Annotated in this window: 53 protein-coding genes and 1 pseudogene (1 of these 54 running past the window's edge); 31 read left to right on the plus strand and 23 right to left on the minus strand. The window is 69.2% G+C overall.

Annotation, left to right across the window (positions count from 1 at the left end; all coding sequences use genetic code 11):
- Window positions 1–100: 100 nt before the first annotated feature.
- On the minus strand, window positions 101–1510 hold the full coding sequence (locus tag ACWIF2_RS06825; RefSeq protein WP_454359007.1) for a condensation domain-containing protein: 1410 nt from the start codon (window positions 1508–1510) through the stop codon (window positions 101–103).
- Window positions 1511–1623: 113 nt separating this feature from the next.
- Complete coding sequence (locus ACWIF2_RS06830; RefSeq protein ID WP_454359009.1) at window positions 1624–2352, minus strand: MerR family transcriptional regulator; 729 nt, start codon at window positions 2350–2352, stop codon at window positions 1624–1626.
- 93 nt (window positions 2353–2445) lie between these two features.
- Here ACWIF2_RS06830 and uvrA point away from each other — a divergent pair, with 93 nt between their 5' ends.
- Window positions 2446–4938, plus strand: a complete 2493-nt coding sequence (gene uvrA, locus ACWIF2_RS06835; protein ID WP_454359011.1) for an excinuclease ABC subunit UvrA — start codon at window positions 2446–2448, stop codon at window positions 4936–4938.
- A gap of 144 nt (window positions 4939–5082) precedes the next feature.
- Here uvrA and ACWIF2_RS06840 read toward each other — a convergent pair whose 3' ends face one another.
- Window positions 5083–5688 carry a TetR/AcrR family transcriptional regulator gene (locus ACWIF2_RS06840; RefSeq protein ID WP_454359013.1) on the minus strand — a complete coding sequence of 202 codons (606 nt, stop codon included), beginning with the start codon at window positions 5686–5688 and terminating at the stop codon, window positions 5083–5085.
- A 170-nt stretch (window positions 5689–5858) separates the two neighbouring features.
- On the opposite strand from ACWIF2_RS06840, the gene ACWIF2_RS06845 reads away from it, so the two are divergent.
- Window positions 5859–7304 carry an FAD-dependent monooxygenase gene (locus ACWIF2_RS06845; RefSeq protein ID WP_454359014.1) on the plus strand — a complete coding sequence of 482 codons (1446 nt, stop codon included), beginning with the start codon at window positions 5859–5861 and terminating at the stop codon, window positions 7302–7304.
- A 32-nt stretch (window positions 7305–7336) separates the two neighbouring features.
- Here ACWIF2_RS06845 and ACWIF2_RS06850 read toward each other — a convergent pair whose 3' ends face one another.
- Window positions 7337–7942, minus strand: coding sequence for a DUF7848 domain-containing protein (locus ACWIF2_RS06850; RefSeq protein WP_454359016.1), 606 nt, complete (start codon window positions 7940–7942; stop codon window positions 7337–7339).
- Window positions 7943–8046: 104 nt separating this feature from the next.
- Here ACWIF2_RS06850 and ACWIF2_RS06855 point away from each other — a divergent pair, with 104 nt between their 5' ends.
- From ACWIF2_RS06855 to ACWIF2_RS06865, 3 genes are read left to right on the plus strand one after another with little or no spacing between them, the layout of a single operon-like run.
- Complete coding sequence (locus ACWIF2_RS06855; RefSeq protein WP_454359017.1) at window positions 8047–9012, plus strand: helix-turn-helix domain-containing protein; 966 nt, start codon at window positions 8047–8049, stop codon at window positions 9010–9012.
- Window positions 8960–9073: a DUF397 domain-containing protein gene (locus ACWIF2_RS06860; protein ID WP_454359123.1), complete on the plus strand. Its 114-nt coding sequence runs from the start codon at window positions 8960–8962 to the stop codon at window positions 9071–9073. Before ACWIF2_RS06855 ends, ACWIF2_RS06860 begins: the two co-directional genes overlap by 53 nt.
- Window positions 9061–10749, plus strand: a complete 1689-nt coding sequence (locus ACWIF2_RS06865; protein ID WP_454359019.1) for a protein kinase domain-containing protein — start codon at window positions 9061–9063, stop codon at window positions 10747–10749. Before ACWIF2_RS06860 ends, ACWIF2_RS06865 begins: the two co-directional genes overlap by 13 nt.
- 15 nt (window positions 10750–10764) lie before the next feature.
- Here the strand turns inward: ACWIF2_RS06865 and ACWIF2_RS06870 are convergent, their stop codons facing one another.
- Complete coding sequence (locus ACWIF2_RS06870; RefSeq protein WP_454359021.1) at window positions 10765–11082, minus strand: PLD nuclease N-terminal domain-containing protein; 318 nt, start codon at window positions 11080–11082, stop codon at window positions 10765–10767.
- Window positions 11083–11149: 67 nt separating this feature from the next.
- Between ACWIF2_RS06870 and ACWIF2_RS06875 the strand changes: the two genes are divergently transcribed.
- Both ACWIF2_RS06875 and mqnP read left to right on the plus strand, forming a co-directional pair.
- Window positions 11150–12601, plus strand: coding sequence for a menaquinone biosynthesis decarboxylase (locus ACWIF2_RS06875; protein WP_454359023.1), 1452 nt, complete (start codon window positions 11150–11152; stop codon window positions 12599–12601).
- Entirely contained in the window at window positions 12598–13500 is a 903-nt protein-coding gene (mqnP, locus tag ACWIF2_RS06880; RefSeq protein WP_454359025.1) for a menaquinone biosynthesis prenyltransferase MqnP, read from the plus strand. Before ACWIF2_RS06875 ends, mqnP begins: the two co-directional genes overlap by 4 nt.
- On the opposite strand, the gene ACWIF2_RS06885 is transcribed toward mqnP, so the two are convergent.
- Entirely contained in the window at window positions 13490–14095 is a 606-nt protein-coding gene (locus tag ACWIF2_RS06885; RefSeq protein ID WP_454359027.1) for a rhomboid family intramembrane serine protease, read from the minus strand. The genes mqnP and ACWIF2_RS06885 overlap by 11 nt on opposite strands.
- 125 nt (window positions 14096–14220) lie before the next feature.
- Between ACWIF2_RS06885 and ACWIF2_RS06890 the strand changes: the two genes are divergently transcribed.
- From ACWIF2_RS06890 to ACWIF2_RS06925, 8 genes are all read left to right on the plus strand, one after another.
- A complete protein-coding gene (locus ACWIF2_RS06890) occupies window positions 14221–14913 on the plus strand; it encodes a UbiX family flavin prenyltransferase (RefSeq protein ID WP_454359028.1) in 693 nt (230 codons plus the stop codon).
- Window positions 14914–14972: 59 nt separating this feature from the next.
- A complete protein-coding gene (locus ACWIF2_RS06895) occupies window positions 14973–15428 on the plus strand; it encodes an Lrp/AsnC family transcriptional regulator (RefSeq protein WP_031103084.1) in 456 nt (151 codons plus the stop codon).
- A gap of 45 nt (window positions 15429–15473) precedes the next feature.
- Complete coding sequence (gene mqnE, locus ACWIF2_RS06900) at window positions 15474–16637, plus strand: aminofutalosine synthase MqnE (RefSeq protein ID WP_454359030.1); 1164 nt, start codon at window positions 15474–15476, stop codon at window positions 16635–16637.
- A 72-nt stretch (window positions 16638–16709) separates the two neighbouring features.
- Window positions 16710–17360: a UdgX family uracil-DNA binding protein gene (locus ACWIF2_RS06905; RefSeq protein ID WP_454359032.1), complete on the plus strand. Its 651-nt coding sequence runs from the start codon at window positions 16710–16712 to the stop codon at window positions 17358–17360.
- Between the two features lie 16 nt (window positions 17361–17376).
- On the plus strand, window positions 17377–17901 hold the full coding sequence (locus tag ACWIF2_RS06910) for an N-acetyltransferase family protein (protein WP_454359034.1): 525 nt from the start codon (window positions 17377–17379) through the stop codon (window positions 17899–17901).
- A 75-nt stretch (window positions 17902–17976) separates the two neighbouring features.
- Window positions 17977–18276 carry a DUF4229 domain-containing protein gene (locus ACWIF2_RS06915; protein WP_454359036.1) on the plus strand — a complete coding sequence of 100 codons (300 nt, stop codon included), beginning with the start codon at window positions 17977–17979 and terminating at the stop codon, window positions 18274–18276.
- 326 nt (window positions 18277–18602) lie between these two features.
- Window positions 18603–19916 (plus strand): dicarboxylate/amino acid:cation symporter, encoded by a 1314-nt coding sequence (locus ACWIF2_RS06920; protein ID WP_454359037.1) that lies wholly within the window; start codon window positions 18603–18605, stop codon window positions 19914–19916.
- 75 nt (window positions 19917–19991) lie between these two features.
- Window positions 19992–20699, plus strand: coding sequence for a TetR/AcrR family transcriptional regulator (locus tag ACWIF2_RS06925; RefSeq protein ID WP_454359039.1), 708 nt, complete (start codon window positions 19992–19994; stop codon window positions 20697–20699).
- Here ACWIF2_RS06925 and ACWIF2_RS06930 read toward each other — a convergent pair.
- Together ACWIF2_RS06930 and ACWIF2_RS06935 are read right to left on the minus strand one after the other, a co-directional pair.
- Window positions 20687–21535 (minus strand): MaoC family dehydratase, encoded by an 849-nt coding sequence (locus ACWIF2_RS06930; RefSeq protein ID WP_454359041.1) that lies wholly within the window; start codon window positions 21533–21535, stop codon window positions 20687–20689. The two genes, ACWIF2_RS06925 and ACWIF2_RS06930, sit on opposite strands and share 13 nt — an antisense overlap.
- The gene (locus ACWIF2_RS06935) at window positions 21535–22845 is read right to left on the minus strand and encodes a 3-oxoacyl-ACP reductase (RefSeq protein WP_454359043.1); all 1311 of its coding nucleotides are present in this window, start codon (window positions 22843–22845) and stop codon (window positions 21535–21537) included. Before ACWIF2_RS06935 ends, ACWIF2_RS06930 begins: the two co-directional genes overlap by 1 nt.
- A gap of 141 nt (window positions 22846–22986) precedes the next feature.
- Here ACWIF2_RS06935 and ACWIF2_RS06940 point away from each other — a divergent pair, with 141 nt between their 5' ends.
- From ACWIF2_RS06940 to kstD, 4 genes are all read left to right on the plus strand, one after another.
- Window positions 22987–24282: an acetyl-CoA C-acetyltransferase gene (locus ACWIF2_RS06940; RefSeq protein ID WP_454359045.1), complete on the plus strand. Its 1296-nt coding sequence runs from the start codon at window positions 22987–22989 to the stop codon at window positions 24280–24282.
- 232 nt (window positions 24283–24514) lie between these two features.
- Complete coding sequence (locus ACWIF2_RS06945; protein ID WP_454359046.1) at window positions 24515–26434, plus strand: AMP-dependent synthetase/ligase; 1920 nt, start codon at window positions 24515–24517, stop codon at window positions 26432–26434.
- 155 nt (window positions 26435–26589) lie between these two features.
- The gene (locus ACWIF2_RS06950; RefSeq protein ID WP_454359048.1) at window positions 26590–27681 is read left to right on the plus strand and encodes a sugar ABC transporter substrate-binding protein; all 1092 of its coding nucleotides are present in this window, start codon (window positions 26590–26592) and stop codon (window positions 27679–27681) included.
- Between the two features lie 189 nt (window positions 27682–27870).
- Window positions 27871–29589, plus strand: coding sequence for a 3-oxosteroid 1-dehydrogenase (gene kstD / locus ACWIF2_RS06955; RefSeq protein WP_454359050.1), 1719 nt, complete (start codon window positions 27871–27873; stop codon window positions 29587–29589).
- A 6-nt stretch (window positions 29590–29595) separates the two neighbouring features.
- Here the strand turns inward: kstD and ACWIF2_RS06960 are convergent, their stop codons facing one another.
- The 3 genes from ACWIF2_RS06960 to ACWIF2_RS06970 form a co-directional block, all read right to left on the minus strand.
- Window positions 29596–30255 carry a class I SAM-dependent methyltransferase gene (locus ACWIF2_RS06960; protein ID WP_454359052.1) on the minus strand — a complete coding sequence of 220 codons (660 nt, stop codon included), beginning with the start codon at window positions 30253–30255 and terminating at the stop codon, window positions 29596–29598.
- A gap of 219 nt (window positions 30256–30474) precedes the next feature.
- Window positions 30475–30756 (minus strand): hypothetical protein, encoded by a 282-nt coding sequence (locus ACWIF2_RS06965; protein WP_454359054.1) that lies wholly within the window; start codon window positions 30754–30756, stop codon window positions 30475–30477.
- A gap of 106 nt (window positions 30757–30862) precedes the next feature.
- Window positions 30863–31066, minus strand: a complete 204-nt coding sequence (locus ACWIF2_RS06970) for a cold-shock protein (protein WP_003992177.1) — start codon at window positions 31064–31066, stop codon at window positions 30863–30865.
- 320 nt (window positions 31067–31386) lie between these two features.
- Here ACWIF2_RS06970 and ACWIF2_RS06975 point away from each other — a divergent pair, with 320 nt between their 5' ends.
- On the plus strand, window positions 31387–32235 hold the full coding sequence (locus ACWIF2_RS06975) for a menaquinone biosynthetic enzyme MqnA/MqnD family protein (RefSeq protein ID WP_454359056.1): 849 nt from the start codon (window positions 31387–31389) through the stop codon (window positions 32233–32235).
- Window positions 32236–32330: 95 nt separating this feature from the next.
- Entirely contained in the window at window positions 32331–34073 is a 1743-nt protein-coding gene (locus ACWIF2_RS06980) for a serine/threonine-protein kinase (RefSeq protein WP_454359058.1), read from the plus strand.
- Here ACWIF2_RS06980 and ACWIF2_RS06985 read toward each other — a convergent pair.
- The gene (locus ACWIF2_RS06985) at window positions 33988–34560 is read right to left on the minus strand and encodes a hypothetical protein (protein WP_454359060.1); all 573 of its coding nucleotides are present in this window, start codon (window positions 34558–34560) and stop codon (window positions 33988–33990) included. The two genes, ACWIF2_RS06980 and ACWIF2_RS06985, sit on opposite strands and share 86 nt — an antisense overlap.
- Window positions 34561–34763: 203 nt before the next feature.
- On the opposite strand from ACWIF2_RS06985, the gene ACWIF2_RS06990 reads away from it, so the two are divergent.
- Window positions 34764–37145, plus strand: coding sequence for a protein kinase domain-containing protein (locus tag ACWIF2_RS06990; RefSeq protein WP_454359062.1), 2382 nt, complete (start codon window positions 34764–34766; stop codon window positions 37143–37145).
- A gap of 98 nt (window positions 37146–37243) precedes the next feature.
- Window positions 37244–41725: an FtsK/SpoIIIE domain-containing protein gene (locus ACWIF2_RS06995; RefSeq protein ID WP_454359064.1), complete on the plus strand. Its 4482-nt coding sequence runs from the start codon at window positions 37244–37246 to the stop codon at window positions 41723–41725.
- A 111-nt stretch (window positions 41726–41836) separates the two neighbouring features.
- On the opposite strand, the gene ACWIF2_RS07000 is transcribed toward ACWIF2_RS06995, so the two are convergent.
- From ACWIF2_RS07000 to ACWIF2_RS07010, 3 genes are read right to left on the minus strand one after another with little or no spacing between them, the layout of a single operon-like run.
- Window positions 41837–42403 (minus strand): hypothetical protein, encoded by a 567-nt coding sequence (locus tag ACWIF2_RS07000; RefSeq protein ID WP_454359066.1) that lies wholly within the window; start codon window positions 42401–42403, stop codon window positions 41837–41839.
- Between the two features lie 12 nt (window positions 42404–42415).
- Window positions 42416–43879, minus strand: a complete 1464-nt coding sequence (locus ACWIF2_RS07005) for a hypothetical protein (RefSeq protein WP_454359068.1) — start codon at window positions 43877–43879, stop codon at window positions 42416–42418.
- Window positions 43872–44204 (minus strand): SAV_915 family protein, encoded by a 333-nt coding sequence (locus tag ACWIF2_RS07010; protein WP_454359069.1) that lies wholly within the window; start codon window positions 44202–44204, stop codon window positions 43872–43874. Before ACWIF2_RS07010 ends, ACWIF2_RS07005 begins: the two co-directional genes overlap by 8 nt.
- 254 nt (window positions 44205–44458) lie before the next feature.
- Between ACWIF2_RS07010 and ACWIF2_RS07015 the strand changes: the two genes are divergently transcribed.
- Window positions 44459–44683, plus strand: coding sequence for a hypothetical protein (locus ACWIF2_RS07015; protein ID WP_454359073.1), 225 nt, complete (start codon window positions 44459–44461; stop codon window positions 44681–44683).
- A 198-nt stretch (window positions 44684–44881) separates the two neighbouring features.
- On the opposite strand, the gene ACWIF2_RS07020 is transcribed toward ACWIF2_RS07015, so the two are convergent.
- The gene (locus ACWIF2_RS07020) at window positions 44882–45142 is read right to left on the minus strand and encodes a WXG100 family type VII secretion target (protein ID WP_097218954.1); all 261 of its coding nucleotides are present in this window, start codon (window positions 45140–45142) and stop codon (window positions 44882–44884) included.
- Between the two features lie 681 nt (window positions 45143–45823).
- Between ACWIF2_RS07020 and ACWIF2_RS07025 the strand changes: the two genes are divergently transcribed.
- Genes ACWIF2_RS07025 through ACWIF2_RS07040 form a run of 4 tightly spaced genes read left to right on the plus strand, consistent with a single transcriptional unit; the run spans window position 45824 to window position 48550 of the window.
- On the plus strand, window positions 45824–46882 hold the full coding sequence (locus ACWIF2_RS07025) for a hypothetical protein (protein ID WP_454359075.1): 1059 nt from the start codon (window positions 45824–45826) through the stop codon (window positions 46880–46882).
- 12 nt (window positions 46883–46894) lie between these two features.
- Window positions 46895–47380: an RDD family protein gene (locus tag ACWIF2_RS07030; RefSeq protein WP_454359077.1), complete on the plus strand. Its 486-nt coding sequence runs from the start codon at window positions 46895–46897 to the stop codon at window positions 47378–47380.
- 37 nt (window positions 47381–47417) lie between these two features.
- Entirely contained in the window at window positions 47418–48287 is an 870-nt protein-coding gene (locus tag ACWIF2_RS07035) for a hypothetical protein (RefSeq protein ID WP_454359079.1), read from the plus strand.
- Entirely contained in the window at window positions 48284–48550 is a 267-nt protein-coding gene (locus tag ACWIF2_RS07040; protein ID WP_454359080.1) for a hypothetical protein, read from the plus strand. The genes ACWIF2_RS07035 and ACWIF2_RS07040 overlap by 4 nt, the downstream gene beginning before the upstream one ends.
- Before the next feature lie 555 nt (window positions 48551–49105).
- On the opposite strand, the gene ACWIF2_RS07045 is transcribed toward ACWIF2_RS07040, so the two are convergent.
- The 3 genes and pseudogenes from ACWIF2_RS07045 to ACWIF2_RS07055 form a co-directional block, all read right to left on the minus strand.
- The gene (locus ACWIF2_RS07045) at window positions 49106–49828 is read right to left on the minus strand and encodes a hypothetical protein (protein ID WP_454359082.1); all 723 of its coding nucleotides are present in this window, start codon (window positions 49826–49828) and stop codon (window positions 49106–49108) included.
- The gene (locus ACWIF2_RS07050; protein WP_454359083.1) at window positions 49774–50163 is read right to left on the minus strand and encodes a helix-turn-helix domain-containing protein; all 390 of its coding nucleotides are present in this window, start codon (window positions 50161–50163) and stop codon (window positions 49774–49776) included. Before ACWIF2_RS07050 ends, ACWIF2_RS07045 begins: the two co-directional genes overlap by 55 nt.
- A gap of 23 nt (window positions 50164–50186) precedes the next feature.
- A pseudogene (locus ACWIF2_RS07055) lies at window positions 50187–50312 on the minus strand (IS630 family transposase); the annotation flags it as partial.
- Between the two features lie 194 nt (window positions 50313–50506).
- Here ACWIF2_RS07055 and ACWIF2_RS07060 point away from each other — a divergent pair.
- Window positions 50507–50893, plus strand: a complete 387-nt coding sequence (locus ACWIF2_RS07060; protein WP_454359084.1) for a hypothetical protein — start codon at window positions 50507–50509, stop codon at window positions 50891–50893.
- A 103-nt stretch (window positions 50894–50996) separates the two neighbouring features.
- Here the strand turns inward: ACWIF2_RS07060 and ACWIF2_RS07065 are convergent, their stop codons facing one another.
- The 4 genes from ACWIF2_RS07065 to ACWIF2_RS07080 form a co-directional block, all read right to left on the minus strand.
- Window positions 50997–52016, minus strand: a complete 1020-nt coding sequence (locus tag ACWIF2_RS07065; protein ID WP_454359085.1) for a hypothetical protein — start codon at window positions 52014–52016, stop codon at window positions 50997–50999.
- A gap of 59 nt (window positions 52017–52075) precedes the next feature.
- Window positions 52076–52747 (minus strand): hypothetical protein, encoded by a 672-nt coding sequence (locus ACWIF2_RS07070; protein WP_454359086.1) that lies wholly within the window; start codon window positions 52745–52747, stop codon window positions 52076–52078.
- A 216-nt stretch (window positions 52748–52963) separates the two neighbouring features.
- Window positions 52964–53317: a hypothetical protein gene (locus tag ACWIF2_RS07075; RefSeq protein ID WP_454359087.1), complete on the minus strand. Its 354-nt coding sequence runs from the start codon at window positions 53315–53317 to the stop codon at window positions 52964–52966.
- Complete coding sequence (locus tag ACWIF2_RS07080) at window positions 53314–53616, minus strand: hypothetical protein (RefSeq protein ID WP_454359088.1); 303 nt, start codon at window positions 53614–53616, stop codon at window positions 53314–53316. The genes ACWIF2_RS07075 and ACWIF2_RS07080 overlap by 4 nt, the downstream gene beginning before the upstream one ends.
- A gap of 162 nt (window positions 53617–53778) precedes the next feature.
- Between ACWIF2_RS07080 and ACWIF2_RS07085 the strand changes: the two genes are divergently transcribed.
- A complete protein-coding gene (locus ACWIF2_RS07085; RefSeq protein WP_033309133.1) occupies window positions 53779–54006 on the plus strand; it encodes a GntR family transcriptional regulator in 228 nt (75 codons plus the stop codon).
- Window positions 54007–54402: 396 nt separating this feature from the next.
- Window positions 54403–55940, plus strand: partial view of a glycosyltransferase gene (locus ACWIF2_RS07090; protein ID WP_454359089.1) — the 5' portion only. 388 nt of this gene lie beyond the right edge of the window; the window shows 1538 of its 1926 coding nt (coding positions 1–1538); the start codon lies at window positions 54403–54405; its stop codon lies off the right edge, out of view.

A 55940-nucleotide genomic window follows, 5' to 3' on the forward strand; every position in this document is an offset into this window, starting at 1 on the left:
CTCCTACGCGGGCGTGTGAGCACGCCCCGGACGGGGCTGAAGCACTGAAGGCCGGTTCCCGCGACTGCGCGTCACGGGAACCGGCCTTCGCCGTCTGGCCCTAATGCGGCCCGGCGGTACTGGTGATGACGTCCCGCAACCGCTCCGCGTACAGCCGCAGGTTCTTGTGGGCGATGTCCGTGTCCGGGTAGCGGCTGGCGAACCACAGGCCCTCGTGCAGCCGGGTGATCCAGGCGCACACCTGGTCGCCGTAGGACACCCGGAGCAGCCCGTACGCGTTCTGGTCCGTCCAGTCGGCCGAGCCGGGGATGCCGCGGGTGTCGACGAAGGAGACGATCGAGTACAGGTCGGGGGAGGTGGGGCGGAAGTCGGCGCCGAGCAGGTGGAGGACCCGGGCGAGGGGGATGCGCGCGAGCCGACGGTTGGCCTGGAGGGCGGCGCGTACGGTGCGCAGGGCGCTCGGGAAGTCGGTGGCCTCGGACATGGGGATCTCGATCGGGGCGCCGCCCACGTACCAGCCGACCGACTGCGACCACTGGGACTTCACCCGGGTGTGGAACGGCACGACCGTACGGTAGACGGGCTCGCCGCCGATCTCGTGGACGATCAGGGCGCTGGCCGCGAGCACTCCGACGAGGCTCCCGCCGTACGGGCGGCAGTACGCCTCGAACGCGGCGGCGGCGTCCGCGTCCACCAGCATCTCGCGCATGAACTTCTGCGTGGGCAGCCCGCCCTCGGGGTCCAGGCCGAGGTCGATCGGGAAGCTCGGCAGCCGTCCGTCGCAGCGGTGGATGAACTCCCGCCAGCGGGCGACGATGTCGTGGTCCGCGTCGATGCGGTCGGCGTCCGCCCGCTCGGCCTCGCAGAAGTCGACGTAGCTGCCCACCGGTTCCGGCTCCGGCGCCGCCGCCACCTCGCCGCCGCCGCGGGCCGCCACGTACAGCTCGTGGATCTCGGCGGGGATGCGGTGGATGGAGTAGGCGTCGACGTTGCTGTGGTCGAACGCCATGTAGACGCTGGTGCAGTCGTCCCGGACCACCGCGGTGTAGATGAGGTTGGGCCAGCGCAGGGCGTCCGCCGTGGTGTCGAAGCGGTCCTGGAGGTGCTGGGCCAGGGCCGCCGGGTCGGTGAAGTCGCCGACCTCCTCGCGGTGCAGGGACACCGAGGAGGCGTCGAGCGTGAAACGGCGGATCGAGTCACCGGGACCGCCCGCCCAGCGGAAGCCGCTGCGCAGGGTCTCGTGCCGCAGGGTCCAGCCGCGCAGCGCCTCGCCCAGCGCGTCCAGATCGGCCCGCCCCGGGATGTCGAACGCCGCGCCCAGCCAGGTCGGCACGAACAGTCCGTCCTCGCGCACGGACCGCGCCGTCCGGAGGTGCGACTCCTGGATGTACGCCGGCGGCCTGGAGTCCTCCGGCAGCGCCTTCGCCGTCGCGACGGTCGCCGGACTGAGTGTCCATTCGACGAGTCGCCCAGGTCGCACCTCGCAACGCTGGATGTCAGTCATTCGCACAGGGCGTCTCCGTTCGCAGGTGGGATAGACCCGACCAAAGGAATGCCGAACTTGCCCTCGACGACACCGGCTTTCGCCACATTTCAATGGAACGGATGGCATCTCGAACGGCGTTACGAGCCTTTGCCGGTGCGCTCTGTTGACGCGAGGTAGCTGTGGAGCGCCCCCGAGCCCTCGATCATCAACCTGGTCCGAGCCGTCAGGGCCTCCCCGCGGGCCGCGACGGCCGCGCGCAGGGCATCGCTGCTGCCCTCTCTCCTCAACCCCTCCAGCACCGGCCGGATCTGGTCGAACAGATAGTGACTGCGGCGCAGGGTGTGCACGAGCCGGGCGTCCCGCACGTCGGCCGGTTCGTAGAGCCGGTATCCGGTGGCGCGCTCGCGCCGGGGCGTGAGCAGCCCGGCGCCCTCCCACACCCGCAGCGCCGACGTCCGTACGCCCAGCAGCGCGGCCACCTCCCCGATGCGCAGTCCGCCGGACCGGGGGAGGGGCGCAGGGGGCTCGGCGGCCAGCAGTTCCAGGGCCTCGCCGGCGGCCCGCAGGGAGACACGCTCCTCGTGCAGGGCGGCGTGCGCCGCGTCGACCAGCGCGAGCGCGCCCGGGACGTCTCCCTCGTGCAGGGTCCGCATGATCCGCGTCGCCGGCACCGGCCCGTAGCCCCGCATCAGGGTCCGGTACGTCAGCAGCGCGCCGCGGTGCACCTCGGTGAAGGCCCGGTAGCCGGACGCGGTCCGGGCGGCCGGGGGGAGCACACCGGCGTCCTCGTAGTTGCGGATCTGCTGCGTCGAGACACCGGCCGACCGGGCGAGGTCGACGGGCCGGAGGCGGCGTTCGTTCGTCATCGATTTGAAGGTTACGGCAGCAGGCAGCGGGCCATATCGCTCAAAAGTTTCTCAAAAGTCTCAACACCGCACTTCAATGGAAGACTTGAAGGAATGGACTCCTTCATTCGCGTGACCGGTGCCCGGCTCCACAACCTCAGGAACGTCTCCCTCTCCCTCCCGAAGAACAAGCTGGTCGTCCTGACCGGCCTGTCCGGTTCCGGCAAGTCCACCCTCGCCTTCGACACCCTCCACCGGGAGGGCCAGCGGCAGTATCTGGAGTCGCTGGGCATGGTCACCGGCTTCGTCAGCAAGCCCGCCGTCGACTCGATCACCGGCCTGTCCCCGTCCATCAGCGTCGACCAGCACCACACCAACCGCAGCCCGCGCTCCACGGTCGGCACGGTCACGGAGGTGTTCACGTATCTGCGGCTGCTGTGGTCGCGCATCGGGGTACGGCCGTGCCCCGGCTGCGGGAAGGACATCCCGCCGTCGTACGCCGAGGGCGCCGAGGGCGACGAGGACGCCGAGGCGGAGCAGCGGCCCTGCCCGCACTGCGGCACGCCCGTGCCCGAACTCGTGATGGGCTCCTTCTCGTTCAACAAGCCCGCCGGAGCCTGCCCGGCCTGCACCGGCCTGGGCGAGGTGATCCGGCCCGACGTACGGCGCCTGGTCGACGGCGGGAAGTCGGTCGCCCAGGGCGCGGTGAAGGGCTGGAACGCGAAGTACACCGACTGGAGCCTCCCCGTGCTGCGGGCCGCCGCCGGCCACTACGGCTTCACCTTCGACGCGGACGCGCCGGTCGACGAACTGGGCGACATCCCGAGGGACCTGCTGCTCCACGGCGTCGAAAGCCCCGAGTTCCGGCGGCACTTCCCGGACACCGATCCGCCGGCGACGGTGTCGGGGGGCCGCTTCGAAGGGGTCGCGACGGCGCTGCTGCGCCGCTACAACGACCGTGCCGACGACCCCGGGTACCGCGAGCGGGCCGAACAGCAGGGCCTGCTGAAACAACCCTGCGGGGAGTGCGGCGGGACCCGGCTGCGGCCGGAGAGCCGGGCGGTGACCGTCCACGGACACACCATCGTCGAGGCTGCCCGGCTTCCCCTGACCGACCTCGACACCTGGCTGGCCGGTCTGCGGGAGCGGTCCGGCGGGGACGAGTGGCTGCTCGTGGAACCGGTCGTCGCCGACCTGGAGGAGCGGGTACGGCGGCTGGTCGACGTCGGCGTCGGCTACCTCACCCTGGACCAGGCGACACCGAGTCTGTCGGCCGGCGAGACCCAGCGTCTGCGGCTGGCCGCCCTGCTGGGCTCGGGCCTCACGGGCGTCCTCTACGTCCTCGACGAGCCGACGATCGGACTGCACCCCTCCGACACCGAGCGGCTGGTCCGCGTCCTGCGCAGGCTGCGCGACCTGGGCAACACGGTGCTGGTCATCGAACACGACCTCGATGTGCTGCGGGCGGCGGACTGGGTGGTGGACGTCGGCCCGGGGGCAGGGCGCGACGGAGGCCGGATCGTCGCCGAGGGCACACCGGCGGAGGTGGCACGCACCGAAGGGTCGACGACCGGGGCGTATCTGTCGGGCCGGCTGCCCGCCCCGGCGTCGCGGGGCCGCGCGGACGCCGCCGAGGCGCTGGTGATCCACGGCGCCCGGGCGCACAACCTCAAGGACGTCACCACCCGGATTCCGCTCGGCCGCCTGGTCACGGTCACCGGCCCGTCCGGCTCGGGCAAGTCGACGCTGATCCTGGACGTCCTGGGCAGTGCCGCCCGCCGCCACTTCCACGGTGCAGGGGAGCGGCCGGGTGAGCATGACTCCATCGACGGCTGGGAGCACCTGTCCAAGGCGGTCCTCATCGACCAGGAGCCGATCGGCAGGGTCCCGCGCTCCAACGCGGCGACGTACTCCGACGTCTTCACCCCCGTCCGGGAGACCTACGCGGCCCACTCCAAGGGCGCCCTCACACCCGGCCACTTCTCCTTCAACGTCCCCGGAGGCCGCTGCGAACGCTGCGAGGGTGCCGGTGTGCTCACCGTCCATATGCACTTCCTCCCGGCCGTGGAGGTGCGCTGCCCCACCTGCAAGGGGCGCCGCTTCCGGCCCGAGGTGCTGGCCGTGCGCTACCAGGGCCACGACATCGCCGAGCTCCTCGCGGCGACGGTGGACGAGGCGCTGACGGTCTTCGCCGGTGTCCCGGCGGTCGCCTCCAGGCTCCGGCGCATGGTGGACGTGGGCCTCGGCTACCTGCCCCTGGGCCAGCCCGCCACCACCCTCTCCGGCGGAGAGGCCCAACGCCTCAAACTGGCCAAGGAACTGGGCCGCCGCACCACGGGCCGCACCCTCTACCTCCTCGACGAGCCCACCACCGGCCTGCACGCCGCCGACACCGCCCGCCTCCTCGGCGTCCTCCAACGCCTCGTCGACGCCGGGCACTCCGTCGTCACCATCGAGCACAACCTCGACGTCATCCACGCCTCGGACTGGCTGATCGACCTGGGGCCGGTCGGCGGGGCCGGTGGAGGCCGGGTGGTGGCGGAGGGCACCCCGCGGGAGGTGGCAGCCGCGCGGGCGTCCAGGACGGGTGGGTTTCTGGCTGGGTGACGTGCGCCGCGCTCTCGGGGCCGCCCGCTTCTTCGGCGGTGTCGTGCTTCCACGGCCCGCGTCAAGGGCGCTTCGCGTCGCCTTCGGCGATGGCCCGGCGGGCCATCCTTGACCCAGGTTGGCAGAGGCGTGGGTGGGGGCGGGTCAGGGGCTCGGCGCGGTCAGGTACCGCTGGATGGTCGGTGCCAGCCATGCCACGATCTCCGCCCGCGTCAGCCCCACTGCCGGAGGCATCCGCAGCACGTACCGCGTGAGCGCCAGCCCCAGCAGCTGCGACGCGATGAGTGCCGCCCGTGCCGGGACCTGCTCGGGGTCGGGGCACACCTGCCGGGCGACCGGCAGCAGCTGCTCCCGCAGGATGCCCTGCATGCGCTCCGCCCCGGCCTGGTTGGTCACGCCGACCCGCAGCAGGGCGGTGAGGACCTCGTTGTCCTCCCACATGTCGAGGAAGTGCTCGACGAGGATCCGCCCCGCGTCCTGCCGGCGGTCCGCCCCGCTCACGTCCGGCAGCCGCAGGTCGATGGCGACGGCCGCCGCGAAGAGGCCCTCCTTGTTGCGGTAGTACCGCATCACCATCGACGGGTCGATGTTCGCGTCCTTGGCGATGGCGCGGATGGTGGCTCGCTCGTAGCCGTCGGTCGCGAAGCGCTCGCGGGCCGCTGCGAGGATCGCGCCGCGGGTGGCGTCGGAGCGGCGGGGGGTGCCGGTGCCGGAGCCGGGGGCCGGGGGAGTGCTGTCGCTGCTGTTCACGCCAACAAGCGTAGGCCAACGGGTGTGGGTCAACAAGCGTTCGCCAACAGTTGTTTGCCAACACCTGTTGACTCACTCTCCGGCGCCTCGCTATCGTGGTCAACGAGCGTTGGCCAACATTTGTTGGCGCACAGGCGATGGCAACCCAGCGTTGGCAACAGGAGGCCACCATGAACGGCACCGCCACCCACCGCACCGTGATCGTCGTCGGCTCCGGCCCCACCGGCCTCCTCCTCGCCGGTGACCTCGCCACAGCCGGCGTCACCGTGAGCCTGGTCGAGAAGCGAGCGCAAAAGATCAGCAACCTCTCCCGCGCCTTCGGGGTGCACGCCCGCACCATGGAGCAGCTCGACGCCCGCGGCCTCGCCGACGAACTCCTCGCCACCGGCGACACCATCACCGGCCTGCGGCTCTTCCGCCGCCTCTCCCTCGATCTGAGCACGCTGCCCTCGCGCTTCCCGTTCCTGCTCATCACCCCGCAGTACGAGGTCGAGCGGCTCCTGGAGCGGCGAGCCCGGGAGGCCGGGGTCGAGTTCGCGTACGAGAGCGAGGTCGTGGGGCTGCGACAGGACGACGAGGGGGTCGACCTCGACGTGCGCGGCGCGGACGGTGCGATCGTCACCCGCCGGGCGGCCTATGTCGTCGGCGCCGACGGTCACCGCAGCGCCGTGCGGGAGGCGATCGGCCTGGACTTCCCCGGTGTCTCCGTCATCAAATCGCTGATCCTGGCCGATGTCCGGCTGGCCGAGAAGCCCGAGGGCGTCCTCACCGTCAACGGCCGCGGCGACGCCTTCGCGATGATCGCCTCCTTCGGTGACGGCTGGTACCGGGTCATGGGCTGGAACCGCCGCAACGAGGTCTCCGACGACGCCCCGCTCGACCTCGACGAGGTCAAGGAGATCACCCGCCGTGCCCTGGGCACCGACTACGGCATGCACGACGCCCGCTGGCTCTCCCGTTTCCACAGCGACGAGCGTCAGGCACCGCACTACCGGGTCGGGCGGGTCTTCCTCGCCGGGGACGCTGCACACATCCACTCCCCGGCCGGCGGGCAGGGCATGAACACCGGCCTCCAGGACGCCGCCAACCTGAGCTGGAAGCTCGCCGCGGCCGTCCAGGGCCGGGCCCCCGAAGGGCTCCTCGACAGTTACGAGGCCGAGCGCCACCCGGTCGGCAGCGCGGTGCTGCGCAGCAGTGGCGGACTGGTCAGGCTGGCCCGCGCGCGGAATCCGCTGCTGCGTGCCGCCCGCGCCCTGGTCTCCGCGTTCGTCGACATGGCCCCGCCCGTCCAGCGCAAGGCCCTGGGCCAGATCACCGGGATCGGCTACGCCTACCCCGCCCCCCGCGGCGCCCATCGCCTCACCGGCACCCGCGTCCCCGACGTCGCCCTGAAGGACGGCCGGCTCTACGAAGCGCTGCGCGGCGGCCGGTTCGTGCTGATCACACCCGGGACGTACGAAGGCCCCGGTGCCCGTGAGGGGTGGCTGACCGTGGAGCGCTGGGCGGGCGACCGCCGTACGACCGTCCTGGTACGGCCCGACGGATACGTGGCCTGGGCGGCGGAGGGCGCGGACGCGGCGGGGATCGAGGAGGCGGTGGCCCGGTACCTGGGCTAGGCGAGAAGCGGGCGGCCCCGACGGTCGCTCCGTCAGCCCTGCCTCTCCAGCACCGCGTAGTCCGCGAAGCTGCGGCGGTAGCGCAGGTGCCGGGTCTCCTGAGTGTGCCTGCGCTGCCACTCCTCGACCTCGCCGGGGGCCTGGCAGGGGCCCGAGCTCGCCCCGCAGTCCGTCTCCTCCCCGGAGACGCAGTACGCCTGGTACTCCGGCAGGGCGGAGGCGTCCTGCACGATCGTGTAAGGGACGTACCGGAAGAGCCTGCGCCCTGCCGATTCCCCACCGTGTTCGTTGCGTTGATGCTTGCGCAGCAGGACGTTCGCGTCCGTCACCGCACTTCCGTCGAACGACGCCCGGGCCTTGTCCCGTTGGGCGGCGAGCTCCTCGCAGGTCGCGCACCCGGGCACCGGGACGGGAGGCCGGGCCGGATCGGCCGACAGTCCCTCCCTGGAACGGTCGTTGGCCGCGCGTACGCCCGCACTGATCCGTTCCTCGGGTGTGGCCGGCCTGATCCGTGCCGGGTCGGCCTGCCATTCCCGGCCGCCGCCGACCGGGCGCAGCATCACGTACGGGCCGGTCTTGTCCTGGTACTCGCCGACCTTGTTCGTGTGCGGGTCGTAGACGAGCGTTCCCGGTTCCATTTCGTGCTCCTCCGTAACTCTGGGTGTATCGAGCGTTGCGCAGGGGAATGGGCCGGATCAATGTTTCGGGCGTGCGGGTGGTGCACTGTCACGGAGGGGGAGCCGTGAGTCGACGCAATGGCAGCGCGGGCGCGGGGGCCGGGGTGAGTACGGCGGCCGTGTTCGGGGAGGTGCTCAAGCATTTCCGCGAAGCGGCGTTGCTCACGCAGGAGGGCTTGGCGGGCCGTATCCCGTGCGACCGTTCGCACGTGGCCCGGGTGGAGGCGGGGACGAGGGTTCCGACGGACGGTTTCGCCAAGACCTGCGATGAACTGCTCGGTACGGGTGGGGTGTTGCAGCGGTTGTGGGGCCGGATCGACTGGTATCCGCAGGTGGAGCATCCTGATTGGTTCCGGCGGCGCGCTGAGATGGATGAGGTGGCCGTGGCGTTGCGGGAGTACCAGGAGCGGTTGATTCCAGGCCTGTTGCAGACAGGTGACTACGTTCGCGCGCTGTTCGCGCGCGTCACCAGCGGGAACGAGGTCGAGGAGCGCGCTCGCGCCCGACTGAGTCGGCAGCGACGGTTCCTGGCGGAGGGCGGCCCGCTCTATATCGCCATCCTGGACGAGAGCTGCCTGCGCAACGTGGTCGGCAGCCCGGAGGTAATGAGGGACCAGTGTGCGCATCTGCTCAGCGTTGGGCAGCGCCCCAACATCCGTGTCCAGGTTGCCCCGGCGAGCTTCTCGGAACTCTTGCGACCCAACGTTTCCATGTCGCTGATCGAGCTGCCGGACGGGCGTCGATGGGTGTACTCGGAGTCCCTGGACCGTGGCCACTTTACGGACGATCCGGCCATCTACACACGTCACAGCCACGCCTATGATGTGCTCAGGGCAGACGTTCTGTCAGTCCGCGAGTCCGTCGCCCTGATCAGCGACGTGATGGAAGGGTACGAGCAGCATGAAGAGGCACGAACTCTGCGCGGCGATCTGGATCAAGAGCAGCTACAGCGGCGAAAACGGCGGCAACTGCATAGAAATAGCCCCCGGTTTCCCCAACACCGTCCCGGTCCGCGACAGCAAAGCCCCTGACAGAGCCGTACTGCTCGTGTCCCGCGAAGCCTGGGCGGCGTTCATTTCGTGTCTTCGCTGAGGCCGGACGACCCGCGCTCCATAGGCGACTACCAGCTGCTGGGGCGGCTGGGCGCCGGAGGAATGGGCCGGGTCTACCTGGGGCGTTCGCCGGGTGGGCGGGACGTCGCCGTCAAGGTCGTGCACGCAGAGCTGGTGCGTAGGCCGGAGTTCCGGTCCCGGTTCCGCCGGGAGGTGGAGGCGGCCCGGCTGGTCAGCGGTGCGTTCACCGCTCCTGTCATCGACGCAGACCCGGACGCGCCGCTGCCCTGGTTGGTCACCAGTTACATAGCGGGGCCGTCGCTGGAGCAGGCGGTCGTGGAGCAGGGCCCCTTCGGTACGGACGCCGTACGGCGCCTCGCCGCGGGGCTCGCAGAGGCGCTCGTGTCGATCCACTCGGTGAACCTGGTCCACCGTGACCTCAAGCCGTCCAACGTGCTGCTCGCTCAGGACGGGCCGCGTGTCATCGACTTCGGGATCGTGCGCAGTGTCGAGGGCGACTCGCTCACCGGGACCGGGCACATGGCGGGCTCGCCCGGGTTCATGGCGCCGGAGCAGGTCAGCGGCGACGAGATCACGCCCGCCACCGACATCTTCTGCCTGGGCGCGGTGCTGGCGTTCGCGGCGACCGGCGGCAATCCGTTCGGCGCCGGACCCACCCCCGCCCTGCTCTACCGGGTCGTCCACAACGAGCCCGATGTCACCGCCGTAGGGGACCCGGCGCTGCGGGCCCTGATCGCCGCGTGTCTGGCGAAGGACCCGGCCGACCGTCCCACGCCGCGCGACATCCTCGCCCGGATCGGCCCGGCCGACGCCGAGAGCACGATGGCGCTGCCGCGCATCCCGCCGGGGCCCGACACCGCCGCCGACCGCACCCGCGTAACGGCCCCGGCCAGGCGCACGCGTGAGGCGGCCCCGCCCCGGCCGGCCCGTCCGGCCACTCAAGTCGAACCCACCCCGCCACCTGCCGGTCGCAGCCGACGTGCGTTCCTGCTGTCCGGCGCCGGGGCGGTCGCCGCGCTCGGCGTCGGTGCCGGGCTGTGGTTCAACCGGCCCGAGCCAGACGGCAGGCCCGAGTCCGGCCCCCGGCCCGCGCAGCCGGTCGGCGTCTGGCCGCTCGACGAGGCCTCCGGCGCGCTCGCCCGGGACACCGCCGGTGACAACGACGGCACCGCGAGCGGGGTCAGGTGGCGGGCCGGCGAGGACGGGGGCGCCGTGTTCGACGGGAACGGGAGCCAGATCATCACCGAGGTGCCGGTGCTGAGGACCGGGGCCGGACGGAGCTTCACGGTCGCGGCCTGGGTGCGTCTGGCCACCGAGCCGGGCACCTTCGCCACCGCCGTCAGCCAGGAGGCCGGTGACGCCAGCGGCTTCTACCTCCAGTACTCCAGCGACGAGAAGCGCTGGGCCTTCGCCCGGCCCGGACAGCGCGCCGTGGGGTACTCCGTGCCCGCCGTGAACACCTGGACGCACCTGGTGGGCGTCTGTGATGGGGCCGGGCGGAAGCTGCGGCTCTACGTGGACGGCGTGCAGCAGGCGGAGACCCGTGACATCCGGCCGTTGCCCGCACCCGGCGGGCTGATGATCGGCCGCGCCACCTACGAGGGGCGGCCCAGCGACTTCTTCCCCGGCGCGATCAGGGACGTACGCGTCTTCGACAAGGCCCTCACCAGCGCCCGGATCAAGGCGCTGGTTTGAGCGGCGCGGCGACGGTCAGGGCTCGTCGCGCTTCGGGTCGTCGTCCCTCTTCGGGTCCTCGTCGAGGGACTTGAGGAAGTCGGGGTTGTCGTCGGGCGCGACCCACTGCCGGGAGCGGCTGCCCCGGACGCCGGACCAGCCCTCCGCGGCCGGGCGGCGCTTCTTGCCGGCGATGAGCCAGGAGATCGAACCCACGAGCGGGAACACCAGCACGAGCAGTGCCCAAAGCGGCTTGGGCATGTGACGGATGTCGTCGTCCTTGGTGCTGATGCAGTCGATGAACGCGTACACGCTCAGCGCCAGCGGCACGAGGAACATGAGTACCCGGAGCATGCGGCCTCTCAGCGAAAGCGGGTGGGCGGTTCAGGGCCAGGGTAGCCGCTCGGGGATACTGGACCGCATGGCTTACGACGATCTTCGCTCCCTGCTCCGGGCGCTGGAGCGCGAGGGCGACCTCAAGCGCATCAAGGCCGAGGTGGACCCGTACCTGGAGGTCGGGGAGATCGTCGACCGGGTGCAGAAGGCCGGCGGCCCCGCGCTGCTCTTCGAGAACGTGCGCGGCTCGAGCATGCCGCTCGCGATGAACGTGTTCGGCACGGACCGGCGGCTGCTGAAGGCCCTGGAGCTGAAGTCGTACGCCGAGATCTCCGAGCGGATCGGCGGGCTGCTGAAGCCCGAGCTGCCGCACGGGTTCGTCGGCGTGCGCGAGGCCTTCGGAAAGCTCGGCTCGATGACGCACGTCCCGCCGAAGAAGGTCAAGGACGGACCGGTGCACGAGGTCGTCCTCACCGGCGACGACGTCGACCTGGACCAGCTCCCGGCCCTGTTCACCTGGCCGAAGGACGGCGGCTCCTTCTTCAATCTGGGGCTCACCCACACCAAGGACCCGGAGAGCGGCGTCCGCAACCTCGGGCTGTATCGCCTGCAGCGCCACGACAAGCGCACCATCGGCATGCACTGGCAGATCCACAAGGACAGCCGCAACCACTACCAGGTGGCGGCGAGGAGGGGTGAGCGGCTGCCCGTCGCGATCGCCTTCGGCTGTCCGCCCGCCGTGACGTACGCGTCGACGGCCCCGCTGCCGGGGGACATCGACGAGTACCTGTTCGCCGGGTTCCTCGCGGGCAAGCGGATCGAGATGGTCGACTGCAAGACCGTGCCGCTCCAGGTGCCGGCGCAGGCGGAGGTCGTCATCGAGGGCTGGCTGGAGCCGGGCGAGATGCTGCCCGAGGGCCCCTTCGGCGACCACACCGGCTTCTACACCCCGCAGGAGCCCTTCCCCGCGCTGAAGATCGACTGTGTGACGATGCGGAAGCGGCCGCTGCTCCAGTCGATCGTGGTGGGTCGCCCTCCGACGGAGGACGGGCCCCTGGGCCGCGCGACGGAACGCTTCTTCCTCCCGCTGCTGAAGATCATCATCCCGGACATCGTGGACTACCACCTGCCGGAGGCGGGCGGCTTCCACAACTGCGCGATCGTCTCGATCGACAAGAAGTACCCGAAGCACGCGCAGAAGGTCATGCACGCCATCTGGGGCGCGCACATGATGTCGCTGACCAAGCTGATCGTGGTCGTCGACTCCGACTGCGACGTCCACGATCTGCACGAGGTCGCCTGGCGGGCCCTCGGCAACACGGACTACGCCCGGGATCTGAGCATCGTCGAAGGGCCCGTCGACCACCTCGACCACGCCTCCTACCAGCAGTTCTGGGGCGGCAAGGCGGGCATCGACGCGACGAAGAAGTGGCCCGAGGAGGGCTACACCCGCGACGGCGGCTGGCCCGACATGGTGGAGTCCGACCCGGAGACGGCGGCGAAGGTGGACCGCCGGTGGAAGGAGTACGGGCTGTGACCTCCGCATCCGCCGCGATCCCCCAGCCGGGACGCACGAAGGCGTTCCTGCGTCTGGTGATGATCGAGCACTCGGTCTTCGCGCTGCCCTTCGCCTATATCGCCGCGCTCACGGCGATGTTCCAGCTGGACCGGAACATCCACTGGGGGCGGCTGCTGCTGGTCACCGTCTGCATGGTGGGGCTGCGTACCTTCGCCATGGCGGTCAACCGGATCATCGACCGGGAGATCGACGCCCGTAACCCGCGCACGGCGCAGCGCGAGCTGGTGACGGGCGCGATGTCGGTGAAGCACGCCTGGACGGGCGCGCTCGTCGCCCTCGTCGTCTTCCTCGGCGCGGCGGCCCTGCTCAACCCGCTCTGCCTGGCCCTGGCCCCCATCGCGGTGATCCCGATGGTGGTCTACCCCTACGGCAAGCGGTTCACGAACTTCCCGCAGGCCATCCTCGGTCTCGCCCAGGCGATGGGCCCGGTCGGCGGCTGGCTCGCCATCACCGGCACCTGGTCCTGGGACGCGGTCATCCTCGGCCTCGCCGTCGGCATCTGGATCGGCGGCTTCGACCTGATCTACGCCTGCCAGGACGTCGAGACGGACCGCGAGATCGGCGTCATGTCCGTCCCGGCCCGCTTCGGCATCCCGGCGGCGGTCTGGGGCGCACGGGTCTGCCACGCCCTCACGACGGCCCTGTTCGTCTGGTACGCCCTGACCACCGACGCGGGCGCCTTCTTCTGGCTGGGCCTGCTGATCGTCGCGTCCGCGTTCCTGTACGAGCACTCGATCGTCCGCCCCCACGACCTCTCCCGCGTGAACCGCGCCTTCTTCAGCGTCAACGGCTTCATCGGCATCGCCCTGTTCGTGTGCGCGCTGCTCGACCTGCTGGTGCGTGGCCTCACCGTTTGAGCGCGGGCGGTGCTGCCGGGTGGCGGCGGAACGCGAACGCCGCCGCCACCCCGGCCATCAGCCCCAGCAGGTGACCCTGCCAGCTGACGCCCGACTGGGTCGGGGCGATGCCGGTCAGGATGGAGCCGCCCCAGATCGCGGCGATCAGGATGCCGGTCAGGATGCCCAGGGGGCGGCGTTCGAGGAAGCCGGTGACCAGGAGGAAGCCGAAGAGGCCGAAGATCAGGCCGGAGGCTCCCGCGGTGTTGGTGTGCGGCGGGGATATCAGCCAGACGCCCAGGCCGTCGACGAGGACGATCAGCGCCGCCACCAGGAGGAAACGGCGCAGCCCGCTGAGCGCGGCCAGGAAGCCCAGCACCAGCAGCGGCACGGTGTTCGCCACCAGATGGGCGAAGCCGAAGTGGATGAACGCCGAGGGGACGACGTCGATCAGTTCGGACGGCTCGCGCGGGGTGACCCCGAAGCCGTCCAGCGCGTGGCCGGTCGCCACATCCACCACTTCCAGCAGCCACAACAGCGCCACCCAGGCCAGCATCAGCTTGCCCGCGGCCAGCGCGCGATCGCCCTGTGACCTCCCGGCTTCCGGACCAGACATGGCGACCCCCAGCGCTCGCTCATCTCCTTAGGGGTCCTCGCACTGTGAGAGCGAGGACCCCTTTGTGCAACGGCCCGCACCCCTGCACCGGTTCCCACCCTGTGACGCCCGATAGGCTCGGTGTTGTGAACCCAGTCAAGCCAGGCGAGACGCCACGTACGCCTTGGATCGTAGGGGTGTCCGGGGCCTCCGGCACCCCGTATGCCGCTGCCGTGCTGCGGGCCCTCCTCGAGGCCGGTGAGAGTGTCGATCTCGTGGTGTCGCGGGCCTCGCGGCTCACCCTGCTGGATGAGACCGGCATCTCCTTCCGGGACGCCCACTGGCGTGACGACCTGCGGGAATGGCTGTCCCGTGGCGCCGACGGCAAGCCGGACACCTTCTCCGTCGACCTCGACGCCGTACGGCACTGGAGCGCCGGCGACCTGGCCGCCGGGCCCTCCTCGGGGTCGTACCCCACCAAGGGCATGCTGATCGTGCCCGCCTCGACGGCGAGCGTGGCCGGTGTCGCGCTCGGGCTGTCGAAGGACCTGCTGCAGCGGGCGGCGAGCGTCACCCTGAAGGAGGGCCGCCCCCTCGTCGTGGCCGTACGCGAGACCCCGCTGAACGGCCAGACCCTGCGGCACCTGGTCACCCTCGACGACGCGGGCGCGCACGTCGTACCGGCCTCACCCGCCTTCTACGCGGGCGCCACGCACATCCAAGACCTGGTGGACTTCGTCGCCGGACGCGTACTCGACGCGGCGGGCGTGCCGCACCGGCTCTACCGCCGTTGGCAAGGTGAGCTCGGCGGCGGGTCGCACCGCGCCGACTCCCAGTGAGCACGACCGGCGAAACCTCATCGGACCACAGACAACTTCAGCGGAAGGCTTCGATCGCAATGGACGCGGTGGACAGGCAGCTCATCCAGGCCCTGAGGGAGAACGGCCGGGCCTCCTACGCGGAGCTGGGACGCCTCGTCGGCCTGTCGGGACCCAGTGTCACCGACCGCATCAACCGGCTGGAGGCGGCCGGTGTCATCACCGGCTACCGGGCCACCGTCGACGCCGCCTCGCTCGGCCTCGGTGTCACCGCCCTGGTCGGCATCTCGCTCTCCGACGCCACCGACCACGAGGACGTGGCACAGCGGCTGAAGGACCTCTCGGAGATCGAGGACTGCTGGTTCATCGCGGGCGACGACTCGTACATGCTCAAGGTGCGGGCGGCGGACGTGGACGGCCTGGAGAAGATGATCCGGCGGCTCAGCGGAACCAAGGGCGTCTCCCGGACGCGTACGACCATCGTGCTCTCCACCAAGTGGGAGAACCGGGTCGGGGAGCTGCCCGAAGAGGAGTAGGTCGGTAGTCGTACGGTTGGGTCGTCTTCGTAGAAAGGTGTGGGCATGGATCTCGGGCTCAAGCGCGAGCTGGAGGAGAAGGTCAGGACGGGTGTCCGTCTGACCCGTGAGGACGGCATCGCGCTGTACGAGTCGGACGACCTGGCCTGGCTCGGCGGCCTCGCGCACGAGGTGCGCACCCGCAAGAACGGCGACGTCGTGCACTTCAACGTCAACCGTCACCTCAACATGACGAACGTGTGCACGGCCTCCTGCGCGTACTGCTCCTTCCAGCGCAAGCCGGGGGAGAAGGACGCGTACACGATGCGCATCGAGGAGGCCGTCAAGCTCGCCAAGGCGATGGAGTCGGAGAACCTCACCGAGCTGCACATCGTCAACGGCCTGCACCCGAACCTGCCGTGGCGGTACTACCCGCGCTCGCTGCGGGAGCTGAAGGCGGCCCTGCCGCACGTCTCGCTGAAGGCCTTCACGGCGACCGAGATCCACCACTTCGAGACCATCTCGGGGATGAGCGCCTCCGAGATCCTCGACGAGCTGATCGAGGCCGGTCTTGAGTCGCTGACCGGTGGCGGTGCCGAGATCTTCGACTGGGAGGTCCGGCAGCACATCGTCGACCACCGCACCCACTGGGAGGACTGGTCGCGCATCCACCGGCTCGCCCACGAGAAGGGTCTGAAGACCCCGGCCACGATGCTCTACGGCCACATCGAGGAGCCGCGCCACCGCGTGGACCACGTGCTGCGGCTGCGCGAGCTGCAGGACGAGACCGGCGGCTTCCAGGTCTTCATCCCGCTGCGCTACCAGCACGACTTCGTCGACATGAAGGACGGGAAGGTACGGAATCGCCTTCAGGCGCGGACGCAGATGGCGACCGGTGCGGAGGCCCTGAAGACCTTCGCCGTGTCGCGGCTGCTGTTCGACAACGTGCCGCACGTCAAGGTCTTCTGGGTGATGCACGGGGTGCAGACCGCGCAGTTGGCTCTGCAGCACGGGGCCGATGACATGGACGGGTCGGTCGTCGAGTACAAGATCACTCACGATGCGGACAACTTCGGGACGCCGAACAAGCTGACGCGTGAGGATCTGCTGGATCTGATTCGTGATGCCGGGTTCCGGCCTGTGGAGCGGAACACTCGGTACGAGATCATCCGTGAGTACGAGGGGGCTGACCCGGAGCGTCGGGAGTCGCCTCAGCCGATGAGGGTGTGAGTTTTTCGGGTGCGGGTGTGTGGGGGCTGGTCGCGCAGTTCCCCGCGCCCCTGGGTGGGGTACCCGGGGGGCATGGTCAGGACCGGGGCGTCTGAGGATGCCTATACCGCTGAGCCGTTTCTTCCCGGTCGCGGTGGGTTGACCGCGCTGCGCCGGGCCGCTGCCGAGTGCCGGGGATGTCCCCTGCATCGGGATGCCACGCAGACTGTTTTCGGCGCCGGCAGCGAGGACGCCCGGGTGATGCTCGTCGGTGAGCAGCCCGGGGATCAGGAGGACCGGCAGGGGAAGCCGTTCGTCGGGCCCGCCGGGCGACTTCTGGACCGGGCGTTGGAGGAAGCCGGGATCGATCCGTCCGCGGCGTATGTCACCAACGCGGTCAAGCACTTCAAGTTCACGCAGGCCGAGCCCCGGAAGCGGCGTATTCACAAGGCTCCGAACCTTCGGGAGATGACCGCGTGCGGGCCCTGGCTGGCCGCGGAGCTCGCGGTCGTGGAGCCGGAGCTGATCGTCGTGCTGGGGGCGACCGCCGGGAAGGCGCTGCTCGGGTCCTCGTTCCGGGTCACGCAGGTGCGGGGCACGGTGCTGGAGGAGGAGATCCACGGGAGGGCGGAGCGGCTGGTGCCCACGGTGCATCCGTCGGCGGTGCTGCGGGCGGACGACCGGGAGGCGGCGTACCGGGGCCTCGTCTCGGATCTGGAAGTGGCGGCGCGGGCGTTGTCGTAATAGCTACAATCCCTGTGTGCCTCTTACCTTCACCCTGGATCCCGCCGTCACGCCCGAACTGCGTGACGGCATTCTCGACCTGTGGGCCGACGTCTCCAATGCCGGGGGAGCCGTCGGGTTCGTGCCGCCCGTGGTGCGTGAGGACATCCGGCCCTCGTTGCTGACGCACTTCGCGTCGATGGCTGAGGGCAAGGTCAGGCTGCTCGTCGGGTGCGACGAGGAGGGGCGGGTCGCGGCGACCGCGTTCCTGACCCTCAACACGCACCACCTGATGACGCACTGGCTGTGGCTGTACACGGTGATGGTGCATCCGCGTCACCAGGGGAAGGGGTACGGCCGTGACCTGCTGGGCGCTGCCGCGGAGGCGGCCCGGGGGCTCGACGGCATCGGGGCGATCCGGCTGACCTGCCGGGGCGGGCTCGGTCTCGAGCGGTTCTACGAGTCCTGCGGCTACAAGGAGGTCGGCCGGATCCCGGGCGCCATCAGGGTCGCGCCGGGCGACGACCGGGACGACGTGATCATGCTCCTGCCGCTGAGCTGACCCCCCTGAAAGATCGGCTGCCGGGCGTGCTTCACTGAACACTGGCCCTTTTTGGAATCGGAAGAGTGGATTGAGATGCTCCGCTACACACTGATGCGCCTCGGGATCTTCGTGGGCTGCCTCGTGGTCGTCTGGGGCCTCGTCTACTCCGGCCTCGCCCCGCGCGGCCTCGGCGACAGCAACGGCCTGTGGATCGTGACGCTCGCCCTGCTGCTCTCCGCGCCGATCAGCTTCGTCGTGCTGCGCAAGGAGCGCGACCGCGCCTCCGTGCAGATCGTGCACCGGGTCGACCGAATGAAGGCCAACATGGAGGCCAACCGCAGCCAGGAGGACTCGGCCGACGAGACCAGCCGGGCGCAGGGTCAGGCCTCGTAAGGTTCCTCACACGCGCGCAGCGCCCCGTTTCCGTACATGCTCGGAAACGGGGCGCTTTGCCTTGTATGGGTGCCTGCGCGTTTCCGCCTGTCAAAGCGAGGCTTTGGGGTCCTCAAAGTTCAGGTGTTAAGGTGTCGCTGTTATGAACTCAGCAGTCGTGCCTCTTCCGCCCCGGAGCGTTCCGCCCCGGAGGCTTGCGCTCTTCGCGCGGCTGCACGTGGATCTCTGTCGGTGCGCGTCCGCCAACTGTCGTCTCTGACGTAACGCCAACCCCCGTCGTCTCCCACGTCAGCTCCCCCTACGCGTCCCCCCAACGGAGTCAGTCCGTGTCCTCACACACGAAGTCCTTCAAGGTGCCCTTCTGGGCCCAGATACTCGCCGGTCTCGTACTGGGCGTGCTGCTCGGCTGGCTCGCCCGCAACCAGGACCTGTCCTGGCTGACCACCACCCTGGAGAAGGTCGGCGACACCTTCATCGGCCTGCTGAAGCTCGCCGTCGCGCCGCTCGTCTTCTTCGCGATCCTGGTCTCGATCACCAACCTGCGGAAGGTCAACAACGCGGCCCGCCTGGCCTCGCGCACCCTCCTGTGGTTCATGGTCACCTCGCTGATCGCGGTGAGCATCGGCCTGATCATCGGCCTGGTCACCAACCCCGGCGCCGGTACCGGCCTCACGCCCAAGGACGGCGCGAAGCCCGACGAGACCGGCTCCTGGATCGACTTCCTGACAGGCATCGTGCCGACGGACGTCATCACGCCGTTCACCGAGCTGAACGTCCTCCAGATCGTCTTCATGGCCGCCGTCGCCGGTATCGCCGCCCTCCAGCTCGGCGAGAAGGCCCAGCCGATCCTCAACCTGAGCGAGTCGGTCCTGGAGCTGCTCCAGAAGGCACTGTGGTGGGTCATCCGGCTCGCCCCGATCGGCACGGTCGGCCTCATCGGCAACGCCATCGCCACCTACGGCTGGGACCTGATCGGCAAGTACGCGACGTTCACCGCCGACATCTACGTCGGCTGCCTGATCGTGCTGTTCGGCGTCTACCCGGCGCTGCTCGCGACCGTCGCCAAGGCCAACCCGGTCCAGTTCTTCAAGGGCGCCTGGCCCGCGATCCAGCTGGCCTTCGTCTCCCGCTCCTCCGTGGGCACGATGCCGCTGACGCAGAAGGTCACCGAGCGGCTCGGCGTGCCGAAGGAGTACGCGTCCTTCGCGGTGCCGTTCGGCGCGACGACCAAGATGGACGGCTGCGCCGCGATCTACCCCGCGATCGCCGCGATCTTCGTCGCCCAGATCTTCGACATCCAGCTGGGTGTCGGCGACTACCTGCTGATCGCGTTCGTCTCGGTGGTCGGCTCCGCCGCCACGGCCGGACTGACCGGCGCGACGGTCATGCTGACCCTGACCCTCTCCACCCTCGGCCTGCCGATGGAGGGCGTCGGTCTGCTCCTCGCGATCGACCCGATCCTCGACATGATCCGCACCGCGACCAACGTCGCCGGCCAGGCGCTCATCCCGGTCCTGGTCTCCGCCCGGGAGAACCTGCTCGACCGCGAGGCCTACGCGACGGCGGACGGCTCCTCCCTGGACGACCCGTGGGACGAGTCGCGGGACGCGGAGCACGACAAGGTGCCTGCCGCGGCGTGACGGGGTGACGTCCCCTGGCCGGTCCGCTTCGGTTCACGACCGAGGGCAGGCCAGGGGGACCGTACGCTAAGCCGTATGGGTGCCGTGAAGACCAAGCGGATGCCGCGTGCGGTCCGCGAACAGCAGATGCTGGACGCCGCCGTGCGGATCTTCGGCCAACGGGGCTACATGGCCGCGTCGATGGACGAGATAGCCGAACTCGCGGGCGTGTCCAAGCCGCTGGTCTATCTGTACCTGAACTCCAAGGAAGACCTCTTCACCGCCTGCATCCGCCGCGAGGCCAAGGCCCTCGTGACGGCGGTGCGGGCCGGGGTCCGGCCCGATCTGCCCTCCGACCGGCAACTCTGGGAAGGACTCGGGGCGTTCTTCGCCCACACCGGACGCAACCCGGACGCCTGGTCGGTCCTGCACCTCCAGGCCCGGACGCACGGCGAGCCGTTCGCCGCCGAAGTCGCCGCGATGCGCGAGGAGATCGTCGCGTTCGTCACGCAGCTCATCCTCACCGGCGCCCGTGAGGCCCACCGCGACCCCGACCTGCCGGAGCGCGAGGTCGCCGGCCTCGCCGAGGCCCTGGTCGGCGCCGCCGAGTCCCTCGCCGCCTGGGCCAACGCCACCCCGGGCATCACGGCCCGCCAGGCCGCGGCCACGATGATGAACTTCGCGTGGGCGGGCCTGGGCGACCTCATGGCGGGGAGACCGTGGTCACCGCCGGAGCAGACAGGGGAGCAGCAGACGGGGGAGCAGCAGACGGGGGAGGAGCAGGCGGGCGCTCAGGCCGGGTAGACGGCTCCGGTCACGTGCACTCGCTCGTGCCCGTCCCGCAGTTCGAACCGGCCGTCCTCCGCCGCGTACGTCACCGTCCCCGGCAGCAGCACCGGCGCCCTGAACTCCGCGCGTACGCGGCAGGAGACCGGCGTGCCGTGCGCGGCGAGGCAGCGGGCGACCGTCCACATGCCGTGGGCGATGGCCCGGGGGAAGCCGAACAGCCGGGCGGTGAGCGGGTGGAGGTGGATCGGGTTGCGGTCCCCGGAGGCGGCCCCGTAGCGCCGCCCGACATCCTCGGCCAGCCGCCACTCGGCGACGGCGTGCAGCGGTTTGCGCACCTCTTCCCGAGGAGCCTCACCGGGTCGTCCCGTGCGGTGCCGGGCGAGATACGTACTGCTCGACTCCCAGACGAGGTCACCGCCTTCCCGCAGCTCCGTGACGACCGTGGCCTCCGTGCCGCGCCGGTGCGGTCCCAGCCCGCCGATCCGCACCGCGAGTTCGTACGCGCCCGTCGCCGGCATTCCCCGGTGCCGGGTGAGAGTGATCGACGTGTGGACCAGGCCCAGCAGCGGCAGCGGGAAGTCCCGGCCGCTCATCAGCCGCATGGCCAGGGGGAATCCGAGCACGTGCGGATACGTCAGCGGCAGCGCGTCCTCCCCGGTCGGGAACCCGCAGACCCGCTCGTACGCCGCCAGCCGCGCGAGGTCGACGCGCAGGGCGGGCAGGACCAGCCGGGTGCGGGGGAACTCCGCGTCGGGGGCGGGCCGTTTGAAGGGGGAGAGCAGGGCACCGCGGGCGAGGAGCGGCGCCAGGGAGGGGGACCCGGTGAGGACGAGAGCGGCGGCGTCGGACATCACGCCCCCAGCAGGCTCTGGCCGCAGACGCGCACGACCTGGCCGTTGACCGCGCCCGAGCCGGGGTGCGCCAGCCACGCCGTGGTCTCGGCGACGTCGACCGGAAGGCCGCCCTGGGCGAGGGAGTTCATCCGGCGGCCCGCCTCGCGGATGAACAGCGGGACGGCGGCGGTCATCTTCGTCTCGATGAAGCCGGGCGCGACCGCGTTGACCGTCACGCCGTACTCCGCGAGCGCGCGCGGCGCGAGGGAGCGGACCAGGCCGACGACGCCCGCCTTGCTGGCCCCGTAGTTGGTCTGCCCCGCGTTGCCGGCGAGGCCCGCGATGGAGGCCGTCGCCACGATCCGGCCGCCCCGCTTCAGCGTCCCGGCCTTCAGCAGCGCGTCCGTGGTGCGCAGCACGCTCGCCAGGTTCACCTCCAGCACGGAGATCCAGCGCTCGGCCGGCATGTTCACCAGCCGCCGGTCGCGGGTGATGCCCGCGTTGTGGATGAGTAGATCCAGGCCGTCGGGCAGGGCCTCGGCGATCCGCGCGCCCGCGTCGGCGGCCGTGATGTCGAGGAGCAGCGCGCTGCCGCCGAGCCGGGCGGCGACGCGCCGGGCGTCCTGTTCGGCCCCCGGCACATCGAGGACGACGACCCGGGCCCCGTCCCTGGCGAGTGTCTCGGCGACCGCCTCACCGATACCGCGCGCGGCACCGGTGACCAGGGCGGTCCGGCCGGTCAGGGGGCGGTCCCCGTCCGGTGCCGGTTCCCCGGGCTCCTGGGGCGTGCCCACCTCGATCACCTGCCCGCTGACATACGCCGACTTGGGTGAGAGCAGGAAACGGAGCGTGGACTCCGCGGCGGACGCGTCCGTCAGCCGGACCAGGTTCACCGTCCTGCCCCGGCCGATCTCCTTGCCGAGGGAGCGCGTGAAGCCCTCCAGGGCCTGCTGGGCCGCGGCCTGGTGGTGGTCGGCCGGGTCGAGCGGCGCGCCGAGCACGACCACGCGCCCGCTCGTGGTGAGTGACCGTATGCCGGGATGCAGGGCGGCGTGCACCTCGGCCAGTCCCTCGACGTCCCGCACCCCGCTCGCGTCCAGGATGACGGCGGCGGCCCGGTCGGGGCCGGCCGGGGCGATTCCCGTACGGGCGAGGACCGGTGCGAGGCCGAGGGCGGACCGGCCGGCGGTGAGATGACGCAGGCCGCCGTCCAGGGCCGGGCGCTCGGGGGACCAGCGGGTCAGCGCCGCGGGCCGGGGCAGGCCGAGGCGGCGGGTGAGGAAACGGCCGGGCGCGGTACCGGTGAAGCGCAGATAGCGGTCGGCCATTCCAACTCCCAGCTTCCGGAGGATGCTCGCGGTTCCTTACTCTGGAGTAAGGTTACCGGAGGTAATGCTACGTCACAGGCGAGGAGCAGGTCGAGATGAGCATCGAGCAGGTGTCGAGATGAGCATCCAGCAGGTGTCGAGATGAGCCCCCGGCAGACGGTGCCGCAGGTGCGGCGCGTGGCCGTCATCGGCGGAACACGCATCCCGTTCGCCCGCTCCGACGGGCCCTACGCCACCGCCTCGAACCAGCAGATGCTCACCGCCGCCCTCGACGGCCTCGTCGAGCGGTACGGGCTCCAGGAGCCCGGCGCGGTGGGCGAGTTCGTCGCCGGTGCCGTGCTCAAGCACAGCCGCGACTTCAACCTCGCCCGCGAGACGGTCCTCGGCTCGACGCTGCACCCGCGCACCCCGGCCTACGACATCCAGCAGGCCTGCGGCACCGGGCTCCAGGCCGTCATCGCCGCCGCCAACAAGATCGCCCTCGGCCAGACGGAGTCGGCGGTCGCGGGCGGCGCCGACACGGCCAGTGACGCGCCCCTGGGCGTCAATGACACCCTGCGCCGCATCCTGCTGGAGGCCAGGCGCGCGAAGTCGGCGGGCGCCCGTCTGAAGGCCCTGGCGAAGGTGCGCCCGTCCCATCTCGTCCCCGACATCCCGCGCAACGCCGAGCCGCGCACGGGCCTGTCCATGGGCGAACACGCCGCCGTGACCGCCCGGGCCTGGGGCATCGGCCGCGAGGCCCAGGACGAACTGGCCGCGGCGAGCCACCAGCGGCTGGCGGCGGCGTACGAACGCGGCTTCTTCCAGGACCTGGTGGTCCCCTTCCGGGGCCTGGCCCGCGACCAGAATCTGCGCCCCGGCTCGACCGCGGAGAAACTCGCCGCCCTCAAGCCGGTGTTCGGCCTCGACCACCCCGGCCCGACCATGACCGCCGGGAACTCGACCCCGCTGACGGACGGGGCGGCCACCGTCCTGCTGGCGAGCGAGGAGTGGGCCCGGGAGCGCGGCCTGACACCGCTGGCGTATCTGACCGCGTACGAGACGGCCGCCGTGGACTTCGTGGACGGCGATGTGGCGGGCGGCGAGGACGGCCTGCTCATGGCACCCGCGTACGCGGTCCCGCGCATGCTGGAGCGGGCCGGGCTGAATCTGGCCGATTTCCAACTGATCGAGATTCATGAGGCGTTCGCGTCCCAGGTGCTGGCGACGCTCGCCGCGTGGGAGAAGCGGGGCCTCGGCACGGTGGACCGCGACCGGCTGAACGTCGCCGGCTCGTCCCTCGCGACCGGCCACCCCTTCGCCGCCACCGGCGCCCGGATCGTGGCCACACTGGCCAAGCTCCTGGCCGAGGCCGAAGGGGACGCGCCCGCACGCGGACTGATCTCGGTCTGCGCGGCGGGCGGGCAGGGGGTGACGGCCGTCCTGGAGCGGGCGTGAAGCCTGAGACAGCACCAAAACTGAAGGTCCCTCACGTAACCCCCGAGAATGCACAGGCCCGACTCCGGACCATCCCCGAACCCGCACAAACCCGCCACGTGAGGGCCGTACGATCCCGTTCCTACCGGCAGTAACCCCTTTCTGCGGGTTCAGCCGGTTGAGCGCCTCGGCGTGCGAGGCACGTACGTCCATGCAGCAAGCAGTTCTTCGCTGCACGCCCCAGGAGCCGCCCGTGTCCACTGCGTATCCCTCCTCCGCCTACGGCGACGTGTACGGAGGACCGGTGCTGGTCGAGCCCGAGACACGGCGGCTGGACGGGGTGGTGCGGGAGGCCGCCGTACCGCCGCTGGCGCCGCCGTGGACGCACGGGTCGCTCGCCGACCTGCCGTTCGACAACGCGAGCGCGGAGCCGGACGCCGTGGTGCTCAGCCGCAAGGACGCCGAGGGGAACTGGAGCGACGTCACGGCGGCCGAGTTCGCCGCCCAGGTGCTCGCCGTCGCGAAGGGGCTGATCGCCGAGGGGCTGATGCCGGGCGACCGGGTCGCCGTGATGGCTCGCACGATCTACGAGTGGACGGTCCTGGACTTCGCGGCCTGGGCGGCCGGTCTGGTCACCGTCCCCATCTATCCCACGTCCTCCGTCTTCCAGGCCCGCTGGATCCTCCAGGACTCCGGCGCGGTCGCCCTGGTCACCGAGACCGCCGGGCAGGCCGCCGCCCTCGGCCCGGAGCGCGAACGCCTGCCCGACCTCCACCACATATGGGTCGTCGAGAAGGGCCACGTGGACCGGCTCGCGGAAGCCGGGGCGCACCTGGCCGACCACGAGGTCGAGGTGCGGCGCGGCATGCTGGGCCCCGACACGCTCTCCACCCTCGTCTACACCTCGGGCACCACGGGCCGCCCCAAGGGCTGCGCCCTCACCCACGGCAACTTCTTCGCCGAGGTCGACAACGCCATCGAGCTCCTCTACCCCGTCTTCAAGACGAAGACCAGCGAAGAGGCCTCGGTCCTGCTGTTCCTGCCGATGTCCCACGTCTTCGGCCGCATGGTCGCGATCGCCTGCATCCGCGCCCGGGTACGGCTGGGCCACGCGCCGAGCATCAAGGCGGACCACCTGCTGCCGGACCTGGCGAGCTTCCGGCCGACCTGTCTGCTGGCCATCCCGTACATGCTGGAGAAGGTCTTCAACTCGGCCCGCGCCAAGGCCGAGGCGGGCGGCCGGGTGACCTCGTTCGACCGCGCGGTGTCGGTGGCACAGCGCTACGGCGAGGCGATGGAGGCCCGGCAGACCGGCACCGGCCCGGGCCCCTCCCGCGCCCTGAAGACCGCCCGGGTCTTCTACGACCCCCTGGTCTTCCGCCGTATCCGCAACGCCATGGGCGGCCGGGTCCGCTACGCGATCTGCGGCGGCTCACCGCTCGGCCGCCGACTCGCCGCGTTCTACGCCGGCGCCGGCATCGAGATCTTCGAGGGCTACGGCCTGACGGAGACCACCGGCGCCGCCACCGTCACCCCGCCCCTCAAGCCCCGCCTGGGCACGGTCGGCTGGCCGCTGCCCGGCACCCGCGTCCGGATCGCCGCCGACGGCGAGATCCTCCTCGCCGGCGACCACGTACTGCGCGGCTACTGGGACCCCCAGGCCGGCGGCGTCGTCCCCGCCGCCCCCGACGGCTGGCTCGCCACCGGCGACCTCGGCGAACTGGACGACGAGGGCTATCTGACGATCACCGGCCGCAAGAAGGAACTGCTGATCACCGCGGGCGGCAAGAGCGTCGCCCCGGCCCCCCTGGAGAACTGGCTGCGCTCCCACCCGCTGATCTCCCAGTGCCTCGTCCTGGGCGACGGCCGTCCCTTCGTCTCGGCCCTGATCACCCTCGACCCGGACGGCATCAGCCACTGGCGTCAGATGAACGGCAAACACCCCGTGCCGCCCAAGCTCCTGGTCGACGACGAGGATCTGCGGGCCGTCCTCCAGCGCGCCGTCGACGAGGCCAACAAGATGGTGTCCCGCCCGGAGTCCATCCGCGCCTTCGCCATCCTCGCCGAGGACTTCACCGAGGAGGCAGGCCATCTGACCCCCTCGATGAAGCTCCGCCGCCAGGCGGTACTGCGCGCGTTCTCGGAGGAAGTCGAGGGGCTGTACGCACGCTGAGTCGGCCTGCTGTGAGGCGGCCTTTGCGATGTCTTCACACGATTTTCTTGACGCCGTACGCCGTCTCCCCTTTGGCTTTCGAGCAATCCCGTCGCGATGCTCCCCCCATCGGAAGGCACCACCAAGTGAAAGCGCGTAACACCCGTCGGACCGCTGTGCGCCCTGTCGCCATAGCCCTGGCGGTCTCCGTATCGGCCCTGTCCCTCACCGCGTGCGGCGACGACGGGAGTGACGACAGCGCCGTGCGGAAGGGCAACGACATCACTGTGGGCCTGCTGCTGCCCGACCGGGACACAGCTCGCTTCGAGAAGTTCGACTACCCGCTGATCAGGGACGAGGTCGCGTCCCTCACGGAGAACAAAGGCAAGGTGCAGTACGCCAACGCCGAGGCGAGCGTGTCCAGACAGAGCCGGCAGTTCCAGAAGATGATCGACGACAAGGTCGACGTCATCCTGGTGGACGCGCTGAACTCCAAGAAGATCGCCGCGGACGTGAGGAAGGCCAAGGACGCGGGCATCCCGGTCATCGCCTACGACCGGCTCGCCGAGGGCCCGATCGACGCCTACGTCTCCCACGACAACGAACTCGTCGGGCAGGTGCAGGGCCGCGCCATCATGAGCGAGCTCGGCGAGAAGTCCCAGAACGACAAGGTCGTCATGATGAACGGCGACCCCGGCGACCCGAACACGGCCCGGTTCAAGGACGGCGCGCTGAGCGAGCTCCAGGGCCAGGTGGACATCGTCGAGCAGTACGACACCAAGGATTGGAAGCCCTCCATCGCCAAGGCGAACATGGAGAAGGCGATCCGGGCCGTCGGGCTGAACAACATCGCCGCCGTCTACTCGGCCAACGACGGCATGGCGGGCGCCGTCATCGAGGCGATGGAGGAGGCCGGCGTCACCAAGATGCCGCCGGTGACCGGGCAGGACGCCAATCTGGACGCGGTGCAGCGGGTCGTGTCGGGGGAGCAGTACATGACCGTCTACAAGTCCTTCCTGCTGGAGGCGACGAACGCCGCGAAGATCGCGGTGGCCAAGGTCCAGGGCCGTCAGATCGAGTTCGCCGCGCTGACCCGGGAGACCGTCGACAGCCCGACGGCGAAGGGCATCCCGGCGATGCTGGTGCCGGTGGTCGCCCTCACCAAGGACAACATCAAGGAGACGGTGATCACGGACGGCGTCTACACCGTGAAGGACATCTGCACCTCGAGGTACAAGGCGGACTGCGCGGCGATCGGCCTCGAGTAGGCCGGGAGCTCGACTTCCGGGTCCGGCTCTTGACTTCGCTGGGTGCCCGCGCGACATTCACCCCCCGTCTGTCGCGCTGGAGCCGTCATGACCACTGACACGAACTCCGCACCACCCGCTGGTTCCCCCTCCCAGGCTCCTTCCCGGGCTCCTTCGCGGGAGCCTTCGCGGGCGCCTTCCCGAAGACGAGTGCTGGCCGGTGCCGCGGGTGCCGGGCTCGCGGTCGCCACCGGGGTGCAACAGGGCGCACAGGCAGCCGAATTACCCCCGCTCGGCACGTACGACGTCGTCGTCATCGGCTCCGGCGCGGCCGGGATGACCGCCGCGCTGACCGCCGCCGGACAGGGGCTGAGCTGCGTCGTCCTGGAGAAGGCCCCGACCTTCGGCGGCTCGGCCGCCCGCTCCGGCGCCGGGATCTGGATCCCCAACAACCCGGTCCTCCAAGCGGCCGGAGTCCCGGACACGCCCGCGAAGGCCGCCGCCTACCTCGCCGCCGTCGTAGGCCCGGACGTCCCCGCCGACCGGCAGCGCGCCTTCCTCGCCCACGGCCCGGCCACGATCTCCTACGTCATGGCCCACAGCCCCCTGCGCTTCCGCTGGATGGAGGGCTACAGCGACTACTACCCGGAGCTGCCCGGCGGCCTGCCGAACGGCCGCTCCATCGAGCCCGACCAGCTCGACGGCCGGATCCTGGGCCCGGAACTGGCCCGTCTGAACCCGCCGTACATGGACGTGCCCGCCGGGATGGTCGTCTTCAGCGCCGACTACAAGTGGGTCACGCTGGCCGCCGTGAGTGCCAAGGGCGCGGCTGTCGCGGCCCAGTGCCTGGCACGGGGCACCGCGGCGGCGCTGCGCGGCGAGAAGCCGCTGACCATGGGCCAGTCGCTGGCGGCCGGGCTGCGGGCGGGACTGCGGTCGGCCGGGGTGCCGGTGTGGCTGAACACGCCCCTCACCGACCTGCACGTCGAGAACGGCACGGTCACCGGAGCGGTCGTCACCCGCGACGGCACCCCCGGCCTGGTCCGCGCCCGCCGGGGCGTGATCGTCGGCTCCGGCGGCTTCGAGCACAACGCGGCGATGCGCGAGCGCTTCCAGCGCCAGCCCATCGGCACGGACTGGACCGTAGGCGCCAAGGAGAACACCGGCGACGGCATCCTGGCGGGGGAGCGGCTCGGGGCCGCCCTCGACCTGATGGACGACGCCTGGTGGGGCCCGGCGATCCCGGTCCCGGGCCAGCCGTACTTCTGCCTCGCCGAACGCACCCTCCCCGGCGGCCTCCTGGTCGACGGTTCGGGCAGACGCTTCGTCAACGAGGCCGCCCCTTACAGCGACGTCGTCCACACCATGTACGACGAGCGCGAGGCCATCCCGGCCTGGCTGATCACCGATCAGAACTACCGCAACCGGTACCTCTTCAAGGACGTCCTGCCGACCCTGCCCCTGCCCGGCGCCTGGTACGACTCGGGCGCCGCGCACAAGGCCTGGTCACTGGACGCGCTCGCGGCCTCGATCGGCGTCCCGGCGGCGGCCCTGCGCACGACGGTCGACCGCTTCAACTCCCAGGCACGGCGGGGAGAGGACCCCGATTTCCACCGCGGCGACAGCGCCTACGACCACTACTACACGGACCCGTCCGTCCTCCCGAACTCCTGCCTGGCCCCCCTCTGGCTGCCCCCGTACCACGCCTTCCGCATCGTCCCCGGCGACCTCGGCACGAAGGGCGGCCTGCTGACGGACGCCCGGGCCCGAGTCCTGCGGGAGGACGGCTCGGTCATCCCGGGCCTCTACGCCGCCGGCAACGCCAGCGCCGCGGTCATGGGCCACAGCTACGCGGGCGCGGGCTCGACCATCGGCCCGGCGATGACGTTCGGGTTCATCGCGGCGAGGGACATCGCGGGGGTGCTCTGAGGACCCCTAAGCGGCGGGCCGCCGGGGCTTGCGGGCCACGAGGCACGCCTGGGCGACCGGCTCCCCGAGCTCCTCGTCGGCCTCCCGTACGGTCCGGGAGCGCAGTACGAATCCGGCGGCTTCGAGCAGGGGGACGATCTGCTCCGGCCGGCGCCGCCGGAAGTCCAGGGCCACCCGGTGTCCGAAGGCCTCCTCGTAGCGGCGGGGCTCGTCCCCGGCCTGGAAGCCGAGCAGCAGGTGCCCGCCGGGCCGCAGCACGCGGTGGAACCCGGCGAAGACGCCGGGCAGGTGGTCCAGGGGGGTGTGGATGATCGAGTACCAGGACACGACCCCGTCGACCGAGTCGTCCGGCAGCTCCAGCTCCAGGATCGAGCCTTGCACGAACCGGAGTCCGGGGTTCTCGCGGCGGGCGATCGCGAGCATCGACTCCGACAGATCGAGCCCGAAGACCGACAGCCCCCGCTCCGCCAGAAACGCCGTCACCCGCCCGGGCCCGCACCCCAGATCGGCGACCTCGCCCCCCTCACCCACCACCTCCGCGAACCCGGCCAGCAGCCCCCGGTCCAGGGGCGTAGTCCCGTGCAGCCCAGGGAAATGGACGGCGTAGTCCTCGGCCACGGTGTCGTAGAAGGTACGGGTCTCGATCACGAAGTCGGCGTCGGTCATGCCCCGAGACCCTACTGCGGGGGCGGAACGCCCTGCCCGGGGTTTGCCCGTCTGCTCGGACTTCCGCCCCTGGCCTGCGCTGAGGGCGACCCGCGTCGCCCAGGGCCGTGCCGGCGGTGTCGTCCCGCGTGTGCGGCGCCGCTGTGGCCGTCGCGCAGTTCCCGCGCCCCCGAAGGGCACCGCACCGCACCGCCCCGTCCCGTCCGACGCGGACACGCCCTAGCCGGCCGGCTCGTCTCCCCGGCCGTCGTCCGGGCGGGCGTCTTGCTGTGCCTTGGTCCCTCTCGTCGCTCCGGCGCCCGCCGCCGCTCCGATAGCCGTGCCCAGGCCGAGACCCAGGGCCAGGCCCAGGCCGATGTTGTCGAAGACGGTCAGGCCCAGGGACAGCCCGAGGGCCGTGCCGAGCGACAGACCGAGGGACACGCCGGTCGCCAGATGGTTGTGCGCGGGAGTTCCGCTTTCCCGCTCGCCGTTCTCGCCGTTCTCTTCACGTCCCTGCATCCGGACATCTTCTCGCAGAATTGGCGAGAAATTCACCGGCACCCGGGAACGGGAAAAGGCAGGAGCCCCGTCGCCTGACGGCGCGGGGCTCCTTGGGTACTACTGATCAGACCGGGGTGACGTTCTCAGCCTGCGGACCCTTCGGGCCCTGCGTGACGTCGAAAGACACCTGCTGGTTCTCCTCGAGGGAGCGGAAGCCGCTCGCGTTGATCGCGGAGTAGTGGACGAAGACGTCGGGGCCGCCGCCCTCCTGGGCGATGAAACCAAAGCCCTTTTCGGCGTTGAACCACTTCACGGTTCCGGTAGCCATAAGCCCTCCTTGGGCCCAAAAGGGTTGCCCTGCTCCAGAACCAGCAAGTGTGAAGATGAATTCTGCACAACTGCATACGTCTGAGAATGACGAGAGCCCGCGGTCACATGCTCCGCAGGCTCTGTACTGCAAGGGAAACCAAACTGCAACTTGCGATGAGCCTAGCACGCAGGCCCCGGAATGCAATAGGGGTCAAGATCACGTCACCCGAATGTTTGAACATCCCGCCGCCGACTGGCGGAGAGGGCCTCCGGCGGCGATCACGAACTCACGGCGGGGCCGGACGCCGACCACTGGGCCGAGAGGGCTAGCCTCACGATGTGGACAATCCTCGCACCCGGCCGCGCGTCGGCCACATCCAGTTCCTGAACTGCCTGCCCCTGTACTGGGGGCTCGCCAGAACGGGCACGCTCCTCGACTTCGAGCTGACGAAGGACACCCCGGAGAAGCTCAGCGAGAAGCTGGTGCAGGGCGAACTCGACATCGCACCGATCACCCTGGTCGAGTTCCTCAAGCACGCGGACCAACTGGTCGCCTTCCCCGACATCGCCGTCGGCTGCGACGGCCCGGTGATGTCGTGCGTGATCGTCTCGCAGGTCCCCCTGGACCGGCTGGACGGCGCCCGCGTCGCCCTCGGCTCGACCTCCCGCACCTCCGTCCGCCTCGCCCAGCTGCTCCTCGCCGAGCGCTACGGCGTACGCCCGGACTACTACACGTGCCCGCCCGACCTCAGCCTGATGATGCAGGAGGCCGACGCGGCCGTGCTCATCGGAGACGCGGCGCTGCGCGCGAACATGCTCGACGGGCCGCGCTTCGGCCTGGCCGTGCACGACCTGGGCGCCCTGTGGAAGGAGTGGACGGGCCTGCCGTTCGTCTTCGCGGTCTGGGCGGCGCGCCGCGACTACCTGGAGCGCGAGCCGGTCCTCACGCGCAAGGTGCACGAGGCCTTCCTCGAGTCCCGCAACCTCTCCCTGGAGGAGGTCGCCAAGGTCGCCGAGCAGGCCGCCCGCTGGGAGGACTTCGACGAGGAGACCCTCGCCCAGTACTTCACGACGCTCGACTTCCGCTTCGGCGGGCCGCAGCTGGCGGCGGTCGCCGAGTTCGCCCGGCGCGTCGGCCCGACGACCGGGTTCGCGGCGGACGTGAAGGTGGACCTGCTTCAGCCGTGAGCGGGCGCTCCTCCCGCACTACTCTGCTGAGAGTGCAGGCGTAGGGGAGCCGGGGGCCCCGGGCTTCCGTACGCCTACGGGGGAGGGGTGACGCCATGCGGCCGCTCGATGTCGACGAACCCACCGTCGTGGGGCCCTACCGGCTGCTCGGCAGGCTGGGCTCCGGCGGGATGGGCCGGGTCTATCTGGGCCGCAGCGCCGGAGGCCGCACGGTCGCCGTGAAGATCGTGCACCCGCACTTCGCGCTGGACGAGGAGTTCCGGGCGCGTTTCCGGCGCGAGGTCCAGGCCGCGCGCCGGGTGGGCGGCGCGTGGACGGCGCCGGTCCTGGACGCGGACCCGGAGGCACGGGTGCCGTGGGTGGCGACGGCGTACGCGGCGGGCCCGTCGCTGTCCGCCGCGGTGGCGGACTTCGGGCCCTTGCCGGCCCACACCGTACGGGTCCTGGGAGCGGGGCTCGCCGAGGCGCTCGCGGCGGTGCACGAGCTGGGCCTGGTGCACCGGGACGTCAAGCCGTCGAACGTCCTGCTCACGCTCGACGGCCCCCTGCTGATCGACTTCGGGATCGCCCGGGCCACGGACGGCACGGCGTCCCTGACCTCCACGGGCGTGTCGATCGGCTCGCCCGGCTACATGTCGCCCGAGCAGATCCTGGGCAAGGGCGTCACGGGCGCGGCGGACGTCTTCTCGCTGGGCGCGGTCCTGGCGTACGCGGCGACCGGCGAACCGCCCTTCCCCGGTGACTCCTCGGCGGCCCTGCTCTACAAGGTCGTCCACGAGGAGCCGGAACTCGGCCTGCTGGACGGAGAGCTGCGGTCCCTGACGGCCGCCTGCCTGACGAAGGACCCGGGCGCACGGCCCGCCCCGGCGGAGGCGGCCCGACGACTGGCTCCCGAGGGAGCGGCCCGGCTGATGACGGGCGGGTGGCTGCCGGGGGCGCTGGTGGAGCAAGTGAGCCGGAGCGCCGTGCAGCTGCTGAACCTGGAGGCGGCCGGGCCGGGGGCCGGGGGGCCTTCGGGGCCGGTGGGGTTCAGTAGTCCTTCTGTGGGGGTGATCGAGACGGGGGAGGGTGGGGAGACAGGAAAGGCCGCTGAGACGGTTGGGGCTCACGGGACCGGGACTGCCGAGCCCGGGGTCTTCGGTCCCCCACCTGTCATGCCCACACCTCCCACGGCCCCGCCCTTCACCGCCGTACCCCCACCCCGTGACGCCGGCCCGCAGGACACGGCCCCCTCGGACACCGGGCGCCGCCCCGGCAAGGTCACCGTCTCCGTGGCGGCGACGTCCACGCCGGAGGGCGGCGGGCGGGTGCGGAGGCTGAGCTGCTCGGTCGCCCTGGCGGTCGCGGGGGCGATGGCGGCCGTGACGATCGGGTCGGTGTTCGTGTTCGACCTGCTGCCGGGCGGCAGCGACACCCAGGACGACAGGGACGGGGCCGCCCCGGGCGCCGACCACTCCGCACCGTCGGCGAGCAGCAGCGCCACCGGCGCGGTGCCCGCCGCCTACCTCGGCACCTGGGACGGCCAGGGCACCGCCCTGGACGGCAACCTGCCCCTCGGCACGTTCCGGATCACGGTCCAACGGGCCGCCCTCGGCCAGGAACTGGGCCGCCTCCGCCAGACCGACCAGATCGGCGGCGTCTGCATCGACGTACTGACCCTGAAGCAGGTGACGAAGAAGGAGCTCGTCGCGACGTCCGTGGGCGCGAAGACCAACCACAGCGGCTGCAACCCGGCGGCCACGACCGTCCACCTCAGGCTGGTGGGCGACGACCTCCAGTACCAGTCGGAGAGCGAGGAGTCGGGGCGGCCTCAGGCTCGGATGTCGAAGGTGCGGTAGGGGATGACCTGCGGTTGAGCCTAACCAGCAGGGTGATCAGCAGCGCGGCCGAGGCGAGGGTCGCGACCAGGCCGACGATCCACAGCCACGGATAGTGCACGTGCACCCAGCAGGGACCGCCCTGGCTGTAGCAGTCGGAGTCCCAGTTCCGGCGCCGCTTCAGCCGTATGGTCGTCGCGATCGCCCCGGCGACCAGATACCCCGCTGCGAGCCCGGGCAGAGATGCGGCCACCCAGGCAAGCGAACGGGCCCTGCTCTTCTTCCAGTTCATCCGGGTGAGCGGCCACACCCAGACGAGGAAGACCAGCGGCACCAGAGCACCGACGGTGGCGGCGAAGGCGTACGCGCCGCCGGGCCACGCGGGAGCGAGGTGACCCCAGAGGTCGTGGCTCCAGTACATGTCGAAGAAGACCAGCGGCGTGATCAGGGCGACGAAGCCGGGCAGCACAAGGCAGCCGAACAGGCGCTCTCCGACAGTGGTCTTCACACGGCGAAGAGACGGAGGACGCCCCGGCCTGTGCTCGTACCGCAGGGCGGCCCCGGCCGCCTTTCTCCGCTTCGGCTTCGCCGAACTTCCGCTCATGGCCCCTAACTCCCACCCTGATCAGGCGCTCACTACTGTGTCTGCGATAGCGAACACCATCAGACGCGACTGACGTGCCACATCGCGTAATGCCGGGAAGGCCCACCATGGAGACACTGCAGCCGGACGATCCAGCGGAGTTGGGCACTTACCGGCTCCTGCGAAGACTCGGCGCAGGAGGCATGGGCCGCGTCTACCTGGCCCGTTCACCCGGTGGCCGTACCGTTGCCGTAAAGGTCGTACGTCCAGATCTCGCCGCGGACGGCGACTTCCGGGACCGCTTCAGGCACGAAGTCGAAATAGCCAAGGCCGTCTCCGGCCGTTTCACCGCCCCCGTGGTGGACGCCGACCCGGACGCGCCGCTGCCATGGTTGGCGACGTCATACGTGCTCGGCCCGGACCTCACAGACGTGGTCGCCGCGCACGGTGCGCTGCCGGAGCCTACCGTCCGGGCACTGGCTGCCGGCCTGGCCGCCGCCCTTCAGGAGGTTCACGCGGCGGGGCTGATCCATCGTGACATGAAGCCGTCCAACGTCCTGCTGGCGGCAGACGGTCCGCGCGTCATCGACTTCGGGATCGCCCGGGCGGTGGACGGAAACCGTATGACGCAGACGGGAGTCGTGGTCGGCTCACCCGGCTACATGTCACCGGAGCAGGCGCTCGGTCAGGACATCAGCACGGCGGGGGACGTCTTCTCGCTGGGCGCCGTGCTCGCGTTCGCGGCGACTGGCAGGGGAACCTTCGGCCATGGCGCCGTCTCACACGCCTCGTTGCTGTATCAGGTCGTGCACGGCGAGCCCGACCTGGAGGGCGTACCGCAGCAACTGCTGGGCCTCGTACGCGCATGCCTCGCAAAGGACCCGGCACATCGGCCAGTGCCGTCGGAAATCGTGACGGCGCTCGCTCCGCAAGGCGTCGAGGGTGTTCTCAGCGACTGGCTGCCGTCAGCGGTGGCATCGACGATCGCCACGCACGCCGCCGGAATTCTGGACCTGGAGGCTCCGCAGCCGTCTCCGGCACCGATCGCCGCATCCTTCGGGCCAGCACCTGCGATGGCGCACGAGACGCCGGCGTCAACGGCCACACCGTCGCCCGGGTACGGCTACCCCTCGGTGTCGGGACATGGCAGCACCCCTGTGGCTGCCTACGGCCCCCCGGGGCCCGGCTACGCCACACCGCCCGGCGGCGCCCCCACTCCGGGATACGGGACGACAGCACCAGCCTACGGCGCTCACGAACAACCTTTCGCGGTAGGACCGGCCTCCACCAGGGCCACCGCCTCCACGGGGCACTCCCGCCGCCGCGTGCTCGGTCTGGCGCTCGGCGGAGCCGCCGCCGTCGCTGCGGCGGGCGGGGGGACCGCTTGGTGGCTCGGACAGGACGAAGACTCCAAGTCCACGGCTTCCGGCACGAGCGGCGAACCCGCCGGGGAGAACTTCACCACCCCGCCGGCCGGCGTCGCCCCCCAGCCGCTGTGGCACGAGACGGCAGCGGAGGACAGCACCACCACCGACGTACCGCTCCTCACCCACGGGGGTCTGCTCCTGGTCAGCGGCGACCCCTTGGTGGCCTACGACGTGAAAACCAGCGAGACACGCTGGTCGAAGCCCGACGTCTGCGCCCCTGGCTCCCAACTCCTGTTCCATGAGGACAAGGTGTTCCTCACCGATGGCGGCACGGAGGGGGTCCTCGTCGCGCGCGACGTGAAGTCCGGCAAGGAAGTGTGGCGCAGCCGCCTCGGCAAGGCACTCGGCGTCGAAGGCACCATCGCCATCGACGACAAGAACGTGTACGTCACGGCCACCGACTACGGCCAGGCCGCGAGTGCCACCAAGTACCGCACTGCGGTCGCCGCCATCAGCCACAGCACCGGTAAGAAGGTGTGGCTCCAGCACCGCGACTGGGGCACGAGGGACTACGACGTCCAAGGAACCGTCTCCGGCAAGTACCTCGTCTACACGGACTCCAACTACAACCTCACCGTGCGCGACACCGCCACCGGTGACCAGTTGTGGACGCAGAAGATCGGCGACGACTGGGCCTGGCAGCCGACGGTCGCGGACGGTCTCGTCTTCCTGCCCGGCGAGAAGCTCACAGCGGTGGACGCGGAGACGGGCCGCACACGGTGGACGCTCTCCCCCAAAGGCCGGCGCGGTTTCAACAACCCGGCCGTCATCGACGGCGTGCTCTACGTCAGTGACTACGACCGTGGCATCTGGGCCGTCGACGTCAAGACCCTCAAGCGGATCTGGCTCTGCGAGGACCAGGACCGTGGCGGGGCGGAGTCGTTCGTGCGGGTCGGCAAGACGCTCTACTGCGCCGCGGGGCCGCTGTCCGGCGGCGTCATCGCTCTTGAGGCCAAGACCGGCGACGTCCGCTGGACCTGGACCGACAACAAGGATTCCGGTGCCCCCTGGCAGATAGCCCTCGCGGGAAACCGACTGTTGGTGACGAACGGGCCGGAGATCTACGCGATGCCGGCGGTCTGACGCCGGGGCGCTGGGGCGCGATTCCGGGGACTGCCATAGTCTCCGTTAGCTGAAGTTAACGAACGTGGCCACAGGGGCCGACGGGGAGGATGACCATCATGCGGATGCTGGTCACGGTCGTACGTGAAGGCGGTGAGCCGGAGGACGTCGTCGTCACCACCGACGACACCGCCACGGCAGGTGATGTCGCGGAGGTGCTGGCGCAGGCCGTCGGAGGAGGCTTCGGGCCGCGTGGCGGTGCGGCGGGGAACGTCGTCGCCATGCCCGGCACCTCACTGGCCTCGCTGCCCGGCTACGGTGCGGCGGTGGCCGGAGCGCCAGGACTGTGGGCCGACGGTGTGCTGTGCGATCCGGCGTCCCCGGCGGCCGGCGTCCTGCGGGACGGTATGCGCGTCTCCGTCGACCGCTCGATAGGCCCGCTGCTGCGCAAGGGCGAGCCCGTCGGACAGTACGAGTTGAGGGTGGCGGGTGGCCCTGGTTCCGGGCGGGTGGTCCGGCTGGGTGTCGGAGCGGCCACCGCGGGATCGGCACCCACCTGCTCGCTGCCCTTGCCGGACGCCGCGCTGCCGCAGGTCGCCCTCCGGCTGACGATCGACCTCCAGGGCAACGCCACCCTCGTCCCGGAGGCCGGGGCCGACATCCGACTCAACGATGACGCGGTTACGGCCGGGACTCACTGGCCGCTCGGCGGTGTCGTACGGGTCGGTGACTCGCTGCTGGTGCTCGACAAGGTGGCCGAGCCGGACGCGCACCTGTCCGCGATGAGTGAGGGCGGCCTCGCCTACAACCGCCCCCCTCGGCTGTCGCCGCTGCGGCCTCGACGGCGACTGGCCGTGCCGGTGCCTCCCTCCAAGGGAGAACGAGCGCGTTTCCAGTTCATCATGGCTTTCATGCCCTTGCTGTTCGGGCTGTCCATGTACTTCATCACCAAGCAGATCTACATGCTGCTGTTCTGTCTGATGAGCCCGCTCATGATGCTGGGCCAGTGGATCAGTGAGAACCGCGAGGGCAAAAAGAAGCACAAGACATCCCTGAAGCAGTACAAGAAGGACCTCGCGGCGCACGAGGCCGAACTCATCACCCTCAGCAAGGAAGAACAGCGCTCCCGCCGCGAGGACAACCCTGACCCGGCCGAGATCCTCCTCTTCGCGACCGGCCCCCGTCGCCGACTGTGGGAGCGCCGTCTCACCGACCCGGACGTGATGCAGTTGCGCATCGGGGTCGGTGCCCTGCCTTCTGATGTGGAACTCGTCTTCGCTCGCGGCGGTGCGTCGCACGACGAGGAGCCCCCGGAGCCCCCCACCCTTCCGGATGTGCCCGTCACCCTGCCACTCGCCCGGCTCGGCGTGGTCGGTATCGCGGGTGACCGTGCCCGTGCCCTCGCCACCGCGCGCTGGCTGAGCGTGCAGGCCGCCGTGCTGCACAGCCCCAGAGACCTGTCTCTGGTGTCGCTGGCCGCGACACCAGCCGCCGGCGCCGAGTGGCACTGGGCGCACTGGCTGCCGCACACCAACCCCGATGAGGGACAGGACTGCGTCGCCCTGGTCGGTTTCGACTCGGAGGGCATCAGCCGCAGGGTCAACGAGCTCCTCAACGAGCTGGCTCGACGCAAGGCGGCCCGCGAGCAGCACAACATGACGGGCCAGCTGTATCCGGACGCCAACGTGCTCCTGATCCTCGACGGGGCTCGGCTGCTGCGCCGCGTCCCTGGTGTCCCGCAACTCCTGACCGAGGGACCGCAGTACGGCATCTTCGCCCTCTGCATCGATGAGGACGAGCGACTACTTCCCGAGGAGTGCAAGGCCGTCGTGGCCTGGTCGCCCGACGCGGCCCATCACGTGCGGGTGCGCGGCTACGGTCTGGAGGCCGCCGGGGACGTCCTGGCTGACCAGGTCCCCTACGAATGGTGCGAACTCCTGGCCCGCTCCCTCGCTCCCATCCGCGACGTCAGTCGCGACGACGCCGACTCCGCCCTGCCCACCTCGGCCCGGCTGCTGAACCTGCTGAACCTGCCCAACCCAGCGGGTGCCGACGTGGAACGCATCTGGCAGGCGGGCGGTTCGACGACGTCCGCACCGATCGGCCTCGCCGCCGACGGCGCCTTCGTCCTGGACATCCGCCGCGACGGGCCGCACGCGCTGGTCGCCGGTACGACGGGTGCCGGTAAGTCCGAACTCCTGCAGACGATCATCGCCTCGCTGGCGGTGGCGAACCGCCCCGATGCCCTGAACTACGTCCTCATCGACTACAAGGGCGGCAGCGCGTTCATGGACTGCGCTCGCCTGCCGCACACCGTCGGCATGGTCAGTGACCTCGACGCCCACCTGACCGAGCGGGCCCTCGCCTCGCTCGCGGCCGAGCTGCACCGCCGGGAGCGGATCCTCTTCGACGCCGCAGCAAAGGACATCGAGGACTACAACGACACCCGCAAGCTCCGCCCCGAACTGGAACCGATGCCCCGGCTCGTCCTGGTCATCGACGAGTTCGCGTCCCTGGTCGCCGAACTGCCCGACTTCATCGCGGGCCTGGTCGACATCGCACGCCGAGGCCGCTCGCTCGGTGTGCACCTGATCCTCGCCACGCAGCGTCCCGCGGGTGTGGTGAGCGCCGACATCCGGGCCAACACCAACCTCCGCATCGCGCTGCGGGTGACGGACGCCTCCGAGTCGATGGACGTCATCGACGCACCGGACTCGGGCGCGATCGCCAAATCGACTCCAGGCCGTATGTACGTCCGCTCCGGCGCCCAGTCCCTGGTGGGCGTGCAGTCGGCCCGTATCGGTGGCCGTCGCCCGGCCACCGGCCAGACGGGACCGAAGGCCACGCTGATCCCCTTGCCCTGGAACGCCTACGCCCGCCCGCTGCCCAAGCGGGACGAGGCGCAGGACGACGGCACGATGGTCACCGACCTGGCCGTCCTTGTGGACGCGGTACGCGACGGCGCCGAGCGGATGGGCTTCGGCGAACAGCGCAGCCCGTGGCTGCCGCCGCTGGCGGAGTCCGTCACTCTGGACGAATTGTCCACGTACGGCGGCGCACCGGCCGCCGCGCCGGGAGACGACGTGGCCCCGATCCCGTACGGCCTGGTCGACCTGCCGGCGAAGCAGAGCCGCATGCCGGTGTCCCTGGACCTCGTCCACGGCGAGCACACCCTGCTGCTCGGTGGCGCCCGATCCGGCCGATCGACGGCGCTGCGTACCCTGGCCGGCTCGCTGGCCCGCAACACCTCACCGCTCGACGTGCACGTCTACGCCATCGACTGCGGCTCCAACGCCCTGCTGCCTCTGGTCCGCCTGCCCCACGTGGGCGCCGTCGTGACCCGCGACGAGCCGGACCGGGTCCGCCGGCTGATCCAGCGCCTGCAGGTGGAGGTCGCCCGCCGCCAGCAACTTCTGGCGATGGAGGGCGCGTCGAGCGCGGCGGAACAGCGTGCGGGAGCCTCGCCGGAGGAGCGCCTGCCCTGGATGGTGCTGCTCCTGGACAGCTGGGAGGGCTTCGCGTCGACCTTCGAGAACTACAACTACGGCCAGCTGCTCGAAGCGGCCCAGCGGCTCTTCCGGGAGGGTTCCGCAGCCGGTCTGAAGGTTGTCATGACAGCCGACCGCAGTGGTCTGAGCGGGCATGTCTCCTCGGCCTTCGCCGACCGCCTCGTCATGCGCTTCGCCGACCCGAACGACTACTCCACGGCCGGTCTGCAGGCCCGCGAGGTCCCGAAGAACATGCCGCCCGGACGCGCCCTGCGCATCACGGACACCGGCGTGGACGAGACACAGATCGGCCTGCTGGCGCAGGACCCGGCCGGACAGGCGCAGGTCCGTGCGCTCCGCGAGATCGCCGAGGAGGCACGAGCACGCTACGGCCGCGTCCCTGCGGGCCATCGCCCCCTGCGGGTCGACGCTCTGCCGACGCGCATCACGGCGTCGGAGGCGATGGCTCTGGACCCGGACTTCGCACCGCCGTCGCCTCTGTGGGCGCTGCTCGCCGTGGGCGGCGACGAACTGCACCCCATCGGGATCGACCTGGAGGAGAACGGACCCGGCTTCGTCATCGCGGGCCCGCCGAAGTCCGGCCGCTCGACGGCACTGCTGTGCGCTGCCGAGTCGCTTCTGCGAGCAGGAACGCCCCTGGTGGTCGTGACACCCCGCCGGTCCCCGCTGCGGGACCTCGAGGGGCGAGAGGGTGTTCTCGGCATGCTCAACGCGGACAGCTCGGGTGACGACCTGGAGGAGATCCAGGACCAGCTCGACGGACGGCCGTACGTCGTTGTGGTCGACGACGCAGAACTCCTCTACGACACGTCGCTGGACGAGCCGCTGGAAGGGGTCATCCGCAAGGGAGCCGATGGCGGCGTGGGCCTTCTCGCCGCCGGCACGACGGACTCGTTGTCCAGCCAGTACCGCGGCTTCACGGTCGAGGCCCGCAAGTCCCGCAACGGCCTGCTGCTGACGCCGCAGAGCTCCTCGGACGGAGAGCTGTTCGGCATCCGACTTCCTGCGAACAGCGGGGGCGGGGCAGCGGGGAGCGGGTTGTTCGTGGCGGGCGGGGCGTTTGTGCCGGTGCAGGGTGTGATGAACTCGTAGGACGCGAGAGGGCTCCCGCCCAGTGGGCGGGAGCCCTCATGCCTCGATCGCTGACACAGGCTAGGGGTTCCTCTCCCGAATGTCCTTGTCACGCGAGTCTTTGTCACCTGTCTACGAGGCAGCTGGCTTCTCCGGACCGAACGTGCGGAGGATCCAGATGCGACGCCAGGTGACTGCCACGGTGAGGCCAAGGCAGATGAGGGCTAGAGCCGAAGTGCCGTAGGCCGGCAGGTTTGCCGGCGGGTCCTCCACCCAACTTTGAGCGAGGATACGGGATGGGTCCTCGGGGTCGTAGGTGACGATCATAGAAGCGCCGGGTTGCGTTTCGGGAAGCATCCCAGCGTAGTCTGAGAGCTTGACCTCGGTGCCTGCCTTGGGGCTGCTCACGAGACGAACCTTCACGTACTTTGGCTTCGAGTCGACATCGACGACTGTGGCAGCGGCACTGACCCCGTGGGAACGCAGTTCCTGAACCAGGGAGCGCGACGGTAGCCACAAGAACAGTGTCATCCCTATGGACAGAAGAACTAGGCCGACGCCGGCCAAGATCACCCGGATTTGCGGCAGCGGAGGACGTGGCCTCCACGCCCTTGCTTCGGCGACCTCCTGATGCGCCCTCTTAATATGAGGCGGGAGTTGATACTGCTCCGCAGGGCGTCTTCTTCTCTTCTTAGTCATGCTGTGGCAACCTTATGAGAACCATCCGCCCACCGTATCCTTGACGCTTGACGCGGCGTCACCGATCGCCTTTCCTGCACTCTTAGCGGCGCCAGTAACAGCGTTGACTGCCTTCCTTCCGGTTTCCGTTTTGATAGCGTACGAGACGCCGTATCCGATGCCGAATCCAACTACGACACCTGCCGCGATTCCCCAGCCAACCGGTCCCCCCGCAGCCGCAACAAGCGCCGTCGCACCCCACGTTGCACCCATGCCGGCAGCCATACCACCGACATTGGCTGCTACGGCGACGTCTTTCTCCTCGCCGTTGCTGATATCCCAGCCGATAGCTCCAATAGTGAGGAGACTCCCGACCAGAGGTAGCTTTCCGCCGGTCCGGAGAGCACGGCCCCACAACGATGTTGTGCTGGGCGGCTTAAGGCCGGGAACCTTGTTGATCAGCCAGCTTCCACCGTCAGCGACGGAAGCTTCCATGAGTCGGGAGAATGAGCCCATGCCGTACCTGGCAAGGATGCGCTCCGCCTCACGCGCCGATCTTCCGGCCGACTTGGCTGCGCGACGGGTGGCCTTCTTGAACTCTCGCCTTTCAGCTGGGGTCATGGCGTTGAGGCGTTGCTGCTTCAGCTGCGCTGCTGCCCCAGAGAACTTCTGTGCATTTTCCCAGAAGTGGCTCGCGTATTTCGATTGAACGCCGATCACGCTGGCCAGTAGACCAGCACTGTCGGACCACGTGTCTGCGGGGTCGAGCAACTTCTTCGAGGCGATTTGCAAGTGCTTCCAAGCGAGGTCCCAAAGATCTGGGTCGTCCCCCTGCATGAGCGCCCGGTTGAATACAGCCGTGGGCTCGTCCTTCGTGAACTGGCCATGGAAGAGCGCGGCCTTCTTGTCGAAGCCCGGTGCAGGTGTCTCAGCATTGACTGCCGTGGTGAACGCGGACCCGAAGACCTTCACATCCTCCTTGGCCGTCGGGGCATTGGCGGCGATGATCGTCGTCGGCAGATTTTTGACCAGGTCGGGATTCATCTTGGCGTAGAACGCCGAGGCGAAGTCCGGGTCACCCTTGTGTTTGGCTAGCTCCTCAGCGATGCGGTGAAATTCTGGTCCTGCTTTGCTCGGATCGAGCTCAGCCGCGTCGTTTGCATCCTCTGCAAGCTTCTTTCCCGCGCTTCGAGCCTCGCCGATCGTCACGATGGGTTCGCGAAGCTGGACCATGGCGCCAGGTTTCTGAATCCCCTTCTGGTCAAGCTCCATTGCTGCTGCGAGTGCTTGACGGCGGCGAAGCATGGGCAGCTCGTCATCGACCCAGCCGGCGATCTTTCCGATTTCCGACAGGTTGCTCGTCTCTAGCCCGAATTTCTGAAATCTGCTTACATATGAGGACTTTGCTCCGCGCAGCTTCTTACCGCCGGACTCAAGGTCCTTGATCGTTCTCAAGAGGTTGTCCGGGTTGATTCCGGAGAAGTTTGGATCAACCACTGGTCGATTCACCTTCCGCGCTGTCAGCCAGTTGAGGGTCGACCAACACCGCGGCTGCACCCGACCCGCTGAGTGCCTCCCCTACTTTCTCGGTGGGGATGATGACCCAAGGCTGCCCTTCTCCCATGGCCTCGACCAGCAGGGGGATGGACGTGAAAGCCAATGCCACGAGCCGCTCCTCGCCGTCGTCACCAGCCATGGGCACGAGGATGACGTCGACGGTGCTGTCGCTGAGCGGGGCGCCGTCAGGTCCTTGAGGCACCTCGGTCATGGTGGGGAGCACGAGGGCTTCGGGGGCGGCGTGGGCCGTTTCGCTTGAGGTCATTGCGACAGATTATGAGGTGATGGACCGGCAAGCAATGTGATCTCCGAACGCTTATGTGGCATCGAGTTGGCGCCGGCGGCTTTCCGCTTCCGCTGGGGGCTCCACCGGAACACTCCGAGGCCGCTGGTACGGTGAGCATTCATCAGCCGGAACTGTGATGAATGAGGGGTGGGATTGTGGCAGATCCAGATGCTAAGGTTCCCAATCCGCGGAAGGCGGATCTTGAGCGGTTGCGGAGCGACCTGGCCAAGGAGGTGGAGAGCATCAAGAAGGCACTCAAAAGCCCGACCGAACAGATCGGCGGTGACAAGGTCTGGGTCGGGAAGAATGCTCGAGCCTGGCACAGAGAACTGGACGGGCGGAACAAGAAGTTGATCGAGCAGGTCGACAAACTGCTGCCTATCATTGATGCCGCCATTCGGAGTGAACCCGAGAAGGTGTCACAAAGCGAAGCGCGTACATACAACAAGGACGTCTGAGCTCACACGAGTGAACTGTTGCCGCAGGGCTGACGCTGCACGGTCCTCTGCCGCCGAACGTTGCTCGATGATGCGTCGGTGTCACCTACAGGCGCTTAACCTCTGTCCTGCTGAAATGCCGCCGGGGGCATCCCGTCCGAGGCTTGACGGCCTCGAAGGAATACCCCGGCAGGCTGCATCCGCGCGTTCCTCGTCGGCTCAGGTGGCGCGCTCGATGTTGTCGGCACTCGTGTTGGCCGACTTGCTGGCGTCGTTCAGCGTGTCGACCCACTTGTCGAACGTCGGCTTGATGTCGTGCCAGTCGTTCCGGAAGCGGTCGGCCTTGGGGCCCTTCCAGTAACCCGAGCTGTGGCTCGTGGCGGACTCCAGTGCCTTGATGAGGCCCTGGAGGTCGGTGGCCTTCTTGCCGAAGAGCTTGGACAGCTCCCGAAGCTGAGTGAGATCTGCACCGCGATCCATGACGATCCTCCCCGTGTCATACACGTAAACGGACTATCCGTTTGCACCAAGGGACGCTACCGCACCAGAGGTAGCTGCTGTCCATCGCCTTCAGAGATGGGAGTTTCGTGTGAACGATCGGTGTTGACCCTGATGGTGAGCCCGAGCCGCGGTGTCTCCGGGCGGAGCTGCCGGCGCACCAGCGGCTCTGCGGCAGGGAGAGCCCGAGCTCACGTGCAAAGGCGCAAGAAGCGCAGTACCGCGGATATATAGGCCTGATCCGTTCAAACAAGGACGAGACGCGTCGATGCCCGGCGTTGTCGTACAGTCGACGCAATGGCCGCAAGTCCAGTCAGTCCCCCTGCTTGAGGCGCGCGCCGGACAGTGTTTGAAGAGTGTGAAAATTTGTACATGATTCAGCCATGTATGTGTACGCGGGGATCCGACTGCGCGTACGCAAATGGCGTCACGAGCGCTGATCGCGCGCTCTCTGGCGGGGATCCGCCGGTAGCTTGCCAGGGCGCCTTTGCTACCTTGTTCTGACGCAACCACGCGCCCGGGAAAGACGTTTGACAGACGCATGGACGGCATAAAGTCCTCCGGCGCGCTTTGGCGGGTCGCACCGTAGCGGGAGGGCGATGCTCCGCGTGGCGGCAACGACGAGCACTGTCAACAGGGGGTTTTTGCGTGACGTTCAGGGGAATGTCCAAGGACAATGCGCGCAAGCTGGCTGCCGCGCTGGACGTCGCTGATGGTGCACTCTCCATTCAAGGGCCTCTGGTTTCCGGAATTCTCGCTAAATGGGAAGGCGACCAGGGAAATCTCGGACGCTTTCGGCAGGATGCAACCTGGTCCCGCGATCAGGCAAAAGATGTGCGTCGTCGACTCGGAATTCTGGACGCAGACCCGAGCGCCGAGCTCATGTTCATGGGGCTCACCGGAGTGCTCAAGACCTGGCAGGATTACCAGGAGCGCAAGGGTGAAATCGGTGAGTATGTAGAAGAGTTCAAGGAAGTAAAGAAGAACGTAACGATGCCGCTGCGGCTGACTAAGGTCGCTTCGGGCATCGAGGCTTCCCTTCAGCTGTACAAGCGCTGGTCCCAAGGGCAGAACGTAGCCGGGGCCAAGGCGGTCCTTGAGCTGAACAAATACTTCGGCATCGCCGGTGACCGGCTGAAGTTGAAGAATATCGAGTATATGCGCGAGCTTCTGAAGCTCCAGAAGATCGAAGGGCTTTATCAGCAGCCGTGGAAGTGGCAGCAGGGTCTTCGCACGTTCCTCACCACCAAGCTGAAGATTCCCCTGCCGGCAAAGCTGCTGAACCAGGCGCCCGGACTCAGCATCCTCGACCGTGTCGGCTTGCCGCTGGCGGTCGTTCATGGCGTCAAGGAAATGGTCGCTCCTGACCACGACGGCGTTCTGGGCGGTTTTGACCGCGGCATGGGCTTTGTGGAGGCGGCCGGCGCCGGGGCAGTTATGGGCGGATCTGCTGCGGCGACAGCCCTTGGGGCCAGCGCGACAGTCGCGGCTGCGGTCCCTGTTGTCGGCTGGGTGGCCCTTGGGGTGGCCGGTGCCTATTTCCTTGGCACCTGGGCCTATGACAACAGAAAGGCGATCGCTGATACCACCAAAAAGGCCTGGAATGCGACGACCAAGTGGGCGGGGGACGTGGCGGATAAAGGCGAGGAGATCGTCAACGGCGCCAAGAGTGCTGTGACGAATCTAGTCCCCAATGCTATCAAGAAGTACAAATTCTGGTAGGAGATGGCTTCGGTGGAATCGAAGGACTTGTTCGGTGTGCCACGGGACCGATGCCCGAACCAAAATGCTGCGTCGGCGTCGGCGTCCATGGGGCGACGCTACGGAGCGGCGGCCATCGACGGAACTCTCGCGGTCTTCTGCGCGGCCATTTCCGGGTTGATGCATGTGTTGAGTTTCCCGGCGTGGGAGGCACCCCCGCTCGCCAGCGGGTCTCTGTGGCTGCGAATTCTCACCGCCGGCATCGGTGTCTCGTTGTTCAATCAAGTGTTGCTGGGTCGGCTGTTCGGTCGCAGCGTGGGAAAACTGCTTGTAGGTACGCGTGTGGTCAGAATTACGGACGGTGGCCAGCCACGGCTCTGGCAACTTCTTGGCCGCTGGGTCGGCGGCATTACGTACGGCCTCACAATCCTGCCCATCGGATTCTTCCTGGGAGGCAGTGAAGCGGCCCCGCTCGATTTCGCTGGGGTGCGGATCGTGAAGGCCTCAGTCGACTCGTAAAGCGACTGCAGAACCTCAAATATTTAAGGGACTCGGTATGGCAAACCCGGAACTCGACCTCGAGTTGGATAAATTCCGCGAACTTGTTGGCAAAGCACTCGCAGAAGGGGGGACTCAGCCACTCATCAAGCTGACCGATGAGGAGCTTGCCGTGCTGGACCCCAGTGCACTGCAGGAAGTCGTGGCGCCAACACCGCACTTGTCGACGCTCTCCGAAGAGCAGCGCGAATGGGTACTGGCGACGGCGCTGCGCTCGCTGGTCTCCCGGGGTGCGGTGGAGGTCGCGAACATCCCCGAACTCGACGCCGTCCTGCGGTCCGAGGGAACTGATGCGCCACGCACCGCGGATGTGGACATGCGGGTTACGCCGGAAGTCAGCATGGCGCTGACACTGCGGCGCACTGCTGCACGGGCACTCGCCGTTGAGCAGCAGACCTCAAGCGGCAGCGTGACCGCATTTGTCTTCGTGCATTCCTCCGATCTCTTGTTGATCGAGCAGGTCACCGGTGGCGGTCTGCACATCTTCACGCTCGCCAGCAAGGCACGTGATGCCGCTCGGATCGTCCAGGCGCTCCTGGACCCCTTCGGCACGGCTGACCGGGATGGAAAGGCCCTGCGGCTCGACCCGTCGGCTCTGACAGACGACACGGTGGACAAGAAGCTGGCCTCCGTGATCGATAGAGCGCTGGTGGTGAGCCAGTTGATTGTGCTCGCCGATGAACCCGGACCGCTTCTGACGGCATACGCGACAGACCGCGAGGTGTGGGTGGTCAACGTGGACTCACCGCAAGCGCCCACCGGCATCACGGCGCAGGCGGTCAGCGAGCGTACCCTGGAGAAGTTCATCATCAAGTTGATCAGGCAGCCGGCCGCACCTGAGAAGTCGGCCACTGGGTGGGCGAAATGAGCGATCGCGTCGAAGAGTGCAGGAAAGATCTCAACAATCTGAAGAGATTTGCGAATGAGATCGACAAGACGCTGGACGCGGTGGACGCCGCGTCCGGCACCGAGGCGTGGCAAGGCCCTGCTGCGGACAAGTTCCGTTCGGAATGGCGCGGCCGGAGGAAAGCGATTCACGACGCCCTGGACGCCGCACGGGGACAGTACAACAAGATTTTGCAACGAGTGCAGGACGAAGAACACAAGAAGAAAACCAGTGCCGCGCAGTAGGTTGACAGATCGAAGCTTTCCTGCGCGACACAGACTTCATGAGGTTCCTGATGACTGATGCGAACTCACCCGTTTACACAGCCCACTTCGTTCGAACGCCTTTCCAGCTGCTCAGCGGCTCGAAGTGGAAGAAGCTGGTTGCGTTCCGCGTCGACGGCGAAGGGGTACTCCTAGGGGGTGCTCCTGCGCGCTACGAGGCCCAACTCGCGCATGTTCCATGGAGCGACATCACGTCCATCGTGGTGTGGCATCAGCGCACGGCTGGGAACGGGATCAACTACATCGGAGTGCAACGCCAGCCCGGGGCGCCTGTCTTGCCCGGCATGAACAGTAGCGTCAGTCGCGAGAGGGCCGAGAAGCTGGCCCCTCATGTGGATTACGAGCTGTTTCTGGCAAGCCGTCCCATCAACCTATGGCGTTTGGACCCAGAACGGCTCCAGGCCGCAGTGGATGCGTTCGCACCTCAGGTGCCCGTGCTTGTGTATTCGCAGCCACACCTCCCATAGTTCCGCACACCTGCCGTCAGCGGCCGGTCTGTGCCGGGCCTTCCGCGAGCTACTCGCTCGTCCGGGTGAGGCGTACCGCTTGCTCCGTAAGAGCCGACCCCCTGAACCGCACTCCCGCGAATTCGACCGTCTCGCCGACCCTCACGTCTTTGTAGACGGCCACCGGAACACCAGCACAGTTCGCGCCGAGGCCGGCCGTGCCCGCCGCGGTGTCGACGTACGAGACGGTCAGGGACGGGCCGGTGGGCAGTTGCTTCACGCCGCCGTTGGCGATAAGGGACAGCGTTTGTCCCTTGTCCGGGAAGCTCTTCGACGCGGCGGCCAGGACGGCGTGGTTGGTGGTGAAGCACAGGGTGTTGTCGGCGGCGCCGCCCACGAATTCCATGGACTCGGGAGCGGCGGCGAGAGCGGCCTTATCCTTGGCGTCCCTCGGTTCCAATACGACGCGGTACGAACAGATCTGCCGCACGGTGTAGGCGTGGCCGGAGACGGTGACCCGGGATCCCGGTTTCACGGTCCACTGCCGCTGCCCCGACTCGTAGCTGACCCCGTCGCGAAGCGTCGCGGTGTCCGGGCAGGGCCGGTAGATCAGGCGCGATCGTTCGCCGGCCTTGTAGCAGGCCAGAGCGGCCACCGATAAACGGCGGCGCGAGCGGCCCCGGACGCGGATCACAGGGGTGTGGCCGCGGCGGGACCAGGTGCGGGTGGCCGGCGGCGTCATCGAGAACCCGGCTTCGCCCTCGAAGACGAGCCAGGCGTCGAGCGCCGCCACGGTCCTTCCACCTGGGGCCAGGTCTCCTTCACCCAGCCGCCCACCAGGATCTCGTCCCGCTCGATCGCACGCCGGGCAGGAACCTGACAGCTCCAGCCGTGCCGCTTGAGCAGGGCAGCCACGCCTTGCACGGTGTAGCCCTTGTGGAACCGACGCCCGATCAGCGTCTTGATCCGTGACAGGGTCCAGGTCTGGTCCGGCCAGCCGTGTGCCACCGGCCCCTTGGCCAGTTCCCGCTCCAGCACGGCGAACAGTCCTCGCTGAGCAGAGGCAGCGATGCCGGGCCCTTCGAGGCCAGGGCTCTCGATCCGTCCTGCGACCAGGCCTTGCGCCAACGCTGTACCGAGCGGACGCTGACCCGCAGGTCGTGAGCAATGGCCGCGTTCTCCTCGCCCAGGGCGAACCGCCCGGCCGCCTCCATCCTCAACTTCTCTCGGAAGGACCGCCGTTCGTCGGTCAGCCCGCCCCCTTGCGCATACCTCATGCAGTCGGCATACCGCAGGGATCACGAGACGTCAGCCTCTACGACACCACGCTTTGAAGGTCAGTAGGCCCGGTCCGTTCATCGAACGTGATCACCAGGCCGCGCGGATCCGGTCCACGGCGCCCCCTGCCGACTGAGCTGGCTGGTCTAAGTTGATCACCAAGAACATTGGAACATCATCATCAGGAGATGAGATGCGGAAGTACCGAGTCGCCCGTGGCGCACTCGCGGTGGCTGGTGCTGTCACCCTCGTCGTCGCCGCGACGGGCAGCGCCAGCGCTGCCGACACCACGTTGCGACTGAAGCGTGGCGGGCACACCATCGGCACCATGACCCACCTTGACCCGGACCCCGACACCTTCCGGGTGTGCGACACGCGGGCCGACGGGCATGGTGTCACCGGGAAGCTCTACATGTACATGGCCGGGTGGCAGCTGAAGGAGACGAAGGGGGACGGTGGCAACGCCGGCTGCGGCACCTTCGACTACAACGTCGTCCCCTACGCCGCCAAGTATCTGATGAAGCTGTGCTGGAACGGTCCCGGTGGGGCCTGTGTCCAGAAGGAGTTCACCGAGGACTGAGCCTCCCCGACCGCCGTGCCGGAGCCAGCCAGCCGGAGAGGAATTCGCTTGCCTCTCCGGCTACTTGCCGCTGGTGTCGCAGCACAGGGGCGGATCGGCACCGTCACCTGTTGACGGACTGGATCTCCTGGACCGTGACCGCCTGGTCGTTGCCGAACGTGCCGTTCGGGAAGTCGCCGCCGGCTCCGCCTGTGCCGGTCCAGGCGATCTCCCAGGTGATGGTGGCCCGGAGCTTGTACGTGCCGTTGCCGGAAGAGCGGAGGTACTTGAGGCCGCACGGCGGGGTCCGGTCGGACTTGCCCTTAGCGTAGGGCTCGCCGATCGAGCCGGCGTTGATGGTGCACTCGCCCGAGGCCGGGTAGGTCTCCGCGTCCTCGGTGCCGGGCTCCAGCTTGAGGGAGACCGGTCTGGCGGTGGTGGTGGCCTGGATGTTGAAGCCGGGGACGTTGAGGGCCGCCGTGGCCTGGACCTCGTCGAAGACAGCCTTGTCGAGCCAGGCCCAGGTCGGCAAGTTCACCTTGGTCGTGGTCTCGGGGGCGAGGGTGACCTCCGTGTCGGGGAGCTCCATGTGCTGGTAGGCGAGGGCGCCGAGTATCTCCGGGGTGATGGCCTCTTCGTACTGGGGCGGCGGGGCGTCGCCGTTCTCGACCCAGAAGGGGAGATCGTTGCACGAACCTCGTTTGAGGATGTCGGGTTCGTCGGGGTTCTCGACGGCGGCCCAGAACATTCCCTCGCCGTCCTTGTCGACGTTGTAGTCCTTGTAGCCGGGGGTGTCGGTCCAGCCGTACTCGTCCTCGTAGTGGCGCTGCAACTCGTTCAGGGCCGCGCCCGCGTGGCCGCCCATGCCGGGCGAGTTGATCTGGCTCTCGAGGTCCTTGGACATCTTCTTCTTAAAGTCCTTGGCCCCGAGGTAGGGGGCGTACCAGCAGGGAGGGGGTGTCCAGTTGACGTCCGTGGACGTCACGTTGCCGGTGCCGCCGCCCTTGGCGACGGAGCCGGAGTACTGGATGCGGGCGGCGGCGTAGATGCCTTTGCCGTCGCCGCCTCCTGACTGTTCTGTGTTGGAGCCCTGAGCGTTGGCCGGCTCTTCGTCCGCGTAGGCCGGTTCAGTGATAGCGAGCATCCCCAGGGTCAGCCCCAGGGCAGCTGCGCCTGTACAGAGGGCTAGATGCCGTGACCTGTTCACTGGCACTTCGCCGCCTTGGCCTCGACGTAAACCTTGGAGGCCTGCCACAGGCCATCTCCGGTGGGGAGCTTGACCATGACGATCTTGAAGTAGTCGAAGGACGTGATGCTGGGGGCGCTCTTAAGGATCTTTCCAGTCTTGATCTCTTTAGAGTAGAACTTGCTCGAATCCACACAGAATGCAACCTCCACCGAGTTGCCGTTCGGCGCGGACCGGGTGGTGGCCTGATAGTGGCGCCGTGTGCCGTGTGCCGTCCAGCCGCCCTTCAGCCGGGCGTTGATTTGCGTCTTCGCGTACCTCATCCCATCGCCGGTCGAGTAAGCGACCAAGGCAGCGTCCTTGGTCGTGCGCTTGTCGACGCCTCGGTAGATGGCCCGGACGAAGTTCGCCGCGTCCTGCATCGCAGCCGCCTCGTTCTTGTCCTTCGGCTTGTCCCAGTCGAAGGCCAGGTTTATATCCTTGGGCAGGGACACGTCCACGCCGTCCGGCTTGTCCTCCGCCGGTGCCCCTGAAGGGGATGCCGACCCCTTCGGTGTCTCCGCTTCCTGGTTCGCTCCGGCGATCTTGTCGTTGTCGCTGGGCTTGTCGTCCCCGCTACCGCAGGCCGTCAACAGCAGTGCTGCCGTCGCGGCCAGCGCGGCAGCAACGGGCAAAGGGCGGCGCTTCACAGTGGATTCTCCCCGTGAGACAGATGTGAGTTCAGGGGACAGACGCTATCGGTGGGGTTCTCGCTTTCGCCAGAGCGAACTTGGCCGATTGCCGCGGCATTTAGGGCGTATGAGGGTGTAGTGGAGCGGGTCGTGTCCTGATCGTGCCTCAACGGTGAACGCCCCGGACGCTTGGTCGTGCTGCGTCCGAGGCGTTCGGTATGGCTGGGTGTTTTGCTATCGCGTCGCCCCGCATCGAGGGCAGGCGCATGGCGGGTATGTGGAGGTGTACGGCACGGGCTCGTGGGGGCCGCCGGCCAGGATCTCGACCTTGCCGTGGTCCTCGGTCACGGTGCCCTTCGCGTTGACCTTGTAGACGTGGAGGGTCATGCGTGAGCGGGGGTGGGGGGATTCCAGGAGTCCGACTGCCTCTTGCAGGGGCGGGTAGTGGGTGACGCACTCCTGGCAGGCGTAGATGGTGAGGCCGGGGCCTGTGGGGGTGGGGGAGTTGCAGAGCGGGATCCGGATCGGGATCGGTTCGTTCGTGGAGCGCTCGCAGCGGGTGCACATGCGCACCGACGGGCGCGTCATCGGGTGGCCGCCGGGACTCGTACGCCGTGGATGTGCTTCGGGCCCACGTCGATGCCGTAGGTGGCGATGCGGGCGGCTCGGCGGCGTTCCCGTTGGCGGCGGTATTCCGTGGGGTCCAGGACGTAGGGGCGTACGACGTGGCATGCGTTGCCGTCGAGCCGTTCGGTGAAGCGGGGAGGCGGCGGTGGGGTGCCGGTGACGCGCAGAGGTGGCACCGCGCCGAGGCGATGGCGACCTCGGGGGCGTGGGGTGCACAGGCTCAGCATCCACGCGAGGGCGTGGACGATAAGGTCCAGCATTGTCAGCGCTCCTTGTAAGCGTTGGCCATGCCCCGGGACGGCTCGCATCCGTCGCCGGGGTCTGTCGTGAGAACGCTAGAGCTGCATGTATATGCATGTCTACCCATATGGGCGGAGAGTGGCTTCTATGACTCCATGGAGGGTCGTATATACAGTTCGGCTGTGTTCGAATTTGACCCCACCAGGCCGAAGTGGCAGCAGATCGCCGAGGTCGTTCGGCAGCGCATCGCCAGCGGCGAGTACCCAGTGCGAGGCTTGATCTCCGAGGTGAAACTGGAGCAGGAGTTCGGAGTCGCCCGCGAGACTGTTCGTAAGGCCACCGCAGCCTTGCGGGAAGAAGGGCTGATCGTCACCACTCGGGGCATGGGATCGTTCGTCGCGGAGCGCTGAGCGACGCCGGTCGACCTCGACGGGCGGCCGGGGCATGCCGCGTTCCTGTGGAGTTTGCTGTTACGGCCATCCAACTCCCACCCCGTAACTACACTCCCGCCCCATGCGCACCCCCCACCACACCAAGCATCCGAAGCCGAGAAGAGGCGGCGTCTCCCGAGGAGGCCGTGAAGGAGGGCCCGGGGGCGGTGACGCCCCCTGACCGCCGCCGAATCGAAACCCGGGGCCAAAGCCGGGGCCCGCGCCCGAGCCCGACACAAACAGTCCCGCGACCCCCGAGCCCACTGGCTGCTCCTGGCCCTCACCCTTCCCGTCGTCTTCGCCTTTCTGATCTTCGAAGGCTGGACCCAGCACGAGGTCGACGCCGCGAAGGCGCGGTCGCCCTGTGCCTCGCCCGTGCCCGATGCCGTGGCGAAGGGCGGGCCCGTGATCGGGATCAACCGGGACGGGATACGGACCGGGGCGATGCCCGCCCGGACCGTCGCGCTGACCTTCGACGGCGGGCCGGACCCCGTGTGGACCCCGCGGCTGCTGGATCTGCTCCGCAGGAACAACGCACGGGCCACCTTCTTCGTGCACGGGGCCCAGGCCGCCCGGCACCCCGAACTCGTGCGGCGGATCCGGGCCGAGGGACATGAGATCGGGTCCAATACGTACACCGGGGCCGTGCTGGGGGAGTCGTCCGCACCCCGTTTCGAGGCCGAGCTGGAGCTGACCCAGAGCGCGCTGGCCGGGACCACCGGGCAGCGGACCAATCTGCTGCGGATGCCGCGGACCACCACCCCCGACACACTCTGCGGCGGGGAGTGGGACGCAGCGCGGCGGGCCACCGGGTACGGGTACGTGCTCGTCGCCGCCGACAAGGGCGCGCGGAAGCCCGCGCAGGGGATCGTCCGGCAGTTGAGCCAGACGGAGAGCGCGTATGCCGAGGCGCGCAGGCTGTTGAAGAACCGGGGCGTCGACCGGTTCACCACCGTGTCCGACGGGCTCGGGCTCGTACCGTACAAGTCTGCCTCCGTCGCCGAGCGGTGGTCGGGGGAGGGGCTGATCTGGGTCACGCGGATCGGGCAGGTCTTCTCCACCGCCATGATCTGGATCCTCGGCATCGCCGGCGGGCTCGGCGTGCTGCGGCTGTTGCTGCTGGCCCTGTTCGCGCGGGCGCATGTGCGCCGGCTGGAGCGGTTCCGGACCGGGGCGCCCTGGATGCGCGAAGCGTCCGGGCCGGTGACCGTGCTCGTCCCGGCGTACAACGAGGAAGCCGGGATCGGGTCGACCCTGCGGTCGCTGCTCGACTCCCATCATCGGGAGTTGCAGGTCATCGTCATCGACGACGGGTCGAGCGACCGGACCGCCGATATCGCCGCGAACATGGGCGACCCCCGTGTAGAGGTCGTGCGGCAGCCCAACTCCGGCAAGGCCGCCGCGCTCAACACCGGGCTCGCGCACGCCCGGTACGACATCGTCGTGATGGTCGACGCCGACACCGTCTTCGAGCCCGATGCCATCGAGCGGATCGTCCAGCCGCTCGCGCACCCGGCCGTGGGCGCCGTCAGCGGTAACACCAAGGTCGGCAACCGGCGTACTCTGCTGGGCCGATGGCAGCACCTCGAGTATGTCTTCGGGTTCAACCTCGACCGGCGCATGTTCGAGGTGCTGGAGTGCATGCCGACCGTCCCGGGCGCCATCGGGGCGTTCCGCCGGGACGCGGTGATCGGCGTCGGCGGGGTCAGCGAGGACACCCTCGCCGAGGACACCGACCTGACGATGGCCCTGTGGCGGGCGGGCTGGCGGGTGCTGTACGAGGAGTCGGCCGTCGCCTGGACCGAAGTGCCCACCAGCGTCCGACAGTTGTGGCGGCAGCGGTACCGGTGGTGCTACGGCACGCTCCAGGCGATGTGGAAGCACCGCGGGGCGTTCTTCGGCCGCGGGCCCGC

The organism is Streptomyces sp. NPDC055506 (assembly GCF_053643595.1).

Excerpts from the sequence above, each read along its gene's own strand:
- ACWIF2_RS06830 (WP_454359009.1), bottom strand. The coding sequence starts at position 2,352 with ATGACGAACGAACGCCGCCTCCGGCCCGTCGACCTCGCCCGGTCGGCC.
- uvrA (WP_454359011.1), top strand. The coding sequence starts at position 2,446 with ATGGACTCCTTCATTCGCGTGACCGGTGCCCGGCTCCACAACCTCAGG.
- ACWIF2_RS06845 (WP_454359014.1), top strand. The coding sequence starts at position 5,859 with ATGAACGGCACCGCCACCCACCGCACCGTGATCGTCGTCGGCTCCGGC.
- ACWIF2_RS06850 (WP_454359016.1), bottom strand. The coding sequence starts at position 7,942 with ATGGAACCGGGAACGCTCGTCTACGACCCGCACACGAACAAGGTCGGC.
- ACWIF2_RS06870 (WP_454359021.1), bottom strand. The coding sequence starts at position 11,082 with ATGCTCCGGGTACTCATGTTCCTCGTGCCGCTGGCGCTGAGCGTGTAC.
- ACWIF2_RS06875 (WP_454359023.1), top strand. The coding sequence starts at position 11,150 with ATGGCTTACGACGATCTTCGCTCCCTGCTCCGGGCGCTGGAGCGCGAG.
- ACWIF2_RS06885 (WP_454359027.1), bottom strand. The coding sequence starts at position 14,095 with ATGTCTGGTCCGGAAGCCGGGAGGTCACAGGGCGATCGCGCGCTGGCC.
- ACWIF2_RS06895 (WP_031103084.1), top strand. The coding sequence starts at position 14,973 with ATGGACGCGGTGGACAGGCAGCTCATCCAGGCCCTGAGGGAGAACGGC.
- mqnE (WP_454359030.1), top strand. The coding sequence starts at position 15,474 with ATGGATCTCGGGCTCAAGCGCGAGCTGGAGGAGAAGGTCAGGACGGGT.
- ACWIF2_RS06905 (WP_454359032.1), top strand. The coding sequence starts at position 16,710 with ATGGTCAGGACCGGGGCGTCTGAGGATGCCTATACCGCTGAGCCGTTT.
- ACWIF2_RS06915 (WP_454359036.1), top strand. The coding sequence starts at position 17,977 with ATGCTCCGCTACACACTGATGCGCCTCGGGATCTTCGTGGGCTGCCTC.
- ACWIF2_RS06925 (WP_454359039.1), top strand. The coding sequence starts at position 19,992 with ATGGGTGCCGTGAAGACCAAGCGGATGCCGCGTGCGGTCCGCGAACAG.
- ACWIF2_RS06930 (WP_454359041.1), bottom strand. The coding sequence starts at position 21,535 with ATGTCCGACGCCGCCGCTCTCGTCCTCACCGGGTCCCCCTCCCTGGCG.
- ACWIF2_RS06935 (WP_454359043.1), bottom strand. The coding sequence starts at position 22,845 with ATGGCCGACCGCTATCTGCGCTTCACCGGTACCGCGCCCGGCCGTTTC.
- ACWIF2_RS06940 (WP_454359045.1), top strand. The coding sequence starts at position 22,987 with ATGAGCCCCCGGCAGACGGTGCCGCAGGTGCGGCGCGTGGCCGTCATC.
- ACWIF2_RS06960 (WP_454359052.1), bottom strand. The coding sequence starts at position 30,255 with ATGACCGACGCCGACTTCGTGATCGAGACCCGTACCTTCTACGACACC.
- ACWIF2_RS06965 (WP_454359054.1), bottom strand. The coding sequence starts at position 30,756 with ATGCAGGGACGTGAAGAGAACGGCGAGAACGGCGAGCGGGAAAGCGGA.
- ACWIF2_RS06970 (WP_003992177.1), bottom strand. The coding sequence starts at position 31,066 with ATGGCTACCGGAACCGTGAAGTGGTTCAACGCCGAAAAGGGCTTTGGT.
- ACWIF2_RS06980 (WP_454359058.1), top strand. The coding sequence starts at position 32,331 with ATGCGGCCGCTCGATGTCGACGAACCCACCGTCGTGGGGCCCTACCGG.
- ACWIF2_RS06990 (WP_454359062.1), top strand. The coding sequence starts at position 34,764 with ATGGAGACACTGCAGCCGGACGATCCAGCGGAGTTGGGCACTTACCGG.
- ACWIF2_RS06995 (WP_454359064.1), top strand. The coding sequence starts at position 37,244 with ATGCGGATGCTGGTCACGGTCGTACGTGAAGGCGGTGAGCCGGAGGAC.
- ACWIF2_RS07000 (WP_454359066.1), bottom strand. The coding sequence starts at position 42,403 with ATGACTAAGAAGAGAAGAAGACGCCCTGCGGAGCAGTATCAACTCCCG.
- ACWIF2_RS07010 (WP_454359069.1), bottom strand. The coding sequence starts at position 44,204 with ATGACCTCAAGCGAAACGGCCCACGCCGCCCCCGAAGCCCTCGTGCTC.
- ACWIF2_RS07020 (WP_097218954.1), bottom strand. The coding sequence starts at position 45,142 with ATGGATCGCGGTGCAGATCTCACTCAGCTTCGGGAGCTGTCCAAGCTC.
- ACWIF2_RS07025 (WP_454359075.1), top strand. The coding sequence starts at position 45,824 with ATGTCCAAGGACAATGCGCGCAAGCTGGCTGCCGCGCTGGACGTCGCT.
- ACWIF2_RS07035 (WP_454359079.1), top strand. The coding sequence starts at position 47,418 with ATGGCAAACCCGGAACTCGACCTCGAGTTGGATAAATTCCGCGAACTT.
- ACWIF2_RS07040 (WP_454359080.1), top strand. The coding sequence starts at position 48,284 with ATGAGCGATCGCGTCGAAGAGTGCAGGAAAGATCTCAACAATCTGAAG.
- ACWIF2_RS07060 (WP_454359084.1), top strand. The coding sequence starts at position 50,507 with ATGCGGAAGTACCGAGTCGCCCGTGGCGCACTCGCGGTGGCTGGTGCT.
- ACWIF2_RS07065 (WP_454359085.1), bottom strand. The coding sequence starts at position 52,016 with ATGCTCGCTATCACTGAACCGGCCTACGCGGACGAAGAGCCGGCCAAC.
- ACWIF2_RS07075 (WP_454359087.1), bottom strand. The coding sequence starts at position 53,317 with ATGACGCGCCCGTCGGTGCGCATGTGCACCCGCTGCGAGCGCTCCACG.
- ACWIF2_RS07080 (WP_454359088.1), bottom strand. The coding sequence starts at position 53,616 with ATGCTGGACCTTATCGTCCACGCCCTCGCGTGGATGCTGAGCCTGTGC.